Below are 57,121 nucleotides of genomic sequence, written 5' to 3'. Positions count from 1 at the left end.
GAGCGTCTGGAGCCGGTTATCCTCGAGCACGAGATGCGCGACGTCGTCGGTCATCCCGGCCAGGAAGGTGTTGCGCTTTTCGTAGCCCAACCGCCCTTCGATCATCTCGCGGTTGAGCGCGATCTTGATGTTGACCTCATTATCCGAACAGTCGACGCCCGCCGAATTGTCGATGAAGTCGGTGTTGATCCGCCCGCCATACGCCGAGAAGGCGATGCGCGCGGCTTGCGTGACGCCAAGGTTCGCACCTTCGCCGATTGCCGTCACCCGCAGATCCTCGGCATCGACGCGCAGGCGATCGTTCGCCGGATCGCCCACCTGGATATTGTTCTCCGACCGCGCCTTCACATAGGTGCCGATCCCGCCGAACCACAGCAGATCGACCGGGGCCTTCAGGATCGCCGAAATGAGGGTGCCGGGGTCGAGCTCGCTTTCTTCGATGCCCAGTACGGCGCGGACCTGCTTCGACAGCTTGATCACCTTGTCGGTGCGCGGGAACACCCCGCCGCCCTTCGAGATGAGCGACGCATCATAGTCCGCCCAGGATGAGCGCGGCAGCGCGAACATGCGGTTGCGCTCCTCCCAGCTTGCCGCCGGATCGGGGTCTGGATCGAGGAAGATATGGCGATGGTCGAACGCCGCGACGATCTTGAGCGTCTTCGACAAGAGCATCCCGTTGCCGAACACGTCGCCCGACATGTCGCCGCATCCAACCACGCGGATCGGCTGCGTCTGCACATCGACCCCGCGCTCGGCGAAATGGCGTTGCACGCTGAGCCATGCACCTTTTGCGGTGATGCCCATCGCCTTGTGATCATAGCCGACCGACCCGCCGCTGGCGAAGGCGTCGCCCAGCCAGAAGCCGCGTTCGAGTGCGATCGCATTGGCGACATCGGAGAAGGTCGCGGTGCCCTTGTCGGCGGCGACCACGAAATAGGGGTCCTCGCCGTCATGAATCACGACGCCCTCGGGATGCACCACCGCGCCCTCCACGATATTATCGGTGATCGAGAGAAGGGAGCGGATGAAATCGCGGTAGCTTTCGGTGCCCTCGGTCAGCCACGCGTCGCGGTTGGACGGCGGCGGCAATTGCTTGGGATAGAAGCCGCCCTTGGCGCCGGTCGGCACGATCACCGCGTTCTTGACGCGCTGCGCCTTCATCAGCCCGAGGATCTCGGTGCGGAAATCGTCGCGCCGGTCGGACCAGCGCAAGCCACCGCGCGCGACCGGCCCGGCGCGCAAATGAATACCCTCGATCCGCGCCGAATAGACCCAGATCTCGCGCCACGGCACCGGTGCCGGAAGTCCTGGGACCAGATGGCTATCGAGCTTGAACGCCAGCGCCGTTTGTCCGGCGGGGGCGAAAGCATTGGTCCGCAGCGTCGCCGCGATCACCGATCGGATCGCGCGCAGGATGCGGTCGTCATCGATCGCGGAAACGGCGTCGAGCCCCGCGTCGATCGCGGCATCGGCGGCTTCAACCCCCTTGCGCTTGCGCGCCGGATCGTGCGCGGCGGTGAAACGGTCGATCAGCGCGGCAGCGACCTTCGGCGCGCGGCGCAGCGCATCGACCACGGTGACCAGGCTGTAGGTCGATCCGGCCTGCCGCAGATAGCGGAACCACGCGCGGAACAGCAGTACCGATGACGGCGCAAGGGCGGCATCGACGATCAGCCGGTTGAACGCGTCATTCTCGGCCTTGCCCTCCAGCACCGCCTTGACCGCGTCTTCGAGCACGGTCGGATGGCTCGGCACGCTGCCGATATCGACCAGAAAATCGTGGACGAAGCCGTGTTGATCGTCGGTCAGCGCGGTCGGTACTTCCTCGATCACGCGGAATCCGAAATTCTCCAGCACCGGAACCGCATCCGACAAGGGCAATGCCCCGCCGAGCCGATAGATTTTGAGCCGCGCCGCACCCGCATCGCCCCGGTAGAGCCGAACCGAGCGATCCTCGGGCGTTTCGAGCCGCGCGAGACGATCGATGTCGCGCGCCGCTTCCTCGGCGCTATTGGCGGCGCGATAGCCTTGCGGAAAGCTCGCCGCGTGCTTCAGCGCGAGCCGCGTCGCGCGTGCCGGATCGAGCAGCTCGCCCAGCGCCGCCTCGACCGCCGGCACCCAGCCCCGCACCATCCGCGCGATGGCGGCATCGAGCGTGGCGGTATCGGGCATCGTGCCCTCGCCGCGAATGTCGAGCGTGAAGCGGATCAACGCCGTGACCCCATCCATTGCCACCGCCCAGTTGAGCAAGTGTGCCCTCGCCGCCCCGGCCAGCATCTCGCCGATCGCGATGCGGCGCGCGGTGGTGAGATCGTCGCGCGGCAACCACACGAAGGCGAACAGATGCCGCCCGAGCACGCTGCGCACGAGCACCAGCTTGGGGCGCGGACGATCCGCCAGCGACATCGCGGTCAGCGCGACGTCTTCCAGCGCTTCGGGCGTAAAAGCGGTGATCAGATCGTGCGGCAGCGCCGCCAGCGCATGCGTCAGCGCCTTGCCGGTATGGCTCGCGGGATCGAAGCCGAACTTCTTTTGCAGCGCGGCCAGGTGCGCGCGCAATACGGGTACATCTTGCGGCGCGGCGTTGAGCGCGGCGCTGGTCCACAGCCCGGCATGAATCGACAGGCCGGTCACCTTACCCTTGTCGCGCACCGGCACCACCGCAAGATCGAGCGGCACGTGGCGGTGGACGCCCGAGATCAAATTCGATTTGAGCAGCAGCGGTGCCGCCCCCCCATCGCTGAACCAGCGCATCGCCAGCGCCCGCGACGCTTCGGCCAGCAACGGCACGGGGTGCGGGTTGCGCGCGATGCCGAGCGTCGTCGCAGTCCCGCCGTGCCACCCCTCATGCCCCAGCAGCGTGAAATTCTTGTCGAGCAGCCACGCGAGCAGCGCCGCGCCCTCGCCCGTCGGCAGCGTCGCGATATCGGCCGCCATCGCATCCTGCAAAGCGCGCCAATCCTGCACCGCGATTCGAACATCGGCGAGGTTATGTTCCAATGCGGCAACCAGATCGCGCCGCTCCCGCGCATCGGCCCGCTCCAACTCGATATAAATCATCGACTCGGCCGCACCGTCATCACCCACGCTGGTCAGCGCGCCATCGGCATCGCGCGTAACCCGCACAACGGGATGGATAATCCGGTCGATTGCGATGTCGAAACTGCCGATCGTCGCCGCGATCGAATCGACCAGGAACGGCATATCGTCATTGACGATCGCCAGCCGCATCCGGCGGCGCGGGTCGGCGCCCGACAGCGCCTCGAGCGCGATCGTCGCGCTGGCCGCGGTGCGATGTTCGGCGGTGGCGGCGACAAAGGCGGCCGCCTCGCCCCGCTCGGCCTTGCCGAACCCCTGCAATTCGCCCGGAAGCGCACCTTTGGTCAGCCGGGCGGCGAGCGCATCCGACAACGATTTCAGCGTGGTTTTAGCCATGCCGCACCCTATGCGCCGGACGCTTCACGACCTCAAGACTTGTGGCGCTGCAACATGCAGCGGGAGACGATTCAGGCGGTCGCCGATCGCATCGCGCGTTCGGTCAGCGCATTGTCCCCCGCCATCGACGCGACGATATCGAGCGTCTCGCCGTCGCGCACGCGCGCGAGCAGCACGACATAGTCGCCATCGCCCGACGTGGTTTCCAGCGCGATGCTGGCCAGCGTCGGGCGCTCCGCTAGCATGGTCGCAGGGTCAGGCTTGGCCTTTGCGACCGGCGCGCGCGCGGCCCGTTCGGCCTTGACGACGCCCTTGACCCCACCCTCGAACGTGTCGAGGAAACCGCGCAGCGTGCCTGCGGCAATGCCCATCCGGCGCGCGTAGGACAGCACGGCGGCATATTCGGTCAGCCGCGTCTTGTCGTGCTCGACGCCGAACACGAGCTTGACGATCGGCGTCATCGGCGCACGCGCCTGTACCGCGATTCCCGCCATGTCGAGCAGTGTCTCATAGGCGACCGGATCGGCATCGGCGGCGGCGGCGAACGTGTGCGCGATGCTGAGCGCACGGTACAACGTGGTGCGCGTGCGCGTGTCGGCGGCGCGAACAGCGGCGGCAGACTGCTGCGCGCGGGTCAGCTGGTCGTGCAAACTGCCACCGGCGGCAACTGACGACTCTTTGTCCGACACGGAGTCTCCATCGTCCTGCGCATTCTGGTCTCCGGCGTCGGCACCGCCCGAATCGAACCCGGCGCTTGGCCCATCGGCCCATACCGGCGCGGTGGCGACCGACGGTGGCGCGCTGCGCACCGCGGCGGCGACTTCGGCGTCGAGCTTGGCCTGCGCCTCAGCGTCGAGCAATTCCTTCCAGTTGATCACGCCATAGATGAAATCGATCGAATCCTCGTCCGACGAAAACGGCATCAAAATGCCGCGATACATCGTGTTGTAGCCACGCGTGCTGACAAATTCGGCCTCGAACCCGATCGGGGCGCGATTGGCGATGATCTGCAGATAATGGTCGGTCAGGCGCGACAACAACGATCGACTCGGCACTTGCGCGATGTGCGTCGTCGCCGAATCGAGGCTGCATTCCTCGCGCAATGCCTTGCCGAGATAGGCGATCGCGGGATTTTCGATGCCTGCGGAAAAATCGAGCAGGACGCTGTGCGGCCCGAAATCGGCGATATTGGCGGGATGAAGGTCGGCGATCGAGGGATAAGCGCGGCCGCCAAGCAAGGAAACCCAGTGATTATAGGCGCGCACGTGCATCCGGCGTTCGTCGGTGCCGACTTCGATCTGCGTATCGGCAACCTCGCCCTCCTCTGCGGGCACGGACGCGCTCTCGTCCAGATCGCTCCAATCGCTTTCGAATCCGCGAACACTGTCCATGCGCAAACGCCCTACTTCGCTCGGCCGAACCCGATGCGGGCCGCCGTCACGCCACCGTTGTGCACACGCCGTGGTAAACACCGGGTAAACCGGCAACGCTTTCGCCGCGTCGGGCGAATAGGGCTCGTCCGCGCTTGTCAGCCCCGACACGACCTGATAACGCCCGCGCTCGCCAACGTCCGGCAAGGACGTGGCCGACGCCGCTTTAGCTCAGTTGGTAGAGCATCGCATTCGTAATGCGGGGGTCACAGGTTCGAGTCCTGTAAGCGGCACCACTCCCGATCAAGAGAGGGCACCATTGGTGCTCTCTTTTCGGCATCGTAGTTGGCGGCGAATTCTAGGGGTTTGATGGGTCCGGTAATGGTGATCGTGGTCGGCGTGACGACTACCTTTCCGATAAACCGCCGCGCATAACCCTGACGAACGCTCCTGTCTTCCGAACGCAATTTTGTAAGGAGCATCTCTCCCAGTCTGTCGATCGCCTCGGGTGTAACGTGCCTGTCCGCTGTGGAAAGCTGGCGCTCGACCAACTGGATTTCTTGCTCGAGATCGGCGCGGCGTACCCGCTGGTTGGCGAGCCGTGCGCTAAAATCTTCATCGTGCACACTGACTTTATTCTGCTCGATAAAATCGAACATGTTGTGGATCGCACCCTCGGCTCTGGTCCGCTCGGTACGAAGCGCTTTCAGATGCGCTTGACGCTCGCGAACCGCCGTTGAACTATCGTCCAGCAGATTGGCGAGGAGTGCACGAAGGCGGTCGGGGCGAAACAGGCGGTCGGCCATCGCATCGATCACGATCGTCTCGAGCGCGTGATCGCGCATGCTGATGCCAGGACAGACGGTCTCGCCGCGGCGCAGGCGCCGTGAACAGCGATAATAGCGGTAGCGACCACCCTTGCCGGTGGCGATCGTAAGGGCGTGACCGCATTCGGGATGTCCGCATTTGGCGATGCCCGCGAGCATCGTTGGTCCGGATACGAAGGTGGGCGGGGTGACGTGCCGGGAATTGCGGACGATGCCAGCCTGGATCTCGAGCCACTCCGCTTCGGGCACGATGACCGGCACGGCGACCTTCTGCCATTCCTCCTCGGATCGTTTGACGCCGTTGCGGATATCATGGACGCCGTAGAGGTGGATACCGCGATAAGTCGAGCGAGTGAGGATGTCGCGAACGTTGGAGACGTGCCACTTGCGCCCGCGCAGGGTCGCGCCCGTCGCGTTGAGGTGGCAGACGATCTTTTTATAGCCCATCGGGCCTTTGCCGACCCCGATCCGCTTCATCCGGTAGATCTGCTGCACCATGAGCGCTTCGGAGGGTTCGATCGCCAACCGCTTCTTGGCCTTGGGTCCGCGCATCTCCACTATCTCGCTGACATAGCCGAATGGCGGGACGGCGCCGTTCCAATACCCCGCTTCCGCGTTGCGCATCATGGTGTCGAGCGTGAACTTGGCGGTCTGGCGCGACTGATACTCGTCGAAGCTCGATAACACGCCACGGACGAGATCGCCTTCGGCGTCATGCCCGACCTCCTGTGTGATCGCGACGATGCGCACGCCCGCGCGTTTCAGCCGCCGCCGATGATGCTCCAGCAGATAATGGTCCCGGAACAGCCGCGAGAATGTGTAGATGCCAATCTCGGTGATGCCGCTGCCGGGTCGCAATGCATGTTCGAACAATGCCTGAAGGCCGGGGCGATTGTCGGTCGTTCCCGACAGCCCGGCGTCGCGATAGATGTCGACCAGCTCGACGCCAAGACGGCGATAATGCTCGCCGAGCTTTTGCTCCTGGTTAGCGAGGCTGATCCCGCCATCGGCCTGGCGTTGGGTCGAAACCCGAACATAGCCGAGAGCTCGCTGAGGACGTTTGCCGGCCATTGTGCCAACCTTTCATGATAATAGTGAGCCACAGGTTCATGCAGCCAGATTCGAACCGATATCGTGGCGAAGTCGAGCGGCGCTTGCGGTACTTCCGGCTTTACCGCAAATGCGGCAGCACGCGCGACAGGGGGTGCCATTTCATGGCGAGGAACAAGTTGAGCGAGCCATTGCTAGGGAAATTGCTCTTCTCGGCTTCTATTATGGTGGTGTATTTCGACGTGAAAAAGGCCGGGATTTTGTGGTAGCCGACCACGTCGCGGAGTAACCGTCCTGGCAACGCGGTGAGCAAGGTTTCGGGTAGACTCTGCCCCACTATGCTAAGCTCGGTTACGATCATGTAGCCGTTCGGTCCCAGAACAATGGTGTTTTCGTTGTAGCTATACCCGTGTGTTCTGTAACTCAGCTTGAGCCTGCCGCGCGCGGCGTCGCTGAAGAAGCTACCGGCGCCATTATGGATTCGCGCCTGACGCGCGACGAGCGAGCCTGATGCGGACTGCCACATATAGAGCAATTCCCCATCCTGGCGCTGTCGAAACCCCGCCAGAAAGGTCGAGGCGCTAGTGCCCGCCATCAGCAGAAACCGTACTGCGTGGGCCGAGATGAGCGGATCGCGCGCGGTGAGCGCCTTGGCCGCGCGGTTCACAACGTCGTCTCGGTGCTGCGCACAAGGATGTTGCTTGTCGCCTGCCCGGCGACCTCGGAGATCGCGACGAGGCGGATGCTTGCTCGCTCGAGCGTTCGGCGAACCTCATCGAGCAGATCGGGGTCGCGAGACAGGCGGGACAAGCTGCAGACCCCGATCTCGGTGACGCCACTGCCGGGACGAATGGCGTGTTCTATCAGCGCTTGCAGAGCGGTGTGATTGTCGGTGGTGCCAGCCACGGCGCTGTCACGATAGATCGCGACCAGATCGATACTCTGGCCGCGGTAATAATCGCGAAGATCGGCTTCCTGCTTGTCGACACCGGTGCCTTCGCTCGCCTGAGTCTGGCTCGACGTCCGGAAATAGCCGAGGGCACGCTCAATTTGAACGCTGGTCGTCATCGTGTTTTCCTTCGAAGATGTAGCGCAGCTCGTTTGCGCTGAGGAGCGTGAGCAGCCAGGTCGATTCGTCGGCCCCCACGTCGAACGAGCGAGGCAAATGGTCGACGACCTGGCGGACATCGCGTGAGACCGCTTTTGCAGCAGGGGGTCTTCCCGACGGGTTGGGCGGCGATGCCATGCATCAGCGTCTGGACGGGATCGATGTACGGCAGCGATGTCAGTCGCGGGGCAATCGGGATGATTCGCTTGCCAAACTTTGGGCAGCGGATGTTCAGCACGATCGTGTGGGTTATAAGGTTTAGATTCTCGGGCGGCAGAGTCTGGAGGCTGGCAAGGCAATGATGCGCAACCTGGTCGATCAAATGCTGGCGATGGTGGACCGAGGGGCTTGGTCCGCCGATGGAGACGAAGAGCGGTTCGGCATCGCCATCACGGGAGCACGCATCGAATTCGATACCACGACGACGTCGATCGGTCTCGCGTTCGAACAACTCGCCGCGGCCATAGAGGCGACCATCGCCGTCGAGCGGGCGCGGCGCATGATCGAGGCTGCCGGGGCCGAACCTCAGCTGCCACTGCTTTGGTTGGTGAGTGGCTCCGACGTCCTCGCCAAATGGCTTGCCTGGGCGGGCGTGAGTAATGCTTTGAGCAAGGCCCTCGCGCTCAGCGACGCTATCGGCACCGCGCCAGTTGCCGGCCATCTCGACCGGCGGGCCCGGCGCGACCTCGGCCAAGGCGGTGCCAGGATCAGGGTGCGGGGTGGCGTGGCGATCGCCGAGCGGATCGAACTCTGCGATCAGCCGCGCTGCATCGCGACCTTGGGAGAGACAGCGCGTATCCGCATCGAGGCGCACAAGCTGCCCGAAACGCTGATTTGCGCGCTGCAGAAAGATGCCCGCGCGAATGCGCTGCGGCCGCTTGCCGACGTCGTCAGCCATCCCTTCTTCGTTGCAGCCGAACTCGGGATCATCGGCGTTGCGAACGAGGGATTGGCGGTCGTTTTCGAAGTCGAAAGTCATTGGACCCCGCTCGAGCCAGTGCCAGCCGCCGCATTGAACGTTATACCGTCCGATGCGGATCCCGCTTTTCCGTGGCGCGCAACCTTGAGCGAGCGCCGCCGGCTGAACGGCTTGGTCGAGGAAGCGCGCCATCGTTTCGCGGCTACGCGCGATCCGCGTTGATGATCGCGTTGCCATCGGTCGAGTAGATGGCGTGATATTCGGCCTCGGTGTCGACATAGAAGCCACGCAATTGTTTGTACTGAATCACCGCCAGTGTGCCGGCCAGCATGTTGAGGTCGGCAACCTGGATGTTGCTGCGGTAAAGTTCGTCGTCGGCATTTCCCGTCAACGGGATCCGATCTTTGACGTGGACGTGGGTGCGCATCGTCGGCGTACTGGTGGTAACGCGGATCAGGCCCATCAACCGGTCGTCGATCAGGCTGAGGCCAAGGCCGCAATCGATAAAGGGCAGGTCGCGTTGCTCGAGCGCTGGAATGATAAAGGCGCGCGCCGCGATGCTGTCAACGCACACGAACACGAAGTCCGCTTCCTCGAGCAAGCCAATCGTATTGGTGGCAAGATGCACCGCGTGCGGTTCGATCCCGGTGTGCATCCGGCCATAGATATTTGCAAAATACTCGACCTTGAACAGTTTCGCCGCAATGTCCTCGATCGCCATCGCGCCCGGCCAACGGAACGCGTTGTGCTGCTCGGCGCGGTCGCCGTCGATCAGCAGGATGCGGTCGGCGGGCGTCTTGCTGATAAGGTCGAGCACGACCGAGCCGGTGCCGCCCAGCCCGATGATCGCTATGGTGCCACCGGCGAGCCGGCGCGACACCGCTTCGATCCCGGCGCGGGTTGAGTCAGTGTCGGGATAGACGAACGGACTGGTGGCGCCGTTCTCCGCCACCGCGCTGTCCGGCTCAACTGGCATAAGTGGCGTTGACGTTGACCAGCAGGCCATCGGCAAGCGGCACAACGTCACCCGGCGTCAGCAATCCGGAAAGCCCTCCGTCGAGCGTATTGCGGAACGACACGGTCGCCACCCCGGGATCCTGTCCCTCGCGGTCTGGAAAGGCGATGCGCAGCAACTGTGCATAGGTCGCGCTGCGACCGCGCAAAGCGTTCCAGCGACCGTTGACCGAAATCATCGTCCGCCCAACTGCGGCCGCTGGGCGCGGCGTAGAGCGCTCTGCCTCGCCGACGAGATATAATGCGCGGCGGCGTGGCGCGAGCGGGGGCAGTAGGGTCGCCGAGGTGGCGATTGGCGTGACAGGGGTAACGGTCGGCAACATGCACGTTCTCCTCTTCAGAATAGCTCGTGATCTATCGGTGTTTCGCTTGGGCGCAGGCACTCTCGCAGGGCATTGACGATGTTCGCGTAAAGCGCCTTCGCGGAGCTCTGGCCGTAGCGCGGCAGCTGCTCGCGAATGCGTTGCCACGAGACGGTTCCTGCGCGCGGATCGATCCCGAGATCTCCCATCGCCTCGCTGCAGATCGACAGCGCCAGAACGTGATCAAACCCGGAGGGAGCCGCTCGCAACGCAACCGTGTCGGCGCCAGGAGCCACCCACGACGGAATGCCGCGCCTCATATCGCGCTGGAGAATCCAGGTCACTTCGCCAAGATCCACGTCTATACCGAGGCGGTCCTCGCGCCAGCGGCGACAGCGCTCCGGATCAATCATCGCCGCGAGCCCGGCAAGCACGTTGTCACCGACACGGTCGGCACCGACCACGGTAACTACCGGATTGGCGCAACGCGCGGTCGCCATGGCAATGGTGACTGGCGACGCACCCATCGCCTCGCCAATCTCGCCCGAGGCGGCAACGTTGGCAGCAACGACAGGATTGGTCAGATTGAGCACGGCGTGCGGCACGCCGACCACCCGTGCAAGCCAGCGCGCGGCGTGGGTACGACCAACACCTTCGACACCGCCGAGAATGAGTGTGCCGCCGCCAAACCACGGCCGCTCGGCGGCGAGCATCGCCGCACAGCGCTTACGAACCCAGGCGAGGAAGTCGGGCTGGTGCTCATGCATAACGAGGAACGGGATGCCATCAGGACCGAGCCGGTCGCCGCCGAGCAGCGCGAAGGGTTCGCCAAGTTCGAGCGGCAGCGGCTCGTCGCCATCTCTATAACCGACGATCATCGCGGGCGTGGCGGTCTGGAAGGGTGCGAGGGTTGCCATCAGTCGCCCCGCCACATGCGCAAGGGGCGCATGCCACCGGCACCGCGCCGTTCTGCTCTGACCCGGCGTTCGGCGGCGAACATTTCGTCGATCAGCATACGCGAGAGCGCTTCGCCGCCATGCTCGGCGGCGTGTTCGAGAAAGCCGAGGAACCGCCCCTTCTGCCAGCGAAGCCAGTCGCACAGCCGGTCACGTTCGATGGCGCGATCGTAGGTGATCGACCATTCCGCCGTATCGCTGCTCTTGCGCTGCAGCTCAAGCAAATGGCGTCCGTGCTTGCCTTCGCGGGCGTACAGGTTGACCACGAAATGTTTGCGCGCCCGCTCGGCTGCTTCCTCCAGTTTCTCTTCGCGTTTCGACCGGGCAGCAGCGACGAGCCTGTCTGCCAGCTCGTCGAGCGCGTCGCTGCCGAACATCATGGTGAGCCGGCCGAGGAAAACCGTATCGAGCTGGCCCTTTTTCACGGCACCCAGCAGCGTATCGCGATCCTCGGTCGTCTCGAAGCGGCGGCTCCAAACGATGGTCGGCGCTGCCCGACTTCCGGGTGGCTGCGCGAGCAGTTCGAGCGCGTTCTTGCTCTTGCCGTTCTGGCGCAGACGGAACGCGTTGTCGGCAGGATCGTGAAGCGGAATAAGTTGCATGGCAGAGTGTATATACGATCGTACTTGTAATGCGTCAATGGTTCCTCTTGCTGTCATTTGCAGTCATGGCAATCAGCACCGATGCCGACGACCCCTCAGCCTCGACTCGCCCTTCGTTATGCGCAGGCTATCCCGCTCTTGATGTCGGCATGCGGTGTCGATCCGTCTGCGCGTACCGCATTCGATGCACGTATCCGGCAGCTTCAGCGTCTCGGCGTGTCCCCACGCGATGGCGCGCGATCAGCCGGTCCACTGCAATACGGTATCGTCGAACTGGCCGCGCTTGCGACCGCTGTCCGGCTGATGGCGGCGTTCATGGTGCCCTCGCTCGCCGCACGGTATGTCGTCGAGCGGTGGGACACGCTGACACCGGCTCTTCTAGCGGGAGCGCAGGCGGCGCTACCAGCAAGCTATCTTGCCCGGCGGCCCCTTGGCGACGAGACGGTCATCGTCATCGAGGCTTCCGCATTAGCGGATCTGGGCCGACAAGGTCGGCATGATGAGCGGTATACCGGCATGCTAGGCGAATTGAGCGCGGTTGGTTCCGCCGCATTGCAGAACGCAGTGCGAAGGATAGGCGGCGCTGCACTGGTCGTTGATACTACCGGCTATATGCCTGGCGTCGTGCAGGGGTTCGCCTGGGAAACGATGGCGACCGAGGATGAGCTTGCCCACGAACTCGATGGACTGCGGTTCTCTGTCTGACAGGTCGTTCCGCCCGCCGCTCGCAGCGGGACGAACCAACGGCGGGTTTTAGGATCGCGCCGAGCTCGGCGGAACTGCCGAGATGGGGCGCGTAGCCTCCGTGAGGTTTAAGCTGACACGGCTTCGGAAGCGGTCGAGCAGGTGCCTTCATTTCAACGAGCGTTCCTATCAGCGACCCACCTCCTTCAAGACATGAACAAAAGTTTCGAACTTCGAGGAGCGCCGATCCGCGTCTTGCGCGGCGTCCAGCAATGCCTTCACGAGCGCCGTATGTTTCGCATCCACCTCGGGAGTACGCTTCCTGCTGCCGCCGCCCGTCCAATAGTCAGCCGGAACTTCCATATCCTGGCGGAATGGTTCGCCGCCCGTGGGCGGATTGAACCAGCCGCAGCCCATATAATCGTCCAGCGCGTCGATGCAGTCGCAATCAAAGTGCAACGCCGGGAACAGCGCGGCCAGATCTTCGAATACACCCTCGGGGAAACTTTGATCGGTGTCGAAGGCGAACGACCAGCTGCCCGGCTGGGGGGCGTGTTCCCGATAGTTCCACGCATATTCTCCTTGGGCCCGGCGGGAGTTGCACCCAGGCTCTGCGGGCATGACGCCGTCAAATCCAATATAGGTGTCGTAGCCGTCCCAGCCGCCTGACACGTCTTGCGGATCGCTGCCGGGCGGCAGATCGATGCACAGTCGACGGAAGCGTTCGATCTCCGCAGACGGCCCGTAGAGGGTCACGCTATTCCAGCAATCGGTCATCTTTACCGTCCTTCCAGAAGCGATGGTTTGTGGTGGCGATCGTCGCGCGTGCGACGGAACGCAAGGACATGCCAATCTCAATCAGTCTGGCCAGCACCCGCGCGATCTTCGGCGTCTTCAATCAGCTGCTCGCGCGCATCGCAGGCCATAACCGGGGCATCGTTGGATACCCACGAGATGACGCCTCGCGCAGTGCAGTAACAGCGGAGTTCCTTGGCGGTCAGGTACCAGTCCTTGGCTGGACAGGTTGCGCAGGCCGGTTCCGGATCGGGGTAGATGCCCATGGGCAGCTGCGCCAGCAGCGTGCTGTCATCTGCGCCCATGATCCGGCTGATGGAGCCGAACCACATCGGGACCTGTTCGGTGGATGCCATGATTGTTTCCTCAGGGATTCGGTGGATCAGGCGTCGCGATCGAACCAAGTTTTCACCAGCTCGACGAATCGTTCGTTTACGAGACGGGTATATTCCAGGCGGAAGCTGGGGTGCGCCTCGGTCATCGGCTTGACCTTGATGGTGAACCCGCCGCGGTGATCGGGGAGGATGGTGGCGACGACGCGGTCGTGGCGATTGCAAACCTCGACTGCCTTGATCTCGGTCTTGCCGGCGGCGGCGGCCTTGAGCTCGGCCGCAACGCGTGGCGCAGTATAGCCCTTGCCGACGATCAACCCGGCACGCTCGACGAGCTTTGCACGGCTATCCAAATCCTCGACCAGCGGTGCTAGGTCGATCCACTGGCTGATGCTGATCGCACGGCGGTCGGCGAAAGCATCGAGGATGGTCTCCGGCGCCTTGCGAAGCGCAAGGCCGCGGCTCAGCATGCCCTTATCGATCCCGACCGCATTGGCAAGGTCGGCATCGGTCTTGAAAGTAGTGCCTTCGCACAGCGCCGCCCAGCCACAGGCCAAGTCCCAGAAGCTGGGCGTCACCGCCTCGCGATCGTCGCGATAGGCGATGCCGATCGCCTCGGTGCGGGGCAGCTCGGCATGGACCCGGATACGAAGCGGGATCCCGGCGACCGCGCAGGCGGCACAGCGGCGGGAGCCGGCGAGCAGCTCGACCACGCCATCGCCAGCGGTTTCGCCGTGCGCATCGTTGATCTGCCCGACCGCCTTGAGTTCGGCTGCGAGCCGAGCGATGCCTTCGGGATCGTGCGGCGTGCTGCCGCGCGGATTGAGTGGCGAGATGCGGACCGAGGCGGGATCGACCTGTATCACGCGGGTGGTGGCCTTGCGCGGCTGGAGCGGTAGTTGGTCGGTCATGTAAAGATCCTTGTGGTTCGATCTGCACGTCCTGCACGCCCTTGATGTACGTCAGCCATGTCAGTCATGTTCGTGTCACCGGACATGGGCGTGGTCCTCGGTAATTCCGGCGAGCCCGGTCCATAGCGGCACGAGGATGCGCTGGCGGAGTGCAGGCGCGATAGGCATGCCGAGCAGCAGCGGCATAGCGGCCGTCACCTGCTGCACTTCGCGTGCAATCAGCCCGGCGTGGACGACGTTGCTGAACGCCAGCGGCGCCCACATCGGTGCGCCGCTTGCGATCCAATTGTGAATCGACGTGTCGATACCGGGATAGAACCAGATCGCGGAAATACCGGTCTGTGCAACCGGGGTCAGCCTGGCCAGGCGATGGCGGCCTGACAATATGGCGGCGAGCGGCCGGTCGTGGCTATACCCCTCTTTCCAGGTACGCGCGCGATTGACCCGATCGCGCAGCTGCTTGCCGGGATCGTTGTGCAAGGCCCGGAGGTCCGATGCACGGTCTCGAAGGCGTCGACCCTGGCTGAGCCGGTCGCCGTTATGTCCGATGTTGCGATCGTCGAATCGGCGCAACTCTACCGTTACCGGGCTCCGTGTCACGATCAAGGAGGGGCGCCAGTCGGTGCTGATGCCATCGGTCGGCAGGTCGATCGATTTCAAAACCGAGCGCAGCAGTTCGCGACTGGCGGCTGCCGCTTTGTCAGTACCGAACGTGGCGGCTGCCGCCTTGTGAGTTCCGAACGTGGGGGCAGCGCGATTTAGATCCCTGCGTCGCTGGTCGGCGAGGCGTGTGAATTTGGCGAAGGTGCGGTCGCGAAAGTCGCAGGGGAAGACGTCGTCGAGTGCAACCGTCAGCACATCTGCAACCGTCAACCCCATGTAGCGGGGCAGGTCGCGGTGGTAGTCGGTCGAGGCGTAAATCGGCTTGGCGCGCTCGGTTTCGGTGACCGTCGCCATCGTTGCTGGGTCCTGCATCGATCGTTCGAACGCAAAGTCGAGCCGCCCCGCCTGCAGCGTGGGCAACGGATGTGCCGGATCGAACGGCTTTTGCGCCAAAAACGCCTTTACCATGTGGTGAGAGAGGGCGCTTCCAGCCAGCCAGAAGCCGGCGCGGGTGGCGCTTGTCAGAGCATTAAGAACTTTCGACGCCGTGCTATACACAGCGTTGCCGAGCGTAGTGTCGAGCCGCGCGCCCGACAGCGGTTCGCGAGCGCGGTGCGCCTGCTCTATCGCAATCTCGCGGTAGCGCGCGACCTCGAACAGATCGGCCGCGGCACCGAGCGGACCGCCATAGGTCAGGCGGAACGCGCCTGAAGGCGCAGCCATCCATGGCAGCGCTGTAAACAGCCGATCGAGCCGCCGCGTGACGACGAGCTTGTAGACGAGGTCGGTCCGTACCAGCGCCAAGGCTGCAACGCGAGCCTGCATATCGGCACTGTGAAGACGGCTCAGATCACCCGTCGTGTCGAAACTCCATGTCGTGGGCGTGGTCGAAACAAAGCCCGCAGCGATCACTGTTTCCAATCGCGCGGAAAGGTCATTCAGACTCGCGGCGAACGTCGTGGCGATCGGCGGCGGTTTACGGCCTGTCGTAGGAAGCGCTTGGGTGATGCGGACCACACGCTCGCCTACCTGCTCGCCGGCAGCGGTGAACAGGCCGATGCTTTCGACGAGGTCACGCGCATGATCGAGGGCGCGGTCGATCTTTTTGACGCGGTCGTAAGCGAGCATGCGGATGGTCGCGGCATCCTCGATTGCCGTGATGCACGAACGCAGTCGCTGGAGGATTGCCGCGCGAGCAGCATCAATCTCCCGCCGCTTCGCGCGGACCGTGGAGTCCTGCAGCGCCTCTTCGATCACGCGTTCGAAAGCGGCAAGCATGTCGATGATCGCTCGCGCCGCGATCAACATGCCGGTGTCTATGAGCGGCGAGCCGGTCATTCCGCCACGTTGCGCAATCCAGGCCGCGCGAACCGCAGCAGCGGCTTGACGCTCGGCCACGATCAGCTCGCCCACTGCGCCGCCTGTAAACATGCGATCGAGCCAGTTGGCTGCCCAGCCGATCTCCCAGCCGGCAATCCGCCAAAAAGCAGCCGGTGCATAGCGGATGCCGGTGATGTCGTAGAGCCAGGCGAGAATGGCGCCGCGGCTCTGCGGCCGCGTGATGTGGCGGTGCCGGTAATCACCGAGCACCTTTGATCCGAACCCGTCCAGATACGGGCCGATGTCGGGCTCGCGGGTGCCGACGATCGCGGCACCTGCCCCGGTGCCCGGGGGACCAGGCAGTTCGCGGTACGGCAGGAACGCCTTGGCGAGATCGACGCCGGGCGGTACGATTGCCACTTGCTCCGGCGACGCGGTGCCATCGGCCAGGATTACCTCGGGCAACGTAATCCGGCCGCGGTGGACCAGCCCTTCGATATCTTCACGGGTGTCGCGGTCGAGCGCGCGGTCCGGCGTCATTCGCCGCCTCCGGTGAACGTTTTGACGAGTTCCCAGACGGCGACAACGTTGGCGCGTTGTTCCTTAGCCGCATCCCAGGTTTCGACGATCTCGCGCAGGCGCTCCGCATTGTTGGCGAGGTCGACGATTTCGTTATGGCGAACGAGCAGCAACTCAGGGCGGGTGGGATCGAACCCGGCGTAGATTGCGTCGAGCCGGGCACGCACCGCGGTGAGCTGGGCGCGATAGCCGGTGACATCGCAGATTGTGACGCCAGCGACGGTGATGGTGGTCTCAGCCATCGTCACGACTCCTTGACTGTGAAGCGCAGATTTGCATGATGATCACCGAGCCAGTTGGCGGCGTGGCCGCGCGTGCGGGCGGCCGGCACATCGATGTCCAGCGTCTGCGCTGTCGTGACGGCGAGATGCCCCTGGCGCGACAGCGGCGGCTTCCAGCGCCAGCGGCGATCGGGATGCGCTCGCTGGTGCGCGGCGAACCGCGCGCTGTCGTCATGGTAGCGTGTCTCGGCATTGCGGTATTGGGCGGCCGCACCGATGCGGGCGAGCCGCTCGCCACCCGTCTCGATTACGGGCACCAGCATAGCTCCGAACCGCTGGTCGTGCTGGTTCGGTGCCGCATTCTCGAACCCGCGGCGCAGCACCTCGAGCGGCAGGGCATAGAGCCCGCGATGCCCTTCGGCATGGTGGGGCTTCAGCCCGAACGCGAGCGCCGCCTGGCCAAGCCCGAACTTCGGCCGCCTCAGCCAGAACGGGTCGATGCGACCGTGCTTGAGCAGGTCAAGCTCGTCTGCCAGCACCTCGCCAGCGATCTCGAGCATCGGGTCCGCTTCGCACAAAGCCCGCAGCCGAAGCAGAAGATCGGCATTGTCGTCGGCCTCAAGGGCCGCGTCGGCCAGGGGGGCGAGAACCTCACGCCAATCGAGCGTGTGCACACCGAGCACTGCGAGAATATGCCCCGCGCCGAACCCGTGCCCGAGCAGCATGCCGCCCGTGATGTACGCCGGGTAATGCGGATGGTGTCCAAGTGCGGCCTGCTCGGCGTAGAGCGCGGCGATCGTATAGAACGCGCTTTGTCGGGCGGCACCGGCATCAGCGATCAACCGGTCGAGGGTTCCGACGAGGTCCCCGTCGCAGGGGGGTGGGGCTGGGTCGTTCATGGTCGCGTCTCCTTCGAGACGCATCGACCACAGACGTGTGTGTGCCAGCCACGGCAGTCGCAGGCGCGTTCGCGCGTGTGCGAGCGCATGCCGCGATGAAGGATGGGTCGAGCGGGCGATGATCATCGGCGGGTTCCAGCGGATCTGCTGGACGCGATGCCCAACTCAGAGCTTATGGGATGGGTGCCTGAGTTTGCATAGTTCGATGTGCGCCAGCGTTGCCGCAGTCAGCGCCGACGCCGATCGTTCGCTAATCCAGCGGGAGTGTCATGGCTGGCGCACATACCGATCGGCGATGTGTCGGAGATGGTCCTACTTTCCATCCGCCAAACCGATCGATCGCTTCAAGCCGCTGGGTTCGGTGTGTCAGATCATCAATACAGTGCTGGCGGTTCGATCAGGATCAGAAGAGCGGCAGGTGAGGAGGCATTCAGGATTAAGGGCGGGGGGCGCATTAAATGAATTGTCCTTCGGCCAATTCGGGCGGCTCCGCCGGCCCTGTCTCACCCCCGCCCCTTCTTGAGTTCTTTCTCCTGCTGCCCGACGGCAGTTGTATCCCTGCAACGCCCGGGAACTGCCGAATCGTCATGCAGCAGGCGCGGTCGGATGCGCGCAAGCAGGCCAAGATCAAGCGCCATGAGAAAGCGGTCCAGCTGCAGATGGCGCTTGAAGACCGCGCTGCGGCACGAGCGTTGCAGCAGGAACTCGCCGAGCTTCATCACGGCTCAATTCGCTGGGCGGCGCAGTTCAAGGTTCAGGTCAAACCGGACAAGCCCGAGACGAGGACGTCGCCGGTCACCAAGCGTATTATCGGCACCACGATGAAGGCGGTGCGTATGCCCGGAGCACCGCGCCCGGACTCGTCCTGGGCCGTCGATGCGCTCGGCATGAAGGGTGTCATCTGGCAACAAAGCTATCTCGGCCGCAAGTCACCGAACTTCAAACGCGGCGCAGCGCGCGAGAATTGGGAGTATATCGTCCGCGATGAAGCAGTCCTGCTCGATGAGGCTGGCGAACCTGTTATCATCAGCAATATGGGCGATGACTGGGTCGAGATCGGCGCTGCCTGGCAGGCACTTGAAGATGCCAGCACGCGCGCCAACGCCAAGATCCAGATGCTCGCCATCGCGCCCTTCGATAGCGACATGAGCGAGGCGGAGATGATCGCCGCGCTCACGCACTTCTGCAAGACCGTACTCGAACCGCTCGATCTGCCCTATTCCGCCGCGATCCACCGCCCCCCTGCCCAGGGCGATGCGCGTAATTTCCACCCGCACATCGCCTTCTCGCTGCGGCCGATGCGCTGGATCGAGCCCTATTGCTGGGAGGTCGCAGACGAAGTCTGCGGGGAGCTCGACGGCCGTGACGGTGTCCAGATGCTTCGTCATTTGTGGGCACATTCGATGTCGGCTGCGGCCGAGCAGGCTCAAAGCGATCGGCGTTATACCGGTCTGGGATACGGCGCGCGCAAGCTCGATCTCGAGACAGGTGAGCATCTCGGCGAGGGGAACTCTGCCATTGTCGTGCGCGGCGGCCATGTCTGGGCGCACGAGCGCAACCGGATCAGGGCAGCGCGCAATGCTGCGCGCCGAGCGATTCGCGACGCCGATGACAAGATTGCGGCGGTGACGAAGATACGCGATGCTGCGGTGAAACGACTTGAGTGGCGCATTGATGTCACTCCGGCGAAAATTGTCCGCGGCGCATCCACCGTTGAATCGGCCGCGATCCTGTCGCGCGTACGCGCCCCGGTGCCAGCTAGGGTGTGGACTGAGTCGCTGCCGACCGCACCGGTCAAGGTACAAACGTCGGCCACTCCGGTTCTGGCTGTTCGGCCGGCCATTACGGCAACCACGCCGTCAGTCAAAGCCGCAGCCATAGCGCCATCGACCGTGCCTGCTCCTGCTACCATACGCTCGACATCCGCCGCACCGGTTCTTGGCGCAAGGCGCTGGTCTGTGTCGCCAGTTCCTGACCCGGCTCATTACCTTCGTGCAAGCCAACCGGTAAATCCGGGATCGGTCTTGGAGTTAGTCGGTCGCGCACGTCCCGTCGCGTCGCCTTTCGCGCCTGGCGCCATTGTGGCGCCGCGCCGGGCGCTTGCGGCCGCACGACCCGTGCGCCCGCCGATCACGCTCATTGCGGCCAGTGCGAACATCACGGGGCGCAACGAACCTGCGATTTTCACTATGTTCGACGCGCTCGCCTTGGCGCGGTCGCGCCGTCTCCGCAAGCGACGGATGGGAATGGACACCGAGGGCCTGCGTCTAGCCTGATCTATTCACCGGCAGCGTTTCTCAGCCGATGGGTCAGCGCAGGCGTCGTGTAGCCGCAGGCAGGGCGCATGGGTCCCAAGCGCCTGTCTCATCGCGGGTTCACAGTTTGGGGCGGAGTTGATGGGCGGGGTTCGTTTGGCGGCCACTGCCGCATCGATCATGGTCCCGTGGTGCGCAAGTTGAGCGCGATGGATCGGAACAGCGCGGCATCGGGACAGGCGCTTGCGAAGGCGATGCGGATGCGGCTGGTGGTTTCGACGACGCGCGCGGCGACCTTGAGCAGCCGCAGGCGGATGGTCGCGAACTCGGCGGTGCGGAGCGTGGCGGTTGCGGGCATAGCGTGCCGCACGGCCCACATCAGCCAGTAGGCGGCGGTGTGAAGGATGAGCCGCATCTGATTGGCGTTGGCCGAGCAGCAGGAGGTTCGGTCGCTCTTCAGCTGCGTTTTATGCAGCTTGATCAAGTTTTCCGCCTGGCCGCGGGCGCAGTAAAGCGTGTCATAGATCCGTTCAGCGCTGCCCTCGGCAAGCGAGGTGACAACGAGGCGGATGTCGAGGCCGAGGCTGCTCGCCTCGATGCGAGCAACGACGCGACGTTCGGTATTCCCCCAGGTTTTCGCAGCGTAGCGCGTCTCTGCGTAACGCCTTAGTTCGACCAGTCCCTGCAATGCCCGGTCGGTCGCGCAGGCATCGCCTTCCCGAACGATGACGGGATCGGCGTGGAGCGTGCGGTTGCCGGGCAGCCCGAAGATGTAGTCGATTCCGTTCGCCTCGCACCAGGCCATCGGCTCTGGCCGACCGTAATGACCATCGCCGCGCAGCGTGATCCGGGTATCGGGCCAGTGGCGACGGATACGTCGCACGAGCCGGCGAACATGGCCGGCGACTTCCTTGCCCGACGGCGTTTTGCCGGTGCGCAGCAGCATCGCAACCGGCCGCCCGGTAGCGGTGTCGTAGACATGGATCGGCAGGAAGCAGCGCTCGCCGTAGTGGCCGTTCCAGAAAGAGAGCTGCTGCGCGCCGTGTACGACGTCGACGGTATCATCGATGTCGAGCGTCACCGCCGCAGGTGGCACGGGGTAGCTCGCGCAATAAAGGTCGACCAGCGTACCGGTCAGACGGATCAACTCGCGCGTAGTCGGCGCGTTTTCCCACCGGCTCATCGTCGGCTGGCTGGCCAGCCCGAACGGATCACCCGGCAGTTTGCCGAGCGCCAGCTTGAACCCTGGATCATGCCGCAGGGCGTCGAGATCATTGGCGTCTTCATACCCACACGAGATCGCGAGCATGCGGGCGCGCAAGATGTCGGCGACCCGGTGGATCACCCGACCCTGATCGCGCGGATCAGCGATGCAGGCGGCGAGCCGATCCGCGATCCCCAACCGCCGCTCGGCCTGTGCGAGCAGTAGCACGCCGCCGTCCGACGTCAGCCGACCGCCGTCGAACGCGGCGGTGATTTTTCGACCACGAATGGCTGGGAAGGTGAAGGAGAACCCACTATCGTCGGCCATGGCGGTCGTGGCACTTTCTGTCTGGAGCAGAGGGATGGCGTAAGCACCCTTTCTCTACTCCAAACCAAAGACTTAGACCACGATCGCCACCACCGATTATCGCTCCCGATGAATAATCCGGGCTAGATACCCTGCCGGCGCTGGGCGACGTTGCCACGCTCGACACGCTGCCCAGTCTTGATCGGCTTACCGCCGAAGTGATCGCTCGTATCCCGACCGAACCCGACCTGCTCAGTGACGACGGCCGTGCCCGGATCGCACGGCTCGTGACGATCGACGCCTATGTCGCCGACTATGGCGGACCGGACCAGCAGGTCGAAACCGACTATCCGGCGCTGAAGGCGATCGGAGTCGGCTGGGACTGGCTGAAGGCACCAGGTGTACAGATCGCCCTTCGCGCCATGCGGGAAGAGCAGCAACAGGTCGTCGCTGCGCTGACGCGTGACGCCGACGTCCGACCGCTGATGTTCGCAAAGAACGGCTCCCGATTCTGGCCGCGCGATCTCCCTGCCGACCAGCTTCGCCGGCTCGATCGCTGGGCGAACGATCCGGGGTTTCAGCAGGATGTGTCCAAGGTGCAACAGGTGATCGGTCGGGCGCATATAGCGCGTGATACGGAACGTCGTGCGGCGCGCGAGATCGATAACGACGCTGGTGCCGGCGCCTTGCCGTCAGTGCCGGACGGGTTTGGCGGATGGCGGCAGGGGTCGGCACCCGCGTTCCAGGATGACGGCATCCGCGCTCGCATCCATGCGTTCGACCCGGCAAACGGCAAGCCGACCGAGCAATTGCTTTTGTTGCTGATGTTGGCCGGACAGCATCCTCGCCGGATCGAGGTTGCCAGCGACGGTCGGCTGATGGCGCTCCCCGGCAAGCCGGCGATGCTGGCGCCCCTGCTTCATGCCTGGCGCGGCGACGATGCCGTCTCGACGCTAGTGAGCGAGACCGTGCGTGACAGCCGCGCGGCCGGCAGCCCGGTCTGGCCAGCGCGCGTCGCCGCGGCGGTCCAGTCTTACATCGTTCGGGCGTCGGGCACATCTGCGTCGGCTATCGGTCGACCACCGCCCGACCTTGAGCGTGGCCCGGCAAGATAGCGCTGCTGTCCAGCATTGCTTTTCGCCGTCGATCTTGCCGCCTCTCGAGGGGCTTTTTTGTGTTTGGTCGATGGAAAAGCGCGCACAAACGCCGCGCGTTCCAAGGCATGAGAGGACAGAAACGGCTGAAGTGAGCCGAAAGGTGATGGGAAAATGCAGAAAGCATTGATCCGTCGCTGACGGCTCCGTGCGTCGCAGCAGCGACGCACGATCACAGCCTAAAGGAAACATCCATGTTCGATAACACCTCAGTGCCTCGTACCAGCGAAGCGGGACGCGATCTCCTGCGTCCGCGCCCGCCCTTCAACGCCAGGCCAGTCTGCGCCGCCGGGCGCGAGAGCCGGTCTACCGAAGGACCTTACTCGACGCACTACACCGCCACTGCGTCCTGGCTCTACATCAATCGGGTCAGCGGTAGTGACCGGTTCGGGCCGGTGCCGGACGGTTATACCCTTCGCGGCGATCTTGTCGCCACCGGGCGCTGTCATCCCCAAAAGTTGCCGCCCCGCCTGCGCCTCGGCGACACGCTGTGGCGCGAGGCCGATGATGCAGCGGCCCTCGAAGGCCCCCGCGGCATTTCTGCGACGCACATCGTCGCCGACCTGCCGCGGGACGCCGATCCGGCGCGCTGGGTCTGGCTGGTCGAAAACTATGCTTACCGCCATCTGGTCGACAAAGGCATGATCGTCGACTGGGCGATCCATTGGCGCGACAGTGCCGATGGCACCCTGCCGGGCACCCCGCATGTCCATCTGCTCGCCTCGGCCAGGTTCTGGCGCCAGAACGGCCGGGTCGGATCGCGTCAGTGGCAATGGCTCGCCAACGCCGATCAGATGCGCACCGCAGAAGACGACTGGTTCCGTTTCACTGGCATGCAGACCGCGCTCGCCGCCTGATCCTGATCGCCAGCTGACAACGTCAACGCTCGTCGTCCCCAGGGACGGCGGGCGTTCGCATCTCAAGGAACAGTCCATGTCATTCTACGACCTCGATCCTGACGTTCGCAGCGATCGGCCGGTGGGAAGCGCGACATCGCGCCCGGTCAAGCGGCACAGTTCGATTGCGACGCGGACAAACCAGTCTGCGCCGGGCTTCGGAAAAGCCGCCACGGCAAGGCGGGATTGCGGCGCTGGCGGCGCCAACGGCGATGAATGGACAGCTGAAGTGATCGGGAAGGGGATGAGGAAAAGCCGCATACGCGGCACGCCTCGAACCTTCTCGGTCGCAACCGAGAAAGGTAAAAGCAAATGCGACATCAGCAATTTAGCAGACCCAGCGATAGCCATGCGACCGAGCATGTCGTCGCGTTCGATATCGAAACCATCGTCGATGAAGAAATGGCAGATGGAAGTTTTCCGCCTTGGCCGCGCCACCGTCCGGTTGCTGCCGCGTTCCTTCAAGCCGACTGGAGCACCAGTGGCTACAGCTTCGATTTCCAGACGCTGATCTGCCTGCCAGGCGAGGAAACAAAATTCTATAACGAGGTCGATCGCCTGCTGCCAACCGGCGTGACCAGCATATCGTATAATGGACGCGGGTTCGATCTACCCGTCCTTCAGGTCCAGGCGATGGCGGCAGCGCAGTTCGGACTCGAAGGGCTTGCGCATCATACCCATGCTCATCGGTACGGGCCACATCACTGCGATCTCGCCGACCAGTTCGGTGGCTATGGCGGCACGCGCAAGGTCGGACTTTCAGAGCTGTGCGCCGCGCTGGCGATCCCGGTGAAGACGTCGGTCCACGGGGCAGACGTAGGAACGCTGTGGCGCGATGGCGATATCGAGGCGATCTCCGCTTATGTCCGCGAGGACGTCGTCGCGACATACATCCTGTGGCTCCACTGGGCCGCAGCGCGCGCGGTCGACGAGCGCAAGATCGCCGAGCCACTCGCCGATCTCGCGCGGTTCCTCGAAACCACACCGGAACTCGCGCACCTCGCCGCGTTCGCGACCTGTCCGCCGACGATGTGGGCGCGCCCGCGAGCGCTGTTCCATCGGGTCGAGGCGGCAAGTCGCGATGCCGAGCGCAGAGTCACCCGCGCGGCCGACGAGCGCGCCTTCTCCGGCGCACGACCCATCTGATCCGATCCGTCGGCTGATCGCCGACAGCTTCCACCACCTCCCGCGTCCCTCGCGCTGCCGGTCTCGACCGGTGGTGTGACGACGCGTGCATTTGAAAGACAAAGTCATGAATATCACTTCGCGTTTCGTATCGATCGCCGTGTCGTACGTCGATGCGCCAGCCAGCACTCAGGGCACGTTGCCCGCCACGACCCACCTTGCAGGGATCGGCTTGCTGATCGCTCAGCGCGGTGCCGACGGCAGCTTCCGGTTCAGGCTCGACAGCCATGCCCTCGCCGCCGGCGACAGCGAGGATGGGTTGCTTGCATGGGGCTGCGGCGCGATGCAGGCGACCGGTATCGTCATCGGCTGGCAGCTTGCCGACCGCATCGTGCCCCCGTTGCTCGACGCTGGGCTCAGCGGCGATCCCGAAATCGGTCGAGCGTTTATCGATCGTCTGTCGCGGCTGGTTACGGCCCCGAGCATCGATCTCGCCGTGCCGCATGGCGGTGCCGGTGCGCCACCACTGGCAGAGATCGCTGGCCGACGCGGAATTCCAGCCAATGCCATGACGATCGCTGAGATTGAAACGGCGTGGGCGTTCGGTAACCGCAAGCTGCTTAGTGTGGACGTGGAGGCGCGTGCGATAACGACCTGGCGGCTTTGGCTTGCTGAAGGCAACGGCACTGCCGCGGCTGTTTCGGAAGCATTCGAGCGGTGGCTCGACGGCTGACCAGGGTGGGCGGTCGCAGCCCCCATCGTCTCTAATAATCATCGAATTCTCAGAAATTATGTGGCCAGCTCCCGCCTTTGAACGGGCCGCCTCGACCAATCTAAACAAGGAAATGTAGATCGGCGTCGAAACGGACCCCGCCTTTTCCCCACACAAATGATTGATGGCCAAGCGAAAACCCGTTTTTTGAGCGGGTCCCGATCGGCGTCGGTCGGGCCCCCTCAACAGCAAATCTATCATGCAAAGTGAGCGGGTTATGCCCTTATGCGGTGGGGTGGCACCGTCAACTTGCTGCGGTCGGGCGCGAGGAAAGACGCGATGCTGGAATTGGGCGCAATCATGCGGCCATTGCGACGCCGGTCACCTCAGCCCAGTGCGTGAACGCCTGGGTGCGGGCAGAACGGACGGTGGCGGCGCTGGCAAGAGGCGGGCGGGAAAAGACGTGGGCAATTTGATCGTGGGTGGACAGGAAGCGCTGGACGTGGCGCGGCGACTTGAAGCCCTTCATGATGCGCTCTCGTCGCCTTGTTGGCTGGTGGGAATTCTCGGCCCGGTTGTTGAGGCCCTTGTGCTGGCGGTGCTCGACGCCGGGCATGATGGTTCGTTTGGCGGCGCCGTAGCTTCTGAGCTTGTCGGTGATCATCACCCGGGGAGCCCGACCCTGTTTCTTCAGCAGTTTGCGTAGCAGACGGCGGGCAGCCTTGGTGTTGCGCCGGCTCTGGACAAGGACGTCCAGAACAAAGCCCTGCTGGTCAACCGCGCGCCACAGCCAGTGTTTGTGCCCGGCGATGGTGATCACGACTTCGTCGAGATGCCATTTGTCGCCGCGTTGCGGCGCTCGCTGCCGGATGCGGCGGGCAAAGACCTCACCGAACTTCAGCCCCCATTGCCGAACCGTCTCATAGCTGACCTCGATACCGCGCGCAGCCAACAGTTCCTCGACCATCCGCAGGCTCAGTGGGTACCGGAAATACAGCCAGACCGCGTAGCAGATGATCTCGGGAGGATAGCGGTAACCCGCGTAAATCGGGTCTCGTGATGTGGTCATACATCCGCAATAGCCCTCCGATCCGGCACCGCAAAGCCACAGGGCTTAACTTGACGGTGCCCATACGGCTGGTTGGCGCTTGCCGGGACCAGCGTGTCGAGCGATTCCTCGATCCGGTCCCACGGGTCGGACGATGGCCGCTCGGGCGCGGCTTCGCGGTTGCTGGCGGGGAGAAAGTCCACGAAGTCGCGGGCCGCGAGCAGCGCCTCGATATCATCTTCGAAGGCCACGTCAGCGACCCCCGACTTCGTGGTGTGCGTCACCGCACCGCCCAGTTCCTCCTGCGTGACGATCTCGTTGGTAACGGTCTTCACTACATCCGGGCCAGTGACGAACATATACGACGAGTCTTTCACCATGAAAATGAAATCCGTCATCGCCGGCGAATAGACTGCACCGCCGGCGCACGGCCCCATGATCAAGCTGATCTGCGGCACCACGCCACTGGCCAATACGTTCCGCTGAAACACTTCGGCATAGCCGCCCAGGCTGGCGACGCCCTCCTGAATGCGGGCACCGCCCGAATCGTTGAGGCCGATCACCGGCGCGCCGACCTTCAACGCCATGTCCATGATCTTGCAGATCTTCTGTGCGTGGCGTTCCGACAGCGAGCCGCCGAACACGGTGAAATCCTGGCTGAAGACGAACACCAGCCGCCCGTTGATCGTGCCCGATCCCGTGACCACGCCGTCGCCGGGGATGATCTGGTCCTGCATCCCGAAATCGACGCAATTGTGCTCGACATACATGTCGAGTTCCTCGAACGATCCCTCGTCGAGCAGCACGTCGAGCCGCTCGCGCGCGGTCAATTTGCCCTTGGCGTGCTGCGCGGCGATGCGCTTCTCACCTCCGCCAATGCGCGCGGCCGCGCGCTTGCGTTCCAATTCGGCGATGGTCGAGGACATTGGCTCTCTCCTATGGGCGCGTGCTTGGCAAAAGCCGTGGCCGTGGGCAAGCCTCAGAGCGTTACGATCCCCCGATCGATCAGGCTGCGGGCGGTATCGACGATCGTTTCGGCGGCAGGCCGCGGCACCCAGCCAAGCCGTTCGCGCGCATGATCGGCAGGGGTGATGCGCCGCTTGCCGAGCTCGCCCGTCACCATCCGCACCGCCGGATCGAACAGCGCGACCGCCCGGAGCAGCAGATCGGGCAGTTTGCGCGTCGGCACTTTCCGCGCCTCCGCGCCGAGGCGGTCGCGCAGCACGGCGGCAACATCGGCCATCATCAGGAACGGGCCGCACGCGATGAAGCGTTCCCCCGCCATGTCCTCTGCGTTCAATGCCCGAACGTGAAGATCGGCGACGTCGCGCACGTCGACCACGCCGAACCCGAAATCGGGCAGGCCGGGCAGCGACCCGCTGATCAGCCGCTTGACCACTTCGATCGAGGCCGAGAAATCCGGCCCGAGCACCGGCCCCAACACCGCGGCGGGATTGATCGTGCAATACACCATATGGCCGCCCTCGGCCGCCACCCAGTCGCGCGCGGCGCGTTCTGCCAGCGTCTTCGATTTGGCATAGGCATGGACCTGTGGGCCGTGGATGTCGGTCCAGTCGGCCTCGGTAAAGGTCGCGCTTTTCTTATTGTGGCCATAGGCGATCGCCGCGACCGACGAGGTCATGACGAAACGCTCGACCCCTGCCGCCTTGGCAAAGCGTAGTGCGCGCAAAGCGCCTTCGCGCGCGGGCACGATCAGATCGTCTTCGTGGCGCACCGCCCCGGCCGGAAGCGGCGAGGCGACATGCGCGACATGGCTGCAGCCCGCCACCGCATCGGCCCAGCCGGCATCGTTCAGCAGATCCGCCGCGAAGAAGCTGAGCCGCGTATCGTCGACCGCCAGCACGCGGCGCACCTCCGCCTCGCGCGCCAGCGATCGGATCGTGGTGTGGACGCGCCACCCCTCCGCGATCAGTTGCCGGATCAGGAAACCGGCGATGTAGCCGCTGCCGCCCGTGACCAGAACCGTACCCGTCATCGCAACACTCCCCACCGCGCCGGATCGGTTTTACAATGAAACTAAAGTTGCGCCAAGTGATGCTTGCATTCGGGAGCGTCCGCCCGGCACAAGGCGCGCCGAGGAGTGTGCAGCATGGCCGACCAGGACCTCTATCCCGTGCCGCCCGAATGGGCCGCGCGGGCGCGTTACGATGCGGCGGGGTATGAAACGCTCTATGGTCGCTCGCTCGCCGATCCGGGCAGCTTCTGGCTCGAACAGGCGCGGCGGCTCGATTGGATCAAGCGGCCGGAGATTGCGGGCGACTGGTCGTTCGACAAGGCCGATTTCCACATCAACTGGTTCGCCGACGGCAAATTGAACGTCTCGGCCAATTGCCTCGACCGGCATCTGGCGAAGCGCGGCGACGAGATCGCCTTGATCTGGGAGCCCGATGATCCCGCCGCAGACCCGCGCCGCTTCACCTACCGCGAACTCCATGCCGAGGTCTGCACCTTCGCCAATGTGCTGAAGGCGCAGGGCGTCGCCAAGGGCGACCGCGTCACCATCTATCTGCCGATGATTCCGGAGGCGGCGTTCGCCGTGCTGGCGTGCGCGCGGATCGGGGCGATCCATTCGGTCGTGTTCGGCGGCTTCTCGCCTGAAGCGCTGGCGGGACGCATCGAGGATTGCGGATCGCGCGTGGTGGTTACCGCCGATGAAGGCCGTCGTGGTGGCAAGCGCGTGCCGCTCAAGGCCAATGTCGATGGTGCCGCCGCGCACGCCCCTGGCCTCAAGACCGTTATCGTCGTCAAATCGACGGGCGGCGCGATTACGATGCAGGACGGTCGCGACATCTGGTATCACGCGGCGGCAGCAGGCGTTGCCGCCACCTGCGCGCCCGAACCGATGGGGGCGGAGGACCCGCTGTTCATCCTCTACACCTCGGGCAGCACGGGCAAGCCCAAGGGCGTGCTGCACACCAGCGGCGGCTATCTGCTGTGGGCGAGCCTGACGCACGAACTCGCCTTCGATTATCGCCCCGGCAACGTGTGGTGGTGCGCCGCCGACATCGGCTGGGTGACGGGGCACACCTATATTCTCTACGGGCCGCTCGCGAATGGCGCGACGACGCTGATGTACGAAGGGCTGCCCAATTGGCCCGATGCCAGCCGCATCTGGCAAGTGGTCGACCGGCACAAGGTCCATACGATCTTCACCGCGCCCACCGCGCTTCGCGCGCTGATGAAGGATGGCGACGAGTTCGTGGCGAAGACCGACCGCAGCTCGCTCAAGCTGCTCGGTACCGTCGGCGAGCCGATCAACCCCGAGGCATGGCGCTGGTATCACGATGTGGTGGGGGAGGGCCGTTGCCCGATCATCGACACCTGGTGGCAGACCGAGACCGGCGGCGCGATGATTTCGCCAATGCCCGGCGCGACCGCGCTGAAACCCGGTTCGGCGACCAAGCCGATGCCCGGCGTCGATCCGCAACTCGTCGATGCCGAGGGCAAGGTGCTGAACGGCCCGGCCGAGGGCAATCTCGTCATCGCGCGGAGCTGGCCGGGGCAGATGCGTGGACTGTGGGGCGATCGCGACCGTTTCTTCCAGACTTATTTCACCACCTATCCCGGCAAATACACGACGGGCGACGGCGCGCGGCGCGATGCGGATGGCTATTGGTGGATCACCGGCCGGGTCGATGACGTGATCAACGTCAGCGGCCACCGCATGGGCACGGCCGAGGTCGAAAGCGCACTTGTGCTCCACCCGCACGTCGCCGAGGCCGCCGTCGTCGGCATGCCGCACGACATCAAGGGGCAGGGCATTTACGCCTATGTCACGCTCAACGCCGGGGTCGATCCGCACCCTGATCTGCACCGCGAACTGATCGTGTGGGTGCGCAAGGAAATCGGCCCGATCGCGGCGCCCGATAAACTCCAATTCGCGCCGGGCCTGCCCAAGACGCGCAGCGGCAAGATCATGCGCCGTATCCTGCGCAAGATCGCCGAGGGCGACGTATCGAGCCTCGGCGATACCTCGACCCTTGCCGATCCGGCGGTGGTCGATGATCTGGTGGCGAACCGGGTGGCGTAAGCCGCCACCCGGACCCCGCTCAGAAATCGAGCCGCAGCGAAGCCGAAACGGTGCGGCCGTTCGACGCGCGGCCGACGCCGACGCCGTTGCCCGGGACCGAAGGCTGGGTGACTTCGATCATGCCGAGTGTGTCGAACAGGTTGTTAGCGTTGATCATCACCTGCACCCGGTCGACCGGGCGGAACTGGAGGAAGCCGTTGACCAGCGTGTAGCCCGGCAGGCGCAACGCATTGGCATCCTGCGTGAAGCTGCCGGTGCTGCCGACGAAATTCGCGCCGATGGTGAATTTGCGCACTTCGAATTGCGGCGTCGCCTGGAAGATGAAGTCCGGTTGACGGCGCGGCGTCATGCCCGCGACCGCGGCGTTCAACTGGTCGCTCTGCAACGTCGCCTTGGTATAGGTGACACCACCGGTCACGCTGAACGGGCCGTGCCGATAGCCGGCCTCCGCCTCCACGCCGTACGCGCGATATTTGCGGTCGGTGGTGATCGCACCCGCCTGGACGTTGGTATCCTCGGTATTGGCCAGGAACGCGGTCACGTTCACCGTCAGCGCCGAATTGCGATATTTGAACCCGCCCTCCAACTGCTTGACGATGTCATAGCCATCGGCGCTGTTCGGCATGCTGCCGTCGGTTACGCTCACCTTGTTGGAGAACAGCACCTTGTCGGCATTCGCCCGCGCGCCGCTGCTGTAGCGCGCGAATACGGCAAGCTGCTCCGCCACGCGGTAATTGATGCCGGTCGAGTAGCTGATGTAGTGATATTTGTAATTCACCGGGGCAGGGCGGCCGAGCGGGGTGAACGCAGTCTTTGATTCCGCGACCGAGATGACGCCATTGCCATCGAAGTCGAACGGCTTCATCCCGATCCGGCCATCGCCCAGGTCGGCACCGTAGATCTGGCCCGTTACCTTGCCCATGTCATAGCGGATGCTGCCGCCGATCGCGATCTTGCCGAACCGGTAATTGACCGATCCATAGGGTGCGGTCACGTCATATTGAACGTCGTACTTGCGGCGATAAAAGGCAGTCGAGCCCGAGCGGTTGAAGCCGAGATAGCCGTCCTGCGACTGTGGCACGCCGGCGGCGTTGGTGTAGTTGATGAGGGCCGCGCGCCCGTCGCCGGTCACGTCTTGCAAGATGTTGCCATAGAGCCAGTCGCTGCCCAGATTCTGGATCGACTTGTACACGCCGCCGGTCAGGGTCAGTTCGCCCTTGCCCAGCATAAACGCGCGGTTGGCGCGCAAATCGTTGGTGAAATTGTCGAGCGAAGTGGCATCGACCCGGTTGAGCGAGGTCGCCGCGATCAGGCCGTTGCCGTTCAGCGCGCTCAGGTTGGGGATCACCTGGCCCGCCTTGGGGCCGGTGGCATAACTGAACGTTCCCGTCCCCGCGCCAAGCGAGGCCGGCAGGGCCGTCGCCGAATAAATGGCGGCGACCAGATCGCGCGTCGTGCCGCCCGAGATTTTCGAGAAGCGTGCCTTTTCGGTGATCGACCAACCGGCGACGGTGAATTGCGTTTCAACGCCGATAGACGCGACCTTCGCATCCATGCCCTGGCTGAGCGGGATCGAGGTCGGATTGTTGTTGCCGTCGAGCGTGATAACATTCGGAATGTAGCGCGACAGCACCGAATCGCGCCGCACGTCGAAATTCGCAAAGTTCGAATAGACCGGCTCGTCGTTGGTGCCGGTGATGCGCACCGCCCCCGGCAGATATTGCGGCGATCGGTCGTCGAGATATTTGGCCGACAGGCGGATATAGCCGTCATCGCCGAGCTGCTTGGTGATGTTGAACTTCACCTGGCCGCCCTGATAGGCGTTGTAGCCGACATGGCGCGGCCCTTCGCCAGAACGGTAGAATCCGCCGATATGGAAGCGCAGCGTGTCGCTGATCTTGGTGCCATAATCGAAATCAACGCGCTTCGTGTCATAGCCGATGCCGCTGGTGAGCTGGATCGCGCCGCCTTCGACGTCGCCGGTCTTGGAGATCAGGTTGATCACGCCGCCGGGCGAATTCGACGCGAAGGTCGAGGCCGAACCACCGCGGATCGCCTCGACCGCTGCCAGGTTGAAATCGGCACGGATGAAGATGTCCGAGGCGACGTTGAAGAAGTCGCCGAATTCGAGGACGGGCAAGCCGTCTTCCTCGATCTGCATGAATTTGGAGCCGCCCGATGCCAGCGGCAGGCCGCGGATCGTGTAGCTGGAATTGCCGTCGCCGGTCGAGGATTCGGTACGGATCCCCGGAATGTTGCGCAGGATGTCGGCCAGCGTCCGCGCGCTCAGTTTCTGGATGTCATCGCCGCGCAGCGCGCTGGTCGAGGTCGCGCTATCGAGCCGGTCGCGGCCCTTGGCGACGCCCGTGGAGAACGCGGCTTCGACCGGCGCCTTGGCTTGCGGCTCGGCAGCCGGGGTCTCGGCTTCGGTACCGTCTGCGATACCGCTGGCGGGCTTGCGCTCGGCGGCGGCCGCATTGGCTGCGGTCAAGGCCGAACAAACAATCGCGATCGACGCAACCGTCGACATCCTCAAAGATTTTTTCATTGTTACTTCGACCTCATGAATAACGGTTGGCTCCGCACCGTTCGTTCGGGCGCAAAGCGGTTTCTTCAGTCACGCGTCGGCGCCTGGTACTAATTATAGAGCGCGGATCGACCGGGTCGGTTTCGAGCCGACATTTTGACAAAGATTCTTTTCACGACGGTCGCGCGGTGAACGAACATCTCTTGGCGATGACTTGGGCTGCTGGGTGTAACGCTTGAATAGCCGAAGTTTGGAGGCCGATCGATGCCGGTGCCGCACGGGTGACTGGGCGTCAACCGGGGCGTCAACCCGGGCGTCAACGGGGCGTCAACGGGGCGATCAAGCGGGACGATCAATCGGGACGTGCGGCCGACCTAGGCCATTGCGTCGCTCCGGCTGCACCGGTATAGATGAGCAATACACTAGGTTAGAGGGGATCCTTTCGATGCGCCGTGCCACGTTCCTACGCTTGTCTGCCGCCGTCGCGGTTGCTGCGCTCACTGTTCCCGGCCTCGCCAAGGAGGTGTCCAAGGCCGCGCCGCGCTATGGCACGTTCGGGGTCGACCTCACCGCGCAGCAACGTGACCTGAAACCGGGCGACGATTTCTGGACCTATGCCAACGGCGCGTGGGACAAGCGTACCGAAATTCCCGCCGACAAGGCAGCGGTCGGTTATGGCAATATGCTGAGCGACGAAGCCGAGGTGAACGTCCGCGCGATCCTCGACGACATGGCGAAGAACCCGGCGAAATATGGCGCGACCGGCAAGCAGGTCGGCGATTTCTACGGCAGCTGGATCGACGAAGCGGGGATCGAAGCCAAGGGCACCGCGCCGTTGAAACCCTATCTCGCCCGGATCGACGCCGTAAGCGACATGAAGGGCCTGCAGACACTGTTCGCCAGCGTCGGCTATGAATCCCCGGTCGGCGTGGGAATCATCCCGAATCTCGCCGATCCGACCCAATATACCGCTGCGGTCGGTCAGGGCGGGCTCGGCATGCCGCGCGACTATTATCTGCTCGAAGGCGCCAAATACGACACCTATCGCAAGGCGTACCGCGCTTATATCGAGAAGATGCAGACGCTGGCCGGCATCGCGAATGCCGCCGCCAAGGCCGATGCAATCATGGCGCTCGAAACCGCGATGGCCAAGGAACATTGGTCGCCCGAAAAGAGCCGCGACATCGCCGCGCTCAACGATCCGCAGGACGTTGCCGGCCTGACCAAAAAGGCACCAGAATTCGATTGGGCGCTGATGCTCAAGACCGCCGGGGTCGACAGCTCGCCGAAGGTGCTGATGACCAACAACACCGCGATCACCGCGCTCGGCAAGATCTTGGTCGCGACGCCGCTGGCCACGTGGAAGGATTATCTCGCTTTCCACTTCGTCAGCGACAACGCCGCGTATCTGCCCAAGGTGTTCGATCAGGCGCAGTTCGATTTCTATTCGACCACGCTGTCGGACGTGAAGACTCAGCGTGATCGCTGGAAGCGCGGCGTCCAGCTCACCAACGGTGCGCTGGGTGAAGCGGTCGGCCAGCTCTATGTCGCCCGCTTCTTCCCGCCCGCTGCCAAGGCGCAGATGAGCGAACTGATCGAGAATTTGCGCGGATCCTATCAGGACCGGATCGGCAAATCGGCCTGGATGGACGAGGCCACGCGCAAGGCCGCGCTCGTCAAGCTCGCCGCGTTCGAGCCGCGCGTCGGCCATCCCGACAAATATATCGATTATTCAAGCTTCAACGTCGTGCGCGGCGACATGCTCGGCAATGCGCAGCGGTCGGCCCAATTCGGGCACGCGCTCGAACTCGAACGCTTCGTAAAGCCGGTCGATCGGTCGCTATGGGGCATGACGCCGCAGACGGTGAACGCCTATTACAACCCGCTCGCCAACCAGATCACCTTCCCCGCCGCCATCCTGCAGCCACCCTATTTCGATCCGAATGCCGATCCGGCGGTGAATTACGGCGCGATCGGCGCGATCATCGGCCATGAAATGGGCCATGGCTTTGACGATCAGGGCAGCCAGTTCGGCGCGACCGGCAAGTTCGAGAATTGGTGGACGCCGGCGGCCAAGGAAGCGTTCAAAGTGCGCACCGCAGCGCTTGCCGCGCAATATGACCAATATGAGCCGATCCCCGGCACCAAGGTGAACGGCAAGCTGACGCTCGGCGAAAATATCGGCGATCTCGGCGGCGTCGAGGCGGCGTATGGCGCGTATCAGCGCTATCAGGCCAAGCACGGCAAGGCACCCGTCATCGGCGGCCTGACCGGCGACCAGCGCTTTTTCATGGCCTATGCGCAGGCGTGGCAGGCCAAGCTTCGCGAAGGGGCGGCGCGCGCGCGGCTCCTCACCGATCCGCATTCGCCACCCTTCTACCGCGTCAACGGCATCGTCCGGAACGTCGACGCCTGGTACACCGCCTTCAACGTGAAGCCCGGCGACAAATTGTACCTGGCACCCGAGAAGCGCGTCCACATCTGGTAAAGCACGCGGCCTTCGCCCATGCTGCGCTCCATAAAAGAAGGAGAGGCAGCATGGGCGAGATGCAGATCAGGCCGTTGTCCGCGCAGTGCGGTTCGGAAGTCACCGGAATCGACGTCCGTGCGATCGGCGAGGCCGACATGGCCGCGATCCGCGCGGCACTCGCCGAGACAGGCGTCGTCCTGTTGCGCGATCAGCAGCTCAGTCCCGAAGATCACATCGCCTTTGCGCGCCGCTGGGGCGAGATCGACGTCAATAACTACTTCCCCGCGAACGGCGGCTATCCCGAGATCGCCGAGGTCCGCAAAGCCGAGACGCAATTCGTCAATATCGGCGGCGGCTGGCACACCGATCATAGCTATGATCCGGTGCCCGCAATGGGATCGATCCTCGTCGCGCGCGAACTGCCGCCGGTGGGCGGCGACACGCTGTTCGCCAGCATGGGGGCGGCCTACGATGCGCTGTCGGATGGGCTGAAGGCGACGCTCGGCGGTTTACGCGCGGTGCACAGCGCCGATCACATTTACGGCCATGACGGCATCTACGCGAAGACCGACCAGGCCGCCGACCTGAAGGGCCATGACATCAGCGCCAACGCCGTTCACCCGGCGGTGATCCACCACCCGGTGACGGGCCGCAAGCTGCTCTACGTCAACCCGGCCTTCACGCTTCATTTTGAAGGCTGGACGCGCGAAGAAAGCCAGCCGCTGCTGCAATATCTGTATTCGGTCGCGATGCGCGAGGAATTCCACTGCCGGTTGCAATGGCGCGAAGGTTCGGTCGCGGTGTGGGATAACCGCTCGACCTGGCACTTCGCGGCGAACGATTATCACGGGCACCGGCGGCTGATGCACCGGATCACGATTTCGGGGGTGGCGTTGAGTTAGGGCGGGGGTCCGGTATCTTCTATACACCCGCGAACCTGATCGCTGAGGAAATAGCGTTTTGCCGCATCGAACCAACGTCGGCGTGCAATATCTGCGCGGCATTGCCGTGCTGGCGGTCGTTTTGAGCCATAGCGCCAGCTTCACCAGCAGCGCGTACCACAGCCCGCCGCTATTCGGCGGCGCGCTCGAATTCGGTCGGCTCGGCGTCGATATCTTTTTCCAGATCAGCGGCTTCGTTATCGCGATCGTCTCGCTGCGCGAGACGGATCTTGCGCCGTCAATCGGTGTAGGTCGGTTTCTCGCGCGCCGTTTCGTTCGCATCGTGCCGTTGATGTGGATCGCCATTCTCGCCTTTGCAGCGCTGCAGTGGCTCGGTCATGTTTCCGGCAGTGGCTTGGGCTACCTCCGCACGGCGTTGCTGTTGCCCGGCCCGCTCATTCCCTCGATCGTCTGGACGCTGCGGCAGGAACTGATCTTTTACGTTATTTTTGCTCTCAGTTTCCTGACCGGTCGCCGGTGGCGCTTCGTTCCGATCTTGTGGTTCGCCGCAATCCTGCTGGTGCCGCGCGGCCCGCAGACTTTATGGTCACACGACGCGCCGCTGGCACTGCTCTTAAACCTTCGAAATCTGGGGTTTCCTTGCGGGCTCTTCGTTGCGCTCGCCTGGCTTCGCTATAGCAGTCTTTGGCGGTACCGTTCGCCCATCGAACCGCTCGCAATTTTGCTCACTGCCAGCGCACTCGTAATTTTCATCATTGTACCGGCCTTTAAGATCGACAGTGGCGTAGGTCTGATCCTCATCTTGGTGCCGCTGCTCTTGTTCGCCGTACATGTCGAATGCCCGCCAGGGCTCGCGCGGCGCGTCGGCGAGTTATTCGGAAACGCCTCCTACTCGATCTATCTCTTTCACTATCCTGCGATATCCGTCCTGATGGTCGCGTTGCGGAAGGTCGCGCCTGCGAGCCCTCCCGCGATCATCGTGGTCATCGTCCTGATCCTGTCGACCGCAGTCGGCATCGCTGCCTATTTTTTGATAGAACGACCGCTATTGGCCGGCGTTCGTGATCGTGTCGCGCGGCGCACGGCTGAGCCCACCGCGGCGCTTTGAGCCCGTGCAGGATCTCAGCGCCCAGTTGCAAAACGATTTAGGCGGGATGGAGCAGAACGCGCGGCCACCTTCCCCTGACCGGGGGGGATGCCGCCACCCCTACCGCAGCAACACCAACTCCTCCGCCATCGACGGATGCAGCGCGACGGTCTGGTCGAACGCATCCTTGGTGAGGCCCGCCTTCACCGCCACCGCTGCCGCCTGCAGAATCTCCGGCGCGTCGGGGCCGATCATGTGCAGCCCCAGCACCACGCCCGATTCCGCATGGCACACCATCTTGTACAGCGCGCGCTCGTTGCGGTTGGCCAGCACGTTCTTCATCGGGCGGAAGTCGGAGGTGTAGACCTTGACCGAGCCGAACTTGTTCTTGGCCTGCGCCTCGGTCAGGCCGACGCCTGCCATCGGGGGATGGCTGAACACCGCGCTTGGGATGTTTTCATAATCGACGCGGTGCGGTTTGCCGCCGAACAGCGTGTCGGCAAAGGCCTGCCCCTCGCGGATCGCGACCGGGGTGAGTTGCACGCGGTTGGTCACGTCGCCGACGGCATAGATGCTGTCGCAGGTCGATTTGTTGTCGGCATCGACCACCACCGCGCCGTTCGACAACTCGACCCCGGCATTTTCGAGGCCCAGACCCTCGGTGTTGGGCGCGCGTCCGGTCGCAAACATCACGCAATCGACGTCGATCGGATCATGCCCCGTCATCGATACGCGCAGGCACCCGTCGGGTTGCTTCTCGATCCCCTGGAACGTCGCATTGAAGCGGAAATCGAGCCCCTTCATCATCGAGATCTGCAGCAACCGGTCGCGGATCGACTCGTCATAGCCGCGCAGGATCACGTCGCTGCGGTTGATCAGCGTCACCTTCGCGCCGAATTCGTTGAAGATGCCGGCAAATTCGTTGGCGATATAGCCCGCGCCCGCGATCAGGATGCGCTTGGGCACCGCGTCGAGGTGGAACACCTCGTTCGACGTGATGCCGAGTTCATGCCCCGGGCATTCCGGCACCACCGGCGTCGCCCCGGTCGCGATCAGGATGTATTTCGCGGTGACCTCGCGCCCATCGCCCAGCGTCAGGCTGTGCGGCCCGGTGATCGTCGCGCGATCGAGGATGATCTCGACGCCATTGTTGGTCAGCGTGGCGGTATAGGCGCCGTTGATCCGGTCAACCTCCTCCATCACATTGTCGCGCAGCCGCTTCCAGTCGAAGTTGAGGTTTTCGGGCACGTCCCAGCCGAAACGCCGCGCGTCTTTCAAATCCTCGGCGAAATGCGCGCCGTAAACGAGCAGCTTCTTGGGCACGCAGCCGCGGATGACGCAGGTCCCGCCGACGCGATATTCCTCGGCCACCGCCACCTTCGCCCCATGCGCCGCCGCTACGCGCGAGGCGCGGGTGCCGCCGGAACCGGCACCGATGACGAAGAGGTCGTAGTCGTAGGTCGTGGTCATTACATTCTCACTCCGTCACCCCGGACTTGTTCCGGGGTCCACCGCGCCTGCCGCGCGGCGGTGTTTGTTGCGTGGTGGGACCCGGAACAAGGCCGGGGTGACGTGGGATTATGCCAACCCGGCCCGCGCGATCAGATCGGTCGTCGACACGTCGAAATCCTGTCCGCCGGCATCCGCCGCCTTGGCCATTTCCTTGCCCAGTTCTACGCCGAACTGGTCGAACGAATTGATCCCGAGCAGCACGCCGTTCACGAACGTGCGCTGCTCGTAAAAGGCGATCAGCGCGCCCAGGGTGCGGGCGTCGAGGTCCTCGAGCAGGATCGTCGAGCTTGGCCGGTCGCCGTCATAGCTCCGCGCGAGATCGTTATTGGGGCGGCCCTTCATCAGGGCGGCACCCTGCGCAAAGGCGTTGAGCAGCAATTGCCGGTGATGTTCCTCCGACAGCGTATCGCCCGGCTCGATTACCGCGACGAATTCGACCGGCACGAGGTGCGTGCCTTGGTGGAGCAATTGGAACACCGCATGTTGCGCATCGGTGCCGACCCCGCCCCAGGTGATCGCCGCGGTCGGCCGCCCGACGGGTTGACCGTCAATCGTCACGCCCTTGCCGTTCGATTCCATTTCGAGCTGCTGGAGATAGGACGGCAGCAAGCGCAGCCGCTCGTCATAGGCAAAGGTCGCGCGCGTCTCGGCGTGGCGCACTTGGGTGTAATAAAGGTCGGCGAACGCCGCGAGCACCGGGGCATTCTGGCTGAGCGAGGTCTGGCGGAAATGCCGGTCCATTTCGGCGGCGCCTTCGAGCAGTTCCTCGAAGCAATCCCACCCGAGCGCGATTGCCGCCGGAAAGCCGATCGACGACCACAAAGAATAGCGCCCGCCGACACTCTCGGCAAACGGCAGGACGCGCGTTTCGTCGACGCCCCATTCGACCGCTTTATCCGGATCGGCGGTCAGCGCGATGACGCGGCCATAGGCGTCCTCGACGCCATGCTCGCCCATCCATTGCAGCACCGAATCCGCGTTGGTCAGCGTTTCCTTGGTGGTGAAAGTCTTGGAGGCGATCACCAGCAACGTTGCGGTCGGATCGAACTTGGCGAACACTTCCTCCAGCGCCGCGCCGTCGATGTTTGAGACGATCGCGACGTCATAGCGGCTATCCTCGCGCCCCAGCGCATCGATCAGCAGATCGGGGCCGAGCGCCGATCCGCCGATCCCGACGTGGAGCACGTGGCGGATTTCGCCGAGCGCGCCGGCCTCAATCGCATCGATCAGCGCGCGCATCCGGGCGTGGAGCACGCGCGCCCTGGCGACATCATCCTCGCTGCCTTCGCCGCGCTCGGCGACATGGGTGACGGCACGGCCCTCGCTGGTGTTGACCACTTCGCCCGCGAACAGCGCCTCGCGCTTGCCGTGGAGGTCCTGCGCCTTGGCCAGCGCGGTGAACGCCGCCACCGCGTCCGCCGTCAAATGCGTCTTCGACCAATCGAAATGTAGGCCGGCGACATCGACGCTGAAGCGCGCCAGTCGCGCCGCATCCTCGGCGAACAGCGTCTCCAGCCGGGGCGAGGGCAGCGCCTCGATCGTGGTCCAGTCGGCCTTGGTCATGTCACACCTCGTCAAACAATGCGCTGTTCCCCGGCGAAGGTCGGGGTCCAGTATCGGAGCGCCGGCACCTGGACCCCGGCCTTCGCCGGGGAACAGCTAGATCGCCCTAGCGCCGTGCCATTACAACCGCCAGCTTGACGACCAGCTTGACGACCAGCTTGACGGGGCAGCACCACAGCACCAAACCGCGCGAATGGCCGACACCGATACACCCACCCGGATCAAGCGCGCGAAACCGCCGCGGTCCGAAACGCGCGAGACGCTCGTCTTCTTCCTGAAGCTCGCGCTCATCGTGTTCGTGCTGCGCAGTTTTATCGTGGCACCCTTCAGCATTCCGTCGCAATCGATGCTGCCGCGGCTCTACATCGGCGACTATCTGTTCGTGTCGAAATGGAATTACGGCTATTCGCGCTGGTCGCTGCCGTGGGGCGTGCCGCTGCTCCCCGGCCGCATTCTCGGGCGTGATCCGGCGCGCGGCGATGTCGTGGTGTTTCGCGGGCCGGTGGGCAATGATCATGACGTGATCAAGCGCGTTATCGGCTTGCCCGGCGATACGATCCAGATGCGGAACGGGCAGGTGATCCTCAACGGTACGCCGATCCCGAAGCAGCGGATCGCCGATTTCATCATCCCGCTCAGCCCGAACTATCCCGGTGGCAGCGAGTGTCCGACCGAATTCGAGGATAGCCTCGAGGGCAAGCCCGTCTGCCGCTACCAGCAATTCCGCGAAACCTTGCCGAACGGCAAGAGTTACGCCGTGCTCGACCGCGGCGAACAGCCCAATGCCGACGACACCGGCGTGTACGAGGTGCCGACCGGCAACGTCTTTGTGATGGGCGACAATCGCGACGACAGCGGCGACAGCCGGTTCGATCCGCCACAGGGTATGGGTTATGTCCCGATGGAGCGGATCGAGGGCCGCGCGATGGTGTCGTTCTTCTCGACCGATGGTTCGGCCAACTGGTTCCTGCCGTGGACGTGGTTCTCGGCGGCGCGCTGGGAGCGGATCGGGGAGGGGTTTTGAGCGAGCCCTTGCGCGACTGGCTGGCCGCGACGCTGGGGCATCGGCCCGCCGACATGCTCGCTTACGAACGCGCGCTGACGCATGGCAGCCAGGCGGCGGCGAATTACGAACGACTGGAATTTCTGGGTGACCGCGTGCTCGGCCTGGTGATGGCGGAGTGGCTGTTCGAACTGTTCCCCGGCGAGCCAGAAGGCGCGCTGTCGAAGCGGCTCAACGCACTTGTGACGGGCGCGGTGTGCGCCGATGTCGCGCGCGGACTTGGCGTCGCCACGCATCTACGCCTCGGCAAACAAGCGCGCGACGATGGCGCGGCGGATTCGGACAATGTGCTGGGCGACGTGATGGAGGCGCTGATCGGTGCGCTCTATCTCGAAACCGGCCTCGACGGCGCGCGCCACGCGATCCGCACCGCCTGGGGCGACCGCGCCAGCCGCGTGCTCTCCGCCCCGCAACACCCCAAGTCCGCTTTGCAGGAATGGGCCGCCGCGCACAATCGCAAGGCCCCGGCCTATGAGATCGTCGAACGCTCCGGCCCGCATCACGCCCCGCGCTTCCGCATGAAAGCGACGCTCGGCACTTTCGCCGAGGCCGAGGCGGAGGGGAGTTCGAAACAGGAAGCCGAGACGGCGGCGGCGACGGCATTGTTGGGGAAGTTGAAATGAGCGGCACCGCGCGACTAGGCCATTCGACAGGCTCAGGGCGAACGGATCTGGGGTGAGAGCCTGCCTCCCTCCCGTTCGCCCTGAGCCTGTCGATGGGCCCGTGCACCACGAGGGAGGGTCGAAATGGCATTCTGGGCCTATATGCTGCGCTGTTCCGACGGCAGTTACTACACCGGTCATACCGATGCACTGGAGCAGCGTATCGGCCAGCACCAGACCGGCGCAATACCGGGGTACACCCATGACCGCCGCCCGGTCACCCTTGTATGGAGCCAGGACTTCCCCTCCCGGATTGAAGCTTTGGAAGCGGAACGCCGCATCAAAGGCTGGAGCCGCGCCAAGAAGGAAGCACTGATCGCTGGCGATTGGAGCAGGCTTTCCTTACTGGCACGCAATCGCCAAGATCAGACGAGCCCTTCGACAGGCTCAGGGCGAACGGGTTGGAAGGACAGCACTCATACCCCCTCCGTTCGCCCTGAGCCTGTCGAAGGGCCTGCACCGCCCAAGGACCATTGATGACCGATATTGCCACCCCCCAACGCTGCGGCCTCGTCGCCGTCCTCGGCGCGCCGAACGCGGGCAAATCCACGCTCGTCAACGCGCTTGTCGGGCAGAAGGTCGCGATCGTCTCCCCCAAGGCGCAGACCACGCGCGTCCGGCTGATGGGCGTCGCGATCGAGGGCGATACGCAGCTCCTGCTGGTCGACACGCCCGGCATTTTCGAACCCAAGCGCCGGCTCGACCGCGCGATGGTGCAGGCGGCGTGGGGCGGGGCCGAGGGGGCCGATGTGCTGGCGCTGGTGGTCGATGCCAAGGGCGGGCTCGGCAGCAAGGTCACCACCATCGCCGAGGCGATCAAGGATCGCCGCGAACCCAAATATCTGATCCTGAACAAGGTCGATCTCGCCGACAAGGGCAAGCTGCTGCTCCATGCCGAGAAATTGACCGGCATGGTCGCGTTCGACGAAGTGTTCTTCGTCAGTGCATCGACTGGCGATGGCCTCCCCGAACTGAAAGCCCATCTGGCCGCGCGGATGCCCGAGGGGCCGTGGCATTTCCCCGAGGATCAAGTGTCCGACGCGACCGAACGCAGCCTCGCCTCGGAAGTCACGCGCGAGCAGCTCTATCTCCAGCTCCACGCTGAACTCCCCTACGCCTCGGCGATCGAGACCGAACAATATCTCGAACGCGAGGACGGCTCGGTCGAGATCCACCAGCAGATCCTGGTCGAACGCCCGACGCAACGCGCGATCGTGCTGGGCAAGGGCGGGGCGCGGATCAAGGAAATCGGCGCGCGCGCCCGCGCCGAGTTGAGCGGCATCATGGGCCGCCCGGTGCATCTCTACCTCCACGTCAAGGTCAAGCCCGGCTGGGACGAAGAACGCGAGGTCTATCGCGGAATGGGGCTCGACTGGGTGGAGTGAGCGCCGCCCAAGGTGCGTACTCGTAACGCTTGCATAATGTCCCGATGGGGCGCAGCCTCTCCTCCATAAAAGACAGGAGAGGATTTGCCATGATTATGGATTCACTCGTCATGCTCGCCTTGCTCGCGGCACCACAGGCCAGCGCGGCGCGCGCGGTCGAACCAGGCGGCGGCCCCAACGTCCGCTTTACTGCGACCGGCACCTTCAGCGACGGACAGACGCGCGGGATGGACGGCTATCTCGATCGCGACAGCGACAATGACGGCACGCCGGACCAGGTCGTGCTCCGCGTCACGTGCAGCCGCGGCGCGGTCGTGTCGGCGATCGTGTCGCCACGCGATTCGGCGTCGGGGCTGCCGACGGGCAAACGCATGCACAAGCCGTTCGTGATTACCAAGGAGCTCGATCGCCCCGGCGGCATCATGGCGAACGACGACTGGACGACGCGCGTGCAGGGCAAGCCGCAAGTCGCCAGTTGGGATCTCGCGACGATGAAGGGTGGGCGCCAGGCCGGTAGCCCCGCTCTGTCGGAACGCGTTCTTGCACCAGCCAACGTGAGCGCGGTGGTCTGCGCGGGGTCCTGATCGCTATGCGCGTCGAGGGCCGGGACTTCCTCGAAGCCCGGCCCTCGTGTCGCCTGGCTATGGATTACCGATAGCGCCAGCCGCCGCTCCGGTGACGATAGCGGTGCTGCCAGTAACGACGCCCGTCCCAATAGCCGCGATTGCCGTAGTAGCGCCCGATGACAAGGCGCCCCGGCGCGACGTAAACACGGTTGACGTTCGGGCGGCAATATCCCGCTGGCCCACGATGCGCGCCGCGCCCGCAGCCATCGCGCGCCTCGGCGGGTGTGGCGGCAACGGTGGCACCCAGTGTGGCCGCGCCGGCAAGCAAGGCGGCAGCAAGAAGGTTCTTCATGATGACCTCTCGAAGATAGGGTTTTCACGACAGCCCTTAGGGGACTGTGCGCAACAACGATCGGCGCGCGCGAGGTTTCCACAGGGTCCGTTTCGGGCCGTTTGCTGGGGCTCAGGACGCCAGCATTTGCTCGACCCATTCCGGCACCAGCACCCCGGCGGCCCCAAGCCTGGTCTCGTGGAAATAGCCGCTTCCGCCCGATCGTTCGAGGTTCAGCTCGAGCGTCTCCGCCCCGGCATGGCGCGCGCCCTGCACGAACCCGGCGGCGGGATAGACCGCGCCCGACGTGCCGATCGACACGAACAGATCGGCTGCGGCCAGCGCCTGCTCGATCCGCGCCATGTCGTAGGGCATCTCGCCAAAGAACACGATGTCGGGCCTGAGCTTCGCCGCCCCGCACGCCGCACAAAGCGACCCCGGCGGCAAATCGCCGGTCCAGGTTTCCTGCGCACCGCAGCCCGCACACAGAGCCGACCGTAATGCGCCGTGCATATGCAGCAGACGCTTCGCCCCGGCCCGCTCATGCAGATCATCGACATTCTGCGTCACGATCAGCAGCTCGCCCAGCCATTCGGCATCGAGCCGCGCCAGCGCGACATGCGCCGCATTTGGCGCTACTGTGGCGAGAGCCGCGCGCCGCGCATCGTAGAAGCGGTGCACCAGCACCGGATCGTCGGCCAGCGCCTCGGGCGTGCAGACATCCTCGACGCGGTGTCCCTCCCACAAGCCGCCGGGGCCGCGAAAGGTGGCGATCCCCGATTCGGCGGAGATGCCCGCACCGGTGAGAATGACGATATTGCGCGGGCTGGTCATGACCGGGACGATATAGCGGGATTACGGCTTTCGCCACCGGCCCAATGCCACCGGCCGTCGCCGTCTGTCCTACACGCTCACGATCTGTCACACTGCCCTTGCGCTCTTTGAAACCGTCGTCGTGTCGCTAGTCCGGAGTTACCGCCCCCGCTCCCGCGCACTTGCCCGCCGATGGTGCGACTCTGGTGTGACTTTAGCGCGCGTGTTCGATCGATCGCGCGCATCTCTCGCTTGGCATCTCGCGCGCTGACCCGGTAGAGCCGCCCAACAGGATTCGGGAGAGCGAAGATGACCGCGATCGGCATTATCGGCAGTGCGGGGCGGATGGGGCAGGCGCTTGCTGCTGCCGTGCCCGATCTCGGCGCGACGCTCGCTGGCGGGATCGATGCCGGAGGCGATCCGGCGACGCTCGCGCACGATGCGGCGGTGCTGATCGATTTCTCGACACCCGCCGCGCTCGAACGTACGCTCGCCGCCGCACGCGCCGCGCGCACGCCGATCCTGGTCGGCACGACCGGCCTGTCGACCACGCATCACGCACTGATCGATGCCGCCGCCAGCGATATTGCGGTGTTGCAGACCGGTAATGTCTCGCTCGGCGTCACCTTGCTGGCGAAGCTGGTGCGCGATGCCGCCGCGCGGCTCGGGCCCGAATGGGACATCGAAATCGCCGAGATGCACCATCGCCACAAGGTCGATGCGCCATCGGGCACCGCTTTGCTGCTCGGCGAAGCGGCGGCGGCGGGGCGCGGCATCACGCTGGCCGAGGCGAAGGTCGCCGATCGCGCCGGGCTGACCGGTGCGCGCTCGGAGGGGACGATCGGGTTCGCGTCTATGCGTGGCGGATCGGTCGCGGGCGATCATCTCGTCATCTTCGCGGCCGAGGGCGAGCGGATCGAGATCGGCCACCGCGCCGAAAACCGCGCGATCTTCGCCCGCGGCGCGATCACCGCGGCGCTGTGGCTCGTCGGCAAACCGGCAGGGCGCTACGGGATGGAGGAGGTGCTGGGGCTATGATCGCTTTTCTGCGACGGCTGCTTGGTAGAGCGCCGGCGGCCAGACCGGCGACAGTCGCCAGCACTGCCAGCGATCAGACTTCGGCCAAGCCGCCGATCCCCGATGCCGAGCTGGATGCGTTCAAGACTTGGTTCCTCCAGCAGACGCGCCCCGCGCTCGCGCTTACGCTCGATGCGACGGCAGACATTACCGCGACCGGTTCACGGCTCGGTGGTCCGGCGTGGCTGGCGGCCGGGGAAGCGTGGCCAGCGGACCCGCGCGGCGTTCCGCTCGAATTCATCGCGCAGCTCGATTGCGCCGATTGCCACGGGCTCGACGGCTATCCCGAAAGCGGGATCATCCAGTTCTTCGTCGCGCGTGACGATCTGTACGGCGCCGATTTCGAGGATCCGACCGGTTCCACCATGCTCGTGCGTCGGTGGGAGAGCAGGCCGGCCGGCGCGCTTGTCGCGCCACCGCCGCTTGAGCCCGTCGCCGGCGCCGAATTCTCGGACTTTACCCCGTTCCAGGACGAGGCGGTCCGCGCGAACGGGATCGGCCTCCGCGCATCGCTGATCTCGGATCGCATCGATCAAAGCGTCATGGCGGCCGAACAGCGCGTCGTCGCCTTGTATGAGCGCTTCGATATCGCCCGGCTCGAAGCCTTTCTCGAAAGCGATGCGGCGGCGCGGCCGCTGCGGCACCACACCGGCGGCTATCCGGCCTACACGCAACGCGACCTGCACTATCAGCCCGCCTTTGCCGCGTTCGACCATGTCTTGCTGCGTCTAACCTCTGACGATGTCATCATGTGGGGCGATGTCGGGGAATGCGTGTTCCTGATTCGTAGCGACGATCTCGCGCGTGGCGATTTTTCGCGCGTCGCTTATTCGTGGGACTGCCATTGAAGAAAGCCGACGTCATCGACTTCTATGCCCGGCTCGCGGCGGACAATCCGCATCCCGAGACCGAGCTCGCTTATGGCAATGCCTTTCAGCTCGTCGTCGCGGTCGCGCTGTCGGCGCAATCGACCGACATCGGCGTCAACAAGGCGACGCGCCGGCTGTTCGAGGCGGTGACGACGCCCGCGCAAATGGTCGCGCTGGGGGAGGAGGGGCTGAAGCAGCACATCAAGACGATCGGCCTGTTCAACACCAAGGCCAAGAACGTGATCGCTTTGTCGCAGCGGCTGATCGCGGAATATGGCGGCGAAGTCCCGGCCGACCGCGCCGCGCTCGAAACGCTCCCCGGCGTCGGGCGCAAGACCGCCAATGTCGTGCTCAACGTGGCGTTCGGCGCGGAGACCTTCGCGGTCGACACGCACATCTTCCGCGTCGGCAACCGCACTGGGCTTGCGCGCGGCAAGACCCCGCTTGCGGTCGAACTCAAGCTCGACAAGGCGACGCCGCAACCGTTCCGGCAACACGCTCATCACTGGTTAATCCTGCACGGCCGATATGTTTGCAAAGCCCGGACACCCGAATGCTGGCGCTGCAGCGTTGCCGATCTTTGTGCGTTCAAGCCCAAGACACCGGCGCCGAAAGTCCGCGCCAAACAGGAGACATGACATGCGCCTGCTGCTCGCCGCGCTTGCCTTCGCCGCTTTCGCCGCCCCCGGCATGGCGCGCGACCGTCAGGCAATCCCCGCCGCCACCGAGGTGGGCAAGCCCGAAAGTTGCATCCCGCTGCGGCAGATCCGCGAAACCCGCGTTCATGGTGACCGGACGATCGATTTCATCATGAATGGCCGCAAAGTCTATCGCAACACGCTGCCCAACGCCTGCCCGGGCCTGGGATTCGAGGAGCGCTTCACCTACGAAACCAGCCTCAGTCAGCTTTGTTCGGTAGATATCATCACCGTGCTCTACGCGACGCCCGCCCTGCAACGCGGCGCGAGCTGTGGCCTCGGCCAGTTCCAGCCGGTGACGCTCGCCAAATAGCGGTGACGCAGGGACTGGCGCAGCGCCCGCGCCTTTGCTAGGCGGGCGTGCAGGCACCCGTAGCTCAGCTGGATAGAGCGCTGCCCTCCGAAGGCAGAGGCCACTGGTTCGAATCCAGTCGGGTGCACCAGATTTCCCCCGTTTTCGAGAATTTTGCCGCGGCGGGCTCCGGTGTCAGTCCGGTGAATCGGCGTGTTCCAGGCTAAATGTGCAGTCTTGGCTGCATTCACCTTGATATCGGCTTTCGCTCTTTGCGTTCGATAAGGCGGTTCATGTCCACACTCGACGGATACCACGCGCCCTCGTTGATCGAAGCAAGAAGCGTCATGAGGGCCCTTGCATTCAACCTGTCCAATGCCGTTATTGACTGCGGCGCCCACTGACGTGACCCCCGTTTTTTCCTCCAGTTGGAGCTAGAGTCCGACCCCGGAAGAAGGGACGGACAGATGAAGCGGAAGCAGTTTTCGGAAGAGCAGATCATCGGCATCCTGAAAGAGGCCGAGGCTGGCGCGGTGGTGACGGATCTGTGCCGGCGCTACGGGATGTCCAGCGCGACCTATTATGCGTGGAAGGCCAAGTTCGGCGGTCTGGAGGTGTCCGATGCGAAGCGGTTGCGGGCGCTCGAGGAGGAGAACGCCCGTCTCAAGCGGTTGCTGGCGGACACGATGCTCGACAACGCGGGTCTGAAGGACCTGCTATCAAAAAAATGGTAACGCCTGCCGCGAAGCGGGAAGCGGTCGCGCATCTCCAGACGGCGCTGGGGATGAGCGAGCGGCGGGCGTGTGCTGTCGTCGGGGCGGATCGCAAAAGCATGCGGTATCGCTCGTGCCGGGCGGATGATGGCGACCTGCGGTCGCGTCTGCGCGAGTTGGCGCAGCAGCGCCGGCGGTTCGGCTATCGGCGGCTGCATATCCTGCTGCGGCGCGACGGCATGACGATCAACCGCAAGAAGACCCAGCGGCTCTACCGCGAGGAAGGTCTGACGGTGCGACGCCGAAAGGGCCGCAAGCGCGCCGTCGGTGCGCGGGCACCGGCACCCGTGTTGGCGCTGCCCAACCAGCGCTGGAGCCTGGACTTCGTCCACGACCAGATGGCCACGGGGCGGCGGTTCCGCATCCTCAACATCGTCGACGACGTGACGCGCGAGTGTTTGCGAGCGGTGCTCGACACGTCGATCTCGGGCAAGCGGGTGGTGCGCGAGCTGGGTGATCTGATCGCCGAGCGCGGTGCGCCCAGGATGATCGTCAGCGACAACGGGACCGAACTGACCTCGAACGCGGTTCTCGCGTGGTCGGGCGATGCTTGCGTCGAGTGGCACTATATCGCCCCGGGAAAGCCGACGCAGAATGGGTTCGTCGAGAGCTTCAACGGTCGCATGCGCGACGAGCTGCTCAACGAGACGCTGTTCTTCACGGTCCGCCAGGCGCGCTCGATCCTCGCGCGCTGGGTCGATGACTACAACACCGAGCGGCCACATTCCTCGCTCGGCTACGCCACACCGGCGGCCTTTGCCGCCGACCTCGAAAAGCAACGGGCGGGTTTAAACCCGCCCGTTGCTTCGCCCGCGCTCCTGCGCGACAACAACGGTCGGTCTCTGGCTGCCGCTGGATGAAAGACGGGGGTCACGTCAGGCCGTCGATGACCTCGCGGGCCCGCGCTTCCGGTGTCGTGTTCACACCGCGGTTATGGCGCGAACCACCGAACTGGCAAGACGCCGTAACATTATGGCTTGTCGAGGATTCGTCGTAGCTGACCCCACTAACGCTCCCCGGCTCCGCGCCCTGAGGGGCGATGCCCGCACAGAATATGATCGCTTTTTGGATCACATCTTGATCTTACGTCGGCCGGTGTGATCCAGAAGACGACATTCCCGCTGCCCGCGCAGCGACCTGAAACTCGCCGCTTGTTCGCGTTGCGGTTTAGGCATCGATCTGCCGACGACGCAGCTTCAAGCGAGAATTGGATCGAGCCGGACCATCTCCGAATCGGCTCGGTGCTATACGACCTAGCCAATTGCCGAACATGCCAACTCAGTCGACAACCGTCCGATCACTCGCGGGGTCGACATGAAACTCGTGCCAAACGCCGTTCAACACAGCCATCCCAACGGCAAGGCCAAGCCCCAATATCCAGGCAAAATACCACATGCGATCAATCCCTTCGGTGGCGATCAATAGTAATCGGGGTTGAAGCGAACCTGCTCCGCCGTCACCCGCCCGAACATCACCCGATAGACCCACGCCGTGTAAGCAAGGACCACCGGCAGGAAGAACACGGTGACGGTCAGCATGACGAACAATGTCAGGTGACTTGACGAAGCGTTCCAGACCGTGAGGCTCGACGCCGGGTCGATCGAGCTCGGCAGGATGAACGGAAACATCGAAAGGCCAACCGTGGAAATGATCCCGATATTGGCGAGCGACGACCCTGCGAAAACCAGCGCGTTACGTCGGCCATTGATCCCGAGAAACGCCAGCACGGGCCCAACAAGCCCGAGCACCGGCGCGGCCAACATCCACGGCTGCACCTTGAAATTGTCAAGCCATGCACCTGGGGCGGCGACTGCCTTGATCAGGTGCGGGTTGGATGGGCCATTCGCGTCGACGACCCCTTCGAGCCGATAACCCATGCCGCTCCAGGCAACGAATGCCCCACCAGTCAGAAAGAGTAGGATCGCGAGCACTGCGGCGATGCGGCCATAGCTGCGCGCACGATCGAGGACCGGACCTGATTCAAGCTTGAGGCTCAGCCAGCCCGCACCGTGGAGCACCAGCATCGCGACCGACAATAAACCAGTCAGCAGACTGAACGGCGTGAACAGGCCCAGCAGTCCGCCGTCATAGAAAGACCGCAGATCACCATCAAGCCTGAAGGGCGCGCCGAGCAGGACATTGCCGACCGCTACCCCGAACACCAGCGCTGGCACGAAGCCACCGACGAACAACGCCCAGTCCCAGCGGTTCCGCCATTTCGGGTCGTCATGTTTGGAGCGGTACTTGAACCCAACCGGCCGCAAGATGAGCGCGGCCAGCACGAGGAACATGGCGAGGTAGAAACCCGGGAGGCTGACCGCGTATACCAAAGGCCATGCCGCAAAGATCGCGCCACCGCCAAGGATGAACCACACTTGGTTCCCCTCCCAGGTCGCCCCGATCGTATTGATCACCAGACGGCGCTCCTCGTCGTTGCGCCCGACAAAGGGAAGCAAAGCGGCAGCCCCCAGGTCGAAACCGTCGGTCAGTGCAAAGCCGATCAGCAGCACGCCCATCAGCGCCCACCAGATGATCCGCATCGTTTCATAATCAAGCGGCATGGTCTGTCTCCGGTTCGATCAGGCAGTCATTCGGCGGGCACGGCGAAGGCCGGGCTCGGTTCGGGCTTTGGAGGGACGGCGTCATGGCGAGGCTGCCACGGCGTATAGGTTTCCGGGCCCTTTTTGATCATCGCGAGCATGAGCCGGACCTCGATCACTGCCAGCGTGCCATAGAGCAGGGTGAAGCCGATGATCGTCGTCCAGATGGCGGGAACGCTTAAGCTCGATGCCCCCAGGAAGGTCGGCAACACACCGTCCACCGCCCAGGGCTGGCGCCCGATCTCGGCCACGAGCCAACCGATCTCCGCCGCGATCCACGGTAGCGGCATGATGAGCACCGCCAGCCGCAGAAACCATTTCCGGTCGAACTTGCGGGTGTTGGCGAAGTAGATAGCCGCACCGAAGAAGGCGATGAAGAAGAAGCCGAGCCCCGCCATGCCGCGGAACAACCAGAAGAGCGCGGGGACATTCGGGACGGTTGACCATGCGGCCTTGTCGATCATCGTCGCGTCGGCTTGGCGCGGATCGGCGACGTAGCGCTTCAGCAGCATCGCATAACCAAGGTCTTCTTTGTTACGCTCGAATGCCTCGCGCGCAGCAAGATCCTTGGGATTGGCCTTGAGCCGCTCGACCGCGTCATAGGCGGGCAGGCCGCTCAAGATTCGCTCCTTTGCTCGAGCGACCATCGGATGAATGCCCTCGACCTGCCCGGTCAGGCTGCGCGTGCCGATCAGGCCCAGCACATAAGGGATCTTCACTTCATACAGCGTCTCGCGTCCCGAATTGGATGGCAGGCCGAATACCGCGATCCCAGCAGGGGCAGGCTCGGTATGCCATTCGGCCTCGATCGAGGCGAGTTTCATTTTCTGGTTATCGGTAAGTGCGTAGCCGCTCTCGTCCCCCAGCACGACGACTGACAGAGAGGAAGCAAGGCCGAAGGCGGCCGCGACCACAAAGCTGCGCTTGGCGAGTTCGAGATGCCTGCCCTTCAGCAAATAATAAGCCGATATGCCGAGTACGAAGACCGACGCGGTGACGTAACCAGCGCTGACGGTGTGGACGAACTTGGCCTGCGCGACCGGATTGAACAGCACGGCGGCAAAATCAGTCACCTCCATTCGCATCGTGAGCGGGTTGAAGGCAGAGCCGACCGGATGCTGCATCCAGCCATTGGCGATCAGGATCCAAAGCGCAGACAGGTTGGAGCCAAGTGCCACCATAAAAGTCGTGAAGAGATGCTGCCGCTTGGTCAGCCGATCCCAGCCGAAGAACATGACGCCAACGAACGTTGCTTCGAGGTAGAATGCCATCAGCCCTTCGATGGCGAGCGGCGCGCCGAAAATGTCGCCGACATATTGCGAGTAATAGGACCAGTTGGTGCCAAACTCGAATTCCATCGTCAGCCCGGTCGCGACGCCGAGCACGAAGTTGATCCCGAACAGCTTGGCCCAGAAGCGCGTGACGTCGCGCCAGATCGGGCGGTCGGTCATCACATAGACGCTTTCCATGATGACCAGGATGAACGAAAGGCCCAGCGTCAAGGGCACGAACAGGAAGTGGTACATCGCGGTGAGGGCGAACTGGAGCCTCGATAGCTCGACGACAGCCATGTCCATTTGCAAATCCTTCGTGTTCGGTCGCTCAGCGCGTTTGCGACGGCATCGCGCTTGGCGCTTTGACAAACATCAGTTACTCAATACGACATGATGAGTAAACAAAAAATAGCAGGTTTGGCTTGGCTGGCTGATCTGGTTGGCGCAGCGCTCTTCGCGTGGGGGATCGCTGACGCCATCGCCAGGCTTGCGGTGGGCACGGCGCTGCCGCTCGTCGCGGTGGCTGCTATCGTGGGGGGCGGGATGGTTCGCGCCGCATCGGTCCTGCTGGTGCATGCACTCGCAATTCAGGGTGCGCAGGCAACGTCGACTGCCTTGAGAAGTCTTGTGCTCCGCCGCCTGCTGGCCGCGCCGCTGTCGCTCGCGCCGCTGATTGGCCAATCGGCCATATTCGCGATCGATCACCCCGAGACCATCGCGCAATATGAAGCCCGATTCGTCCCCGCCCGCATGGCGGCCACCGCAGTGCCGCTCGTCGTCCTCGTCATCGTCGCCTTCGCGAGCATGGTCGCTGCCGGGATATTGCTGGTGACGTTGATACCCTTCGCGTTCGGCATGATCCTCGCGGGATCAATGGCCAGGGGCGCTTCGGAACGGCAGATGGCGGCGCTCGGGCGATTGTCTGGGCTGTTTGTCGACCGGGTGCGGACGCTGCAGATCATTCGCCATTTCGGGGCAGAGGAGCGGATTGCCCGGCAAGTCGCCGCCGCGACTCGCGACGTCGCCGATCGCACGATCATCGTGCTGCGCGCGGCATTCCTGTCGAGCGCGGTGATGGAGTTTTTCGCGGCGCTGTCGGTAGCGCTGGTCGCGGTCTATTGTGGGTTCAGTCTGCTCGGCCTGCTGCCTTTTCCCAACCCTGAAACGCTTACGCTGCGCGAAGCCTTTTTCGTGCTCGCGATGGCACCTGAATTCTACCTGCCGATGCGGCGTTTGGCCGCCGCCTATCATGAGAAGCAGCTCGGCGAGGCGGCGCGGACTGAGCTTCGCCCGATCCTAGAGGCCGAAACGGTAGCGCCGCCCGAGGCACGCTATCATGGCGTCAAGGTAGCTCATCTGACGATCGACTGGCCGGGGCGGCGGATCGGCCCTGTCGATCTGGTGATCGGCAAAACCGGGATGGTCGCGCTGACCGGGATAACGGGAAGCGGCAAGACGAGCATGCTCGCCGCCATCGCCGGGCAGATTGCTCCCTCGAATGGCACCGTCACGCCAATCGCTCCCGAGGACATCGCTTGGGCGGCGCAGCGCCCACTGATTCTGCCCGGTACGCTCCGCGATAATCTTGCGCTCGCCAGACCTGGGGCGGACGATTCCGACATCCTGGCTGTCTCTGAACGGATTGGCCTGTTGCCGTTGATTGCCTCACGCCCTGAAGGCCTTGATCTCGCGTTTGATTATCGCGGTTCGGGCCTCTCAGGCGGCGAACGGCGCCGCATCGGTCTGGCGCGCGCGGTGCTCTCGGCACGTCCGCTGCTGCTCTGTGATGAACCCACCGCCGATCTGGATGCCAAGAGTGCGGAAGACATCATCGCCATGCTCCGCGACATGGCGCGACACCAAGCCATCATTGTCGCAACCCATGATGCCAGGCTGATCGGCGTCGCTGATGCAGAGGTGCAGCTATGAACCGTTCGCCGATCCCCGCCGCGTTCGGTCTCGGCGAGCGCGCCACTCTGCGATGGGCGACGGTCTGTGCACTGCTTGCCGGACTCTCATCGATCCTGTTGTTGGCGCTGTCGGGCTGGTTTCTGACAGCAGCGGCAATCGCTGGTGTCGGCGGCGCGGCAGCGGTGCTCGCGTTCAACTATCTGCTCCCCAGCGCAGCGATCCGTGGGCTCGCCATCATACGGACTGGCAGCCGCTATGGCGAACGCCTCCTCGCACATCGCGCAGCTTTGCTAGGCATAGCGACTCTCCGCGCGCAATTGTTCGGCAGACTCGCTGCGCAGGACAGCCGGATTTCCGCCGACCTATCCGGCGGCGACGCGAGCGGGCGGCTGATGGGCGATATCGCGGCGCTTGAGGATCTGATCATCCGCCGTCCCACGCGGCCAGCGAGCTTGGTCGCCGCAGCGTTTGCGGTGGGGCTTACCTGCTTCGCCGGTTGGGCTTCGGCGCTGGCACTGGCGTCGATGCTCGGCGCCTTGCCGTTCCTTCTCGCGGTCATGGCCAGACGGGTCACTGCCGTTCCTGCCCGCGACGCCGCAGACGCGCTTGGCGAACTTCGGACGAAGTTCGTCGACTATGCTGCCGCGCGGCCGGAGATCATTGCTTATGGCCTCGCCGATCGCGTCCTAGCCGATCTCGATGCCCAGGCCGGGCGTCTCGATCTTGCCCGTGCGCGCCTGTTTCGCGGCGAGGCGCTGATCGCGGGACTAATGATGGGATACGGTGCGCTCAGCGCTGCGCTGGTCCTAACGCTCGCGGTGGGCGCTGCAGCCGACATCGCCCTCGCGCTGCTCGCCGCGACAGCATCGGTCGAGGCGATGGCCGCCTTTGCTCGAAGCGCATTCCGCCATGCCAGCGTTGAAGAGTCGTTGGAGCGATTGTCGACGTTGACCGCACTGCCCCAGGGCGCGGTTCCGCCAATGGCGCTCGACACGACCGCAATGACTTTTGCGCTGGGACCGACCCGGCTTCTGCCGGCCTCGCGCGTCGCGATCACGGGCGTTTCGGGTTCGGGCAAGACGCGCCTGGTCGAGGCGCTGGCAGGGCTGCGGCCCGCCATTCATGCGATCATGATCGATGACATGCCCATCGCGAATTGTGCTGCCGACCGGCTGCGCCAACACTTCGCCCTGTCGCCGCAGGATGCCACGCTGATCGCTGGCACGATTGCCGACAATCTCCGCCTCGCACGACCAAGAGTGACAGTGCAACAGATGCAGGACGCACTGACGACCGCGTGCCTCGCCGATCGTATCGCAGCGATGCCGGACGGACTGGAGACACGGATCGGGGAAGATGGCGGAACGCTTTCCGGGGGCGAGCGCAAACGATTGTCGCTGGCTCGCGCACTGCTTGCCGGGCGCCCCTGGTTGATTCTCGACGAGCCGACTGAAGGGCTCGATGCGGCAACCGAGGCGGACCTGGTTGCGCGGCTGGACGCCTGGCTGCGCATGACCGCGACCGGGCTAATTCTGGTTTCGCACCGCCCCGCCCCACTCATGCTGGCGACGCAGCAGATTGCAATCAGCAACCTCGCTCCGACCGTCAGCGACTATAAATACGATTACGTTAAATGATATATTGAATTTGCCGAGCTCCGCGGGTCGACGTATGGAAGGTTCAGCGGCGATCAACGCCCCGAAGGATCTGATGATGGAAACTGACACCCAGGCCCGCATCGGCTTGCCACGCATCGGTGACCCAGCGCCCGACTTTACCGCAAAGACGACGATGGGGCCGCGCTCGCTGGCAGATTATCGTGGCAAATGGTTGATCCTCTTCTCGCATCCAGCGGATTTCACGCCGGTTTGCACCACCGAGTTCATGGGCTTCGCCAATGCGACCGCCGACTTTGCAGCGCTCGATTGCGCGCTGCTCGGGCTGTCGATCGACTCGGTCCACTCGCACATCGCCTGGGTGCGAACGATCAAGGAGAAATTCGGCGTCGACATCACTTTTCCGATTATCGACGACCTGTCGATGCAGATTGCCCATGCTTACGGCATGA

51 protein-coding genes, 2 tRNA genes and 1 pseudogene (2 of these 54 cut by a window edge) are annotated in these 57,121 nt (G+C 64.2%); 26 read left to right on the top strand and 28 right to left on the bottom strand.

Going from position 1 to position 57,121, the window contains the following annotated elements:
• Both HMP06_RS11385 and HMP06_RS11380 read right to left on the bottom strand, forming a co-directional pair.
• A protein-coding gene (locus tag HMP06_RS11385) for an NAD-glutamate dehydrogenase (protein ID WP_176497193.1) crosses the window boundary here: on the bottom strand, positions 1-3,435 show its 5' portion. The gene continues 1,155 nt to the left of window position 1, outside the view; the window shows 3,435 of its 4,590 coding nt (coding positions 1-3,435); its start codon is at positions 3,433-3,435; its stop codon lies off the left edge, out of view.
• A gap of 71 nt (positions 3,436-3,506) precedes the next feature.
• Positions 3,507-4,826, bottom strand: coding sequence for a PAS domain-containing protein (locus tag HMP06_RS11380; protein WP_176497192.1), 1,320 nt, complete (start codon positions 4,824-4,826; stop codon positions 3,507-3,509).
• 199 nt (positions 4,827-5,025) lie between these two features.
• Between HMP06_RS11380 and HMP06_RS11375 the strand changes: the two genes are divergently transcribed.
• Positions 5,026-5,101, top strand: a tRNA-Thr gene (locus HMP06_RS11375).
• On the opposite strand, the gene HMP06_RS11370 is transcribed toward HMP06_RS11375, so the two are convergent.
• The 4 genes from HMP06_RS11370 to HMP06_RS11355 form a co-directional block, all read right to left on the bottom strand.
• A complete protein-coding gene (locus HMP06_RS11370; protein WP_176497191.1) occupies positions 5,072-6,703 on the bottom strand; it encodes a recombinase family protein in 1,632 nt (543 codons plus the stop codon). The two genes, HMP06_RS11375 and HMP06_RS11370, sit on opposite strands and share 30 nt — an antisense overlap.
• 100 nt (positions 6,704-6,803) lie before the next feature.
• On the bottom strand, positions 6,804-7,349 hold the full coding sequence (locus HMP06_RS11365; RefSeq protein ID WP_176497190.1) for a hypothetical protein: 546 nt from the start codon (positions 7,347-7,349) through the stop codon (positions 6,804-6,806).
• Complete coding sequence (locus tag HMP06_RS11360) at positions 7,346-7,750, bottom strand: recombinase family protein (RefSeq protein WP_176497189.1); 405 nt, start codon at positions 7,748-7,750, stop codon at positions 7,346-7,348. The genes HMP06_RS11365 and HMP06_RS11360 overlap by 4 nt, the downstream gene beginning before the upstream one ends.
• Complete coding sequence (locus tag HMP06_RS11355; RefSeq protein WP_176497188.1) at positions 7,728-7,928, bottom strand: hypothetical protein; 201 nt, start codon at positions 7,926-7,928, stop codon at positions 7,728-7,730. Before HMP06_RS11355 ends, HMP06_RS11360 begins: the two co-directional genes overlap by 23 nt.
• 184 nt (positions 7,929-8,112) lie before the next feature.
• Here HMP06_RS11355 and HMP06_RS11350 point away from each other — a divergent pair, with 184 nt between their 5' ends.
• Complete coding sequence (locus tag HMP06_RS11350; RefSeq protein ID WP_232089615.1) at positions 8,113-8,931, top strand: hypothetical protein; 819 nt, start codon at positions 8,113-8,115, stop codon at positions 8,929-8,931.
• On the opposite strand, the gene HMP06_RS11345 is transcribed toward HMP06_RS11350, so the two are convergent.
• Genes HMP06_RS11345 through HMP06_RS11330 form a run of 4 tightly spaced genes read right to left on the bottom strand, consistent with a single transcriptional unit; the run spans position 8,912 to position 11,640 of the window.
• Positions 8,912-9,685 carry a ThiF family adenylyltransferase gene (locus tag HMP06_RS11345; protein ID WP_176497186.1) on the bottom strand — a complete coding sequence of 258 codons (774 nt, stop codon included), beginning with the start codon at positions 9,683-9,685 and terminating at the stop codon, positions 8,912-8,914. The genes HMP06_RS11350 and HMP06_RS11345 overlap by 20 nt on opposite strands.
• A complete protein-coding gene (locus HMP06_RS11340) occupies positions 9,675-10,046 on the bottom strand; it encodes a multiubiquitin domain-containing protein (RefSeq protein WP_176497185.1) in 372 nt (123 codons plus the stop codon). Before HMP06_RS11340 ends, HMP06_RS11345 begins: the two co-directional genes overlap by 11 nt.
• Positions 10,047-10,060: 14 nt before the next feature.
• Positions 10,061-10,942 carry a hypothetical protein gene (locus tag HMP06_RS11335; RefSeq protein ID WP_176497184.1) on the bottom strand — a complete coding sequence of 294 codons (882 nt, stop codon included), beginning with the start codon at positions 10,940-10,942 and terminating at the stop codon, positions 10,061-10,063.
• Positions 10,942-11,640, bottom strand: coding sequence for a hypothetical protein (locus HMP06_RS11330; protein WP_176497183.1), 699 nt, complete (start codon positions 11,638-11,640; stop codon positions 10,942-10,944). The genes HMP06_RS11335 and HMP06_RS11330 overlap by 1 nt, the downstream gene beginning before the upstream one ends.
• An 84-nt stretch (positions 11,641-11,724) precedes the next feature.
• Between HMP06_RS11330 and HMP06_RS11325 the strand changes: the two genes are divergently transcribed.
• Positions 11,725-12,288, top strand: coding sequence for a hypothetical protein (locus HMP06_RS11325; RefSeq protein ID WP_176497182.1), 564 nt, complete (start codon positions 11,725-11,727; stop codon positions 12,286-12,288).
• Between the two features lie 168 nt (positions 12,289-12,456).
• Here HMP06_RS11325 and HMP06_RS11320 read toward each other — a convergent pair whose 3' ends face one another.
• The 6 genes from HMP06_RS11320 to HMP06_RS11295 all read right to left on the bottom strand — a co-directional run bounded on the left by HMP06_RS11320 (position 12,457) and on the right by HMP06_RS11295 (position 17,927).
• Complete coding sequence (locus tag HMP06_RS11320; protein ID WP_176497181.1) at positions 12,457-13,044, bottom strand: hypothetical protein; 588 nt, start codon at positions 13,042-13,044, stop codon at positions 12,457-12,459.
• A 77-nt stretch (positions 13,045-13,121) separates the two neighbouring features.
• On the bottom strand, positions 13,122-13,418 hold the full coding sequence (locus tag HMP06_RS11315) for a hypothetical protein (RefSeq protein WP_176497180.1): 297 nt from the start codon (positions 13,416-13,418) through the stop codon (positions 13,122-13,124).
• A gap of 26 nt (positions 13,419-13,444) precedes the next feature.
• On the bottom strand, positions 13,445-14,305 hold the full coding sequence (locus tag HMP06_RS11310) for a ParB/RepB/Spo0J family partition protein (RefSeq protein WP_176497179.1): 861 nt from the start codon (positions 14,303-14,305) through the stop codon (positions 13,445-13,447).
• Between the two features lie 75 nt (positions 14,306-14,380).
• Positions 14,381-16,768 carry a hypothetical protein gene (locus HMP06_RS11305; RefSeq protein ID WP_176497178.1) on the bottom strand — a complete coding sequence of 796 codons (2,388 nt, stop codon included), beginning with the start codon at positions 16,766-16,768 and terminating at the stop codon, positions 14,381-14,383.
• Complete coding sequence (locus HMP06_RS11300; RefSeq protein WP_176497177.1) at positions 16,765-17,049, bottom strand: hypothetical protein; 285 nt, start codon at positions 17,047-17,049, stop codon at positions 16,765-16,767. Before HMP06_RS11300 ends, HMP06_RS11305 begins: the two co-directional genes overlap by 4 nt.
• Positions 17,050-17,051: 2 nt before the next feature.
• Positions 17,052-17,927, bottom strand: coding sequence for a hypothetical protein (locus HMP06_RS11295; RefSeq protein ID WP_176497176.1), 876 nt, complete (start codon positions 17,925-17,927; stop codon positions 17,052-17,054).
• A 587-nt stretch (positions 17,928-18,514) separates the two neighbouring features.
• Here HMP06_RS11295 and HMP06_RS11290 point away from each other — a divergent pair.
• Positions 18,515-20,203, top strand: coding sequence for a hypothetical protein (locus HMP06_RS11290; RefSeq protein WP_176497175.1), 1,689 nt, complete (start codon positions 18,515-18,517; stop codon positions 20,201-20,203).
• A gap of 157 nt (positions 20,204-20,360) precedes the next feature.
• On the opposite strand, the gene HMP06_RS11285 is transcribed toward HMP06_RS11290, so the two are convergent.
• Complete coding sequence (locus HMP06_RS11285; RefSeq protein ID WP_176495742.1) at positions 20,361-21,713, bottom strand: IS1380 family transposase; 1,353 nt, start codon at positions 21,711-21,713, stop codon at positions 20,361-20,363.
• A gap of 197 nt (positions 21,714-21,910) precedes the next feature.
• Between HMP06_RS11285 and HMP06_RS11280 the strand changes: the two genes are divergently transcribed.
• The 4 genes from HMP06_RS11280 (at position 21,911) to HMP06_RS11265 (ending at position 25,600) form a co-directional block, all read left to right on the top strand.
• On the top strand, positions 21,911-22,807 hold the full coding sequence (locus HMP06_RS11280) for a hypothetical protein (RefSeq protein ID WP_176497174.1): 897 nt from the start codon (positions 21,911-21,913) through the stop codon (positions 22,805-22,807).
• Between the two features lie 233 nt (positions 22,808-23,040).
• Positions 23,041-23,703, top strand: coding sequence for a MobA/MobL family protein (locus HMP06_RS11275; RefSeq protein WP_176497173.1), 663 nt, complete (start codon positions 23,041-23,043; stop codon positions 23,701-23,703).
• 351 nt (positions 23,704-24,054) lie between these two features.
• The gene (locus HMP06_RS11270; protein WP_176497172.1) at positions 24,055-24,888 is read left to right on the top strand and encodes a hypothetical protein; all 834 of its coding nucleotides are present in this window, start codon (positions 24,055-24,057) and stop codon (positions 24,886-24,888) included.
• Between the two features lie 106 nt (positions 24,889-24,994).
• A complete protein-coding gene (locus HMP06_RS11265; RefSeq protein WP_176497171.1) occupies positions 24,995-25,600 on the top strand; it encodes a hypothetical protein in 606 nt (201 codons plus the stop codon).
• Between the two features lie 337 nt (positions 25,601-25,937).
• Here the strand turns inward: HMP06_RS11265 and HMP06_RS11260 are convergent, their stop codons facing one another.
• The 3 genes and pseudogenes from HMP06_RS11260 to HMP06_RS11250 form a co-directional block, all read right to left on the bottom strand.
• Positions 25,938-26,648, bottom strand: coding sequence for an IS6 family transposase (locus tag HMP06_RS11260; RefSeq protein WP_176497170.1), 711 nt, complete (start codon positions 26,646-26,648; stop codon positions 25,938-25,940).
• A gap of 47 nt (positions 26,649-26,695) precedes the next feature.
• Positions 26,696-27,553: pseudogene (locus HMP06_RS11255) on the bottom strand (acyl-CoA carboxylase subunit beta); the annotation flags it as partial.
• Positions 27,554-27,606: 53 nt separating this feature from the next.
• Complete coding sequence (locus HMP06_RS11250) at positions 27,607-28,623, bottom strand: SDR family oxidoreductase (RefSeq protein ID WP_176497169.1); 1,017 nt, start codon at positions 28,621-28,623, stop codon at positions 27,607-27,609.
• Between the two features lie 114 nt (positions 28,624-28,737).
• Between HMP06_RS11250 and acs the strand changes: the two genes are divergently transcribed.
• Entirely contained in the window at positions 28,738-30,678 is a 1,941-nt protein-coding gene (gene acs, locus HMP06_RS11245) for an acetate--CoA ligase (protein ID WP_176497168.1), read from the top strand.
• A 19-nt stretch (positions 30,679-30,697) separates the two neighbouring features.
• On the opposite strand, the gene HMP06_RS11240 is transcribed toward acs, so the two are convergent.
• Positions 30,698-33,208, bottom strand: coding sequence for a TonB-dependent receptor domain-containing protein (locus HMP06_RS11240; RefSeq protein WP_232089614.1), 2,511 nt, complete (start codon positions 33,206-33,208; stop codon positions 30,698-30,700).
• A gap of 442 nt (positions 33,209-33,650) precedes the next feature.
• Between HMP06_RS11240 and HMP06_RS11235 the strand changes: the two genes are divergently transcribed.
• The 3 genes from HMP06_RS11235 (at position 33,651) to HMP06_RS11225 (ending at position 37,685) form a co-directional block, all read left to right on the top strand.
• Positions 33,651-35,693: a M13 family metallopeptidase gene (locus HMP06_RS11235; protein WP_176497166.1), complete on the top strand. Its 2,043-nt coding sequence runs from the start codon at positions 33,651-33,653 to the stop codon at positions 35,691-35,693.
• Between the two features lie 50 nt (positions 35,694-35,743).
• Positions 35,744-36,577, top strand: a complete 834-nt coding sequence (locus tag HMP06_RS11230; protein WP_232089613.1) for a TauD/TfdA dioxygenase family protein — start codon at positions 35,744-35,746, stop codon at positions 36,575-36,577.
• Between the two features lie 82 nt (positions 36,578-36,659).
• Positions 36,660-37,685, top strand: coding sequence for an acyltransferase family protein (locus HMP06_RS11225; RefSeq protein WP_176497165.1), 1,026 nt, complete (start codon positions 36,660-36,662; stop codon positions 37,683-37,685).
• Positions 37,686-37,784: 99 nt separating this feature from the next.
• On the opposite strand, the gene gorA is transcribed toward HMP06_RS11225, so the two are convergent.
• Positions 37,785-39,134, bottom strand: a complete 1,350-nt coding sequence (gene gorA, locus HMP06_RS11220) for a glutathione-disulfide reductase (RefSeq protein WP_176497164.1) — start codon at positions 39,132-39,134, stop codon at positions 37,785-37,787.
• Positions 39,135-39,242: 108 nt separating this feature from the next.
• Positions 39,243-40,739, bottom strand: a complete 1,497-nt coding sequence (pgi, locus tag HMP06_RS11215; RefSeq protein ID WP_176497163.1) for a glucose-6-phosphate isomerase — start codon at positions 40,737-40,739, stop codon at positions 39,243-39,245.
• A 193-nt stretch (positions 40,740-40,932) separates the two neighbouring features.
• Between pgi and lepB the strand changes: the two genes are divergently transcribed.
• From lepB to HMP06_RS11190, 5 genes are all read left to right on the top strand, one after another.
• On the top strand, positions 40,933-41,763 hold the full coding sequence (gene lepB, locus HMP06_RS11210; protein WP_176497162.1) for a signal peptidase I: 831 nt from the start codon (positions 40,933-40,935) through the stop codon (positions 41,761-41,763).
• On the top strand, positions 41,760-42,425 hold the full coding sequence (rnc, locus tag HMP06_RS11205; protein WP_176497161.1) for a ribonuclease III: 666 nt from the start codon (positions 41,760-41,762) through the stop codon (positions 42,423-42,425). The genes lepB and rnc overlap by 4 nt, the downstream gene beginning before the upstream one ends.
• Positions 42,426-42,548: 123 nt before the next feature.
• On the top strand, positions 42,549-42,941 hold the full coding sequence (locus tag HMP06_RS11200) for a GIY-YIG nuclease family protein (RefSeq protein ID WP_176497160.1): 393 nt from the start codon (positions 42,549-42,551) through the stop codon (positions 42,939-42,941).
• Complete coding sequence (era, locus tag HMP06_RS11195) at positions 42,941-43,849, top strand: GTPase Era (RefSeq protein ID WP_176497159.1); 909 nt, start codon at positions 42,941-42,943, stop codon at positions 43,847-43,849. Before HMP06_RS11200 ends, era begins: the two co-directional genes overlap by 1 nt.
• A 95-nt stretch (positions 43,850-43,944) precedes the next feature.
• Positions 43,945-44,433, top strand: a complete 489-nt coding sequence (locus tag HMP06_RS11190; RefSeq protein WP_176497158.1) for a hypothetical protein — start codon at positions 43,945-43,947, stop codon at positions 44,431-44,433.
• Positions 44,434-44,497: 64 nt separating this feature from the next.
• Here HMP06_RS11190 and HMP06_RS11185 read toward each other — a convergent pair whose 3' ends face one another.
• Both HMP06_RS11185 and HMP06_RS11180 read right to left on the bottom strand, forming a co-directional pair.
• The gene (locus HMP06_RS11185) at positions 44,498-44,767 is read right to left on the bottom strand and encodes a GCG_CRPN prefix-to-repeats domain-containing protein (RefSeq protein ID WP_176497157.1); all 270 of its coding nucleotides are present in this window, start codon (positions 44,765-44,767) and stop codon (positions 44,498-44,500) included.
• A gap of 111 nt (positions 44,768-44,878) precedes the next feature.
• Positions 44,879-45,580, bottom strand: coding sequence for an NAD-dependent deacylase (locus HMP06_RS11180; protein WP_176497156.1), 702 nt, complete (start codon positions 45,578-45,580; stop codon positions 44,879-44,881).
• Between the two features lie 288 nt (positions 45,581-45,868).
• Here HMP06_RS11180 and dapB point away from each other — a divergent pair, with 288 nt between their 5' ends.
• The 6 genes from dapB (at position 45,869) to HMP06_RS11150 (ending at position 50,128) form a co-directional block, all read left to right on the top strand.
• Positions 45,869-46,597: a 4-hydroxy-tetrahydrodipicolinate reductase gene (gene dapB / locus HMP06_RS11175; RefSeq protein WP_176497155.1), complete on the top strand. Its 729-nt coding sequence runs from the start codon at positions 45,869-45,871 to the stop codon at positions 46,595-46,597.
• Positions 46,594-47,484 (top strand): YwqG family protein, encoded by an 891-nt coding sequence (locus HMP06_RS11170; protein ID WP_176497154.1) that lies wholly within the window; start codon positions 46,594-46,596, stop codon positions 47,482-47,484. The genes dapB and HMP06_RS11170 overlap by 4 nt, the downstream gene beginning before the upstream one ends.
• Positions 47,481-48,143, top strand: a complete 663-nt coding sequence (nth, locus tag HMP06_RS11165) for an endonuclease III (protein ID WP_176497153.1) — start codon at positions 47,481-47,483, stop codon at positions 48,141-48,143. Before HMP06_RS11170 ends, nth begins: the two co-directional genes overlap by 4 nt.
• A 1-nt stretch (position 48,144) precedes the next feature.
• The gene (locus HMP06_RS11160; protein WP_176497152.1) at positions 48,145-48,516 is read left to right on the top strand and encodes a hypothetical protein; all 372 of its coding nucleotides are present in this window, start codon (positions 48,145-48,147) and stop codon (positions 48,514-48,516) included.
• A gap of 53 nt (positions 48,517-48,569) precedes the next feature.
• Positions 48,570-48,646: transfer RNA gene (locus tag HMP06_RS11155), tRNA-Arg, on the top strand.
• Between the two features lie 316 nt (positions 48,647-48,962).
• Positions 48,963-50,128 (top strand): IS3 family transposase gene (locus HMP06_RS11150; RefSeq protein ID WP_443026480.1). Its coding sequence is split into 2 segments (ribosomal slippage): positions 48,963-49,215 and positions 49,215-50,128, totalling 1,167 coding nucleotides; the frame shifts between segments, so codons are not numbered across the junction.
• A gap of 418 nt (positions 50,129-50,546) precedes the next feature.
• Here the strand turns inward: HMP06_RS11150 and cydX are convergent.
• From cydX to HMP06_RS11135, 3 genes are read right to left on the bottom strand one after another with little or no spacing between them, the layout of a single operon-like run.
• Positions 50,547-50,663: a cytochrome bd-I oxidase subunit CydX gene (gene cydX, locus HMP06_RS11145; RefSeq protein WP_176498497.1), complete on the bottom strand. Its 117-nt coding sequence runs from the start codon at positions 50,661-50,663 to the stop codon at positions 50,547-50,549.
• A 23-nt stretch (positions 50,664-50,686) separates the two neighbouring features.
• Positions 50,687-51,829: a cytochrome d ubiquinol oxidase subunit II gene (cydB, locus tag HMP06_RS11140; protein WP_176497150.1), complete on the bottom strand. Its 1,143-nt coding sequence runs from the start codon at positions 51,827-51,829 to the stop codon at positions 50,687-50,689.
• Between the two features lie 26 nt (positions 51,830-51,855).
• Complete coding sequence (locus HMP06_RS11135) at positions 51,856-53,445, bottom strand: cytochrome ubiquinol oxidase subunit I (RefSeq protein ID WP_176497149.1); 1,590 nt, start codon at positions 53,443-53,445, stop codon at positions 51,856-51,858.
• Positions 53,446-53,535: 90 nt separating this feature from the next.
• Here HMP06_RS11135 and HMP06_RS11130 point away from each other — a divergent pair, with 90 nt between their 5' ends.
• The 3 genes from HMP06_RS11130 to HMP06_RS11120 form a co-directional block, all read left to right on the top strand.
• Positions 53,536-55,071, top strand: coding sequence for an ABC transporter ATP-binding protein/permease (locus HMP06_RS11130; protein ID WP_232089611.1), 1,536 nt, complete (start codon positions 53,536-53,538; stop codon positions 55,069-55,071).
• On the top strand, positions 55,068-56,690 hold the full coding sequence (locus tag HMP06_RS11125; protein ID WP_176497147.1) for an amino acid ABC transporter ATP-binding/permease protein: 1,623 nt from the start codon (positions 55,068-55,070) through the stop codon (positions 56,688-56,690). The genes HMP06_RS11130 and HMP06_RS11125 overlap by 4 nt, the downstream gene beginning before the upstream one ends.
• 76 nt (positions 56,691-56,766) lie before the next feature.
• Positions 56,767-57,121, top strand: the 5' portion of a protein-coding gene (locus HMP06_RS11120; RefSeq protein ID WP_176497146.1) for a peroxiredoxin. 302 nt of this gene lie beyond the right edge of the window; 355 of the gene's 657 nt are visible here — the first part of the coding sequence; its start codon is at positions 56,767-56,769; its stop codon lies beyond the right edge, outside the window.

The organism is Sphingomonas sp. HMP6, assembly GCF_013374095.1.
Taxonomy (GTDB): domain Bacteria; phylum Pseudomonadota; class Alphaproteobacteria; order Sphingomonadales; family Sphingomonadaceae; genus Sphingomonas.
Note: the sequence above shows the minus strand (reverse complement) of the source record. Positions and strands in the feature narration are given on the sequence as shown.

Bases quoted from the DNA above. Each gene is read 5' to 3' on its own strand.
- HMP06_RS11380 (WP_176497192.1), bottom strand. From the start codon at position 4,826: ATGGACAGTGTTCGCGGATTCGAAAGCGATTGGAGCGATCTGGACGAG.
- HMP06_RS11370 (WP_176497191.1), bottom strand. From the start codon at position 6,703: ATGGCCGGCAAACGTCCTCAGCGAGCTCTCGGCTATGTTCGGGTTTCG.
- HMP06_RS11360 (WP_176497189.1), bottom strand. From the start codon at position 7,750: ATGACGACCAGCGTTCAAATTGAGCGTGCCCTCGGCTATTTCCGGACG.
- HMP06_RS11355 (WP_176497188.1), bottom strand. From the start codon at position 7,928: ATGGCATCGCCGCCCAACCCGTCGGGAAGACCCCCTGCTGCAAAAGCG.
- HMP06_RS11350 (WP_232089615.1), top strand. From the start codon at position 8,113: ATGCTGGCGATGGTGGACCGAGGGGCTTGGTCCGCCGATGGAGACGAA.
- HMP06_RS11345 (WP_176497186.1), bottom strand. From the start codon at position 9,685: ATGCCAGTTGAGCCGGACAGCGCGGTGGCGGAGAACGGCGCCACCAGT.
- HMP06_RS11340 (WP_176497185.1), bottom strand. From the start codon at position 10,046: ATGTTGCCGACCGTTACCCCTGTCACGCCAATCGCCACCTCGGCGACC.
- HMP06_RS11335 (WP_176497184.1), bottom strand. From the start codon at position 10,942: ATGGCAACCCTCGCACCCTTCCAGACCGCCACGCCCGCGATGATCGTC.
- HMP06_RS11330 (WP_176497183.1), bottom strand. From the start codon at position 11,640: ATGACAGCAAGAGGAACCATTGACGCATTACAAGTACGATCGTATATA.
- HMP06_RS11325 (WP_176497182.1), top strand. From the start codon at position 11,725: ATGTCGGCATGCGGTGTCGATCCGTCTGCGCGTACCGCATTCGATGCA.
- HMP06_RS11320 (WP_176497181.1), bottom strand. From the start codon at position 13,044: ATGACCGATTGCTGGAATAGCGTGACCCTCTACGGGCCGTCTGCGGAG.
- HMP06_RS11315 (WP_176497180.1), bottom strand. From the start codon at position 13,418: ATGGCATCCACCGAACAGGTCCCGATGTGGTTCGGCTCCATCAGCCGG.
- HMP06_RS11310 (WP_176497179.1), bottom strand. From the start codon at position 14,305: ATGACCGACCAACTACCGCTCCAGCCGCGCAAGGCCACCACCCGCGTG.
- HMP06_RS11305 (WP_176497178.1), bottom strand. From the start codon at position 16,768: ATGACGCCGGACCGCGCGCTCGACCGCGACACCCGTGAAGATATCGAA.
- HMP06_RS11300 (WP_176497177.1), bottom strand. From the start codon at position 17,049: ATGGCTGAGACCACCATCACCGTCGCTGGCGTCACAATCTGCGATGTC.
- HMP06_RS11295 (WP_176497176.1), bottom strand. From the start codon at position 17,927: ATGAACGACCCAGCCCCACCCCCCTGCGACGGGGACCTCGTCGGAACC.
- HMP06_RS11290 (WP_176497175.1), top strand. From the start codon at position 18,515: ATGCAGCAGGCGCGGTCGGATGCGCGCAAGCAGGCCAAGATCAAGCGC.
- HMP06_RS11285 (WP_176495742.1), bottom strand. From the start codon at position 21,713: ATGGCCGACGATAGTGGGTTCTCCTTCACCTTCCCAGCCATTCGTGGT.
- HMP06_RS11275 (WP_176497173.1), top strand. From the start codon at position 23,041: ATGTTCGATAACACCTCAGTGCCTCGTACCAGCGAAGCGGGACGCGAT.
- HMP06_RS11270 (WP_176497172.1), top strand. From the start codon at position 24,055: ATGCGACATCAGCAATTTAGCAGACCCAGCGATAGCCATGCGACCGAG.
- HMP06_RS11265 (WP_176497171.1), top strand. From the start codon at position 24,995: ATGAATATCACTTCGCGTTTCGTATCGATCGCCGTGTCGTACGTCGAT.
- HMP06_RS11260 (WP_176497170.1), bottom strand. From the start codon at position 26,648: ATGACCACATCACGAGACCCGATTTACGCGGGTTACCGCTATCCTCCC.
- HMP06_RS11250 (WP_176497169.1), bottom strand. From the start codon at position 28,623: ATGACGGGTACGGTTCTGGTCACGGGCGGCAGCGGCTACATCGCCGGT.
- acs (WP_176497168.1), top strand. From the start codon at position 28,738: ATGGCCGACCAGGACCTCTATCCCGTGCCGCCCGAATGGGCCGCGCGG.
- HMP06_RS11240 (WP_232089614.1), bottom strand. From the start codon at position 33,208: ATGTCGACGGTTGCGTCGATCGCGATTGTTTGTTCGGCCTTGACCGCA.
- HMP06_RS11235 (WP_176497166.1), top strand. From the start codon at position 33,651: ATGCGCCGTGCCACGTTCCTACGCTTGTCTGCCGCCGTCGCGGTTGCT.
- HMP06_RS11230 (WP_232089613.1), top strand. From the start codon at position 35,744: ATGGGCGAGATGCAGATCAGGCCGTTGTCCGCGCAGTGCGGTTCGGAA.
- gorA (WP_176497164.1), bottom strand. From the start codon at position 39,134: ATGACCACGACCTACGACTACGACCTCTTCGTCATCGGTGCCGGTTCC.
- pgi (WP_176497163.1), bottom strand. From the start codon at position 40,739: ATGACCAAGGCCGACTGGACCACGATCGAGGCGCTGCCCTCGCCCCGG.
- lepB (WP_176497162.1), top strand. From the start codon at position 40,933: ATGGCCGACACCGATACACCCACCCGGATCAAGCGCGCGAAACCGCCG.
- HMP06_RS11200 (WP_176497160.1), top strand. From the start codon at position 42,549: ATGGCATTCTGGGCCTATATGCTGCGCTGTTCCGACGGCAGTTACTAC.
- era (WP_176497159.1), top strand. From the start codon at position 42,941: ATGACCGATATTGCCACCCCCCAACGCTGCGGCCTCGTCGCCGTCCTC.
- HMP06_RS11190 (WP_176497158.1), top strand. From the start codon at position 43,945: ATGGATTCACTCGTCATGCTCGCCTTGCTCGCGGCACCACAGGCCAGC.
- HMP06_RS11185 (WP_176497157.1), bottom strand. From the start codon at position 44,767: ATGAAGAACCTTCTTGCTGCCGCCTTGCTTGCCGGCGCGGCCACACTG.
- HMP06_RS11180 (WP_176497156.1), bottom strand. From the start codon at position 45,580: ATGACCAGCCCGCGCAATATCGTCATTCTCACCGGTGCGGGCATCTCC.
- dapB (WP_176497155.1), top strand. From the start codon at position 45,869: ATGACCGCGATCGGCATTATCGGCAGTGCGGGGCGGATGGGGCAGGCG.
- HMP06_RS11170 (WP_176497154.1), top strand. From the start codon at position 46,594: ATGATCGCTTTTCTGCGACGGCTGCTTGGTAGAGCGCCGGCGGCCAGA.
- HMP06_RS11160 (WP_176497152.1), top strand. From the start codon at position 48,145: ATGCGCCTGCTGCTCGCCGCGCTTGCCTTCGCCGCTTTCGCCGCCCCC.
- cydX (WP_176498497.1), bottom strand. From the start codon at position 50,663: ATGTGGTATTTTGCCTGGATATTGGGGCTTGGCCTTGCCGTTGGGATG.
- cydB (WP_176497150.1), bottom strand. From the start codon at position 51,829: ATGCCGCTTGATTATGAAACGATGCGGATCATCTGGTGGGCGCTGATG.
- HMP06_RS11135 (WP_176497149.1), bottom strand. From the start codon at position 53,445: ATGGACATGGCTGTCGTCGAGCTATCGAGGCTCCAGTTCGCCCTCACC.
- HMP06_RS11130 (WP_232089611.1), top strand. From the start codon at position 53,536: ATGAGTAAACAAAAAATAGCAGGTTTGGCTTGGCTGGCTGATCTGGTT.
- HMP06_RS11125 (WP_176497147.1), top strand. From the start codon at position 55,068: ATGAACCGTTCGCCGATCCCCGCCGCGTTCGGTCTCGGCGAGCGCGCC.